At 57.7% G+C, this 57,671-nt stretch carries 41 protein-coding genes, 2 pseudogenes and 1 riboswitch; of the genes and pseudogenes, 26 read left to right on the top strand and 17 right to left on the bottom strand.

What is annotated here, in order from left to right:
- Positions 1–1,774 precede the first annotated feature (1,774 nt).
- Positions 1,775–2,605, bottom strand: a complete 831-nt coding sequence (locus tag GPL20_RS10115; RefSeq protein ID WP_157329430.1) for a nodulate formation efficiency C protein — start codon at positions 2,603–2,605, stop codon at positions 1,775–1,777.
- Between the two features lie 604 nt (positions 2,606–3,209).
- Positions 3,210–3,410: riboswitch (cobalamin riboswitch) on the top strand.
- 103 nt (positions 3,411–3,513) lie between these two features.
- Here GPL20_RS10115 and metE point away from each other — a divergent pair.
- Positions 3,514–5,859 carry a 5-methyltetrahydropteroyltriglutamate--homocysteine S-methyltransferase gene (gene metE / locus GPL20_RS10110; protein ID WP_157329429.1) on the top strand — a complete coding sequence of 782 codons (2,346 nt, stop codon included), beginning with the start codon at positions 3,514–3,516 and terminating at the stop codon, positions 5,857–5,859.
- A gap of 1,191 nt (positions 5,860–7,050) precedes the next feature.
- Here the strand turns inward: metE and GPL20_RS10105 are convergent.
- The 5 genes from GPL20_RS10105 to GPL20_RS10085 all read right to left on the bottom strand — a co-directional run bounded on the left by GPL20_RS10105 (position 7,051) and on the right by GPL20_RS10085 (position 10,247).
- Entirely contained in the window at positions 7,051–7,650 is a 600-nt protein-coding gene (locus tag GPL20_RS10105) for a hemerythrin domain-containing protein (protein ID WP_157329428.1), read from the bottom strand.
- Between the two features lie 923 nt (positions 7,651–8,573).
- Positions 8,574–9,179: a response regulator FixJ gene (fixJ, locus tag GPL20_RS10100; protein WP_100233452.1), complete on the bottom strand. Its 606-nt coding sequence runs from the start codon at positions 9,177–9,179 to the stop codon at positions 8,574–8,576.
- Positions 9,176–9,484, bottom strand: coding sequence for an ATP-binding protein (locus GPL20_RS10095; protein WP_245452354.1), 309 nt, complete (start codon positions 9,482–9,484; stop codon positions 9,176–9,178). Before GPL20_RS10095 ends, fixJ begins: the two co-directional genes overlap by 4 nt.
- 171 nt (positions 9,485–9,655) lie before the next feature.
- Positions 9,656–9,907: a hypothetical protein gene (locus GPL20_RS10090; protein ID WP_245452355.1), complete on the bottom strand. Its 252-nt coding sequence runs from the start codon at positions 9,905–9,907 to the stop codon at positions 9,656–9,658.
- A gap of 19 nt (positions 9,908–9,926) precedes the next feature.
- A complete protein-coding gene (locus GPL20_RS10085; protein ID WP_157329427.1) occupies positions 9,927–10,247 on the bottom strand; it encodes a hypothetical protein in 321 nt (106 codons plus the stop codon).
- A 1,336-nt stretch (positions 10,248–11,583) separates the two neighbouring features.
- Here GPL20_RS10085 and GPL20_RS10080 point away from each other — a divergent pair.
- The 4 genes from GPL20_RS10080 (at position 11,584) to GPL20_RS10065 (ending at position 15,777) form a co-directional block, all read left to right on the top strand.
- Positions 11,584–11,811, top strand: a complete 228-nt coding sequence (locus GPL20_RS10080; protein WP_100233537.1) for a hypothetical protein — start codon at positions 11,584–11,586, stop codon at positions 11,809–11,811.
- Between the two features lie 1,912 nt (positions 11,812–13,723).
- Positions 13,724–14,035, top strand: coding sequence for a hypothetical protein (locus tag GPL20_RS10075; protein ID WP_205751148.1), 312 nt, complete (start codon positions 13,724–13,726; stop codon positions 14,033–14,035).
- 715 nt (positions 14,036–14,750) lie between these two features.
- Positions 14,751–14,972, top strand: a complete 222-nt coding sequence (locus GPL20_RS10070) for a hypothetical protein (RefSeq protein WP_100233458.1) — start codon at positions 14,751–14,753, stop codon at positions 14,970–14,972.
- Between the two features lie 646 nt (positions 14,973–15,618).
- Positions 15,619–15,777, top strand: coding sequence for a hypothetical protein (locus tag GPL20_RS10065; protein ID WP_205751147.1), 159 nt, complete (start codon positions 15,619–15,621; stop codon positions 15,775–15,777).
- A gap of 64 nt (positions 15,778–15,841) precedes the next feature.
- Here GPL20_RS10065 and GPL20_RS10060 read toward each other — a convergent pair whose 3' ends face one another.
- Both GPL20_RS10060 and GPL20_RS10055 read right to left on the bottom strand, forming a co-directional pair.
- Positions 15,842–16,093 (bottom strand): hypothetical protein, encoded by a 252-nt coding sequence (locus tag GPL20_RS10060; protein WP_157329426.1) that lies wholly within the window; start codon positions 16,091–16,093, stop codon positions 15,842–15,844.
- Positions 16,080–16,247, bottom strand: a complete 168-nt coding sequence (locus GPL20_RS10055) for a hypothetical protein (protein WP_157329425.1) — start codon at positions 16,245–16,247, stop codon at positions 16,080–16,082. Before GPL20_RS10055 ends, GPL20_RS10060 begins: the two co-directional genes overlap by 14 nt.
- Positions 16,248–17,037: 790 nt before the next feature.
- Between GPL20_RS10055 and noeE the strand changes: the two genes are divergently transcribed.
- The 3 genes from noeE (at position 17,038) to cysN (ending at position 21,186) form a co-directional block, all read left to right on the top strand.
- Positions 17,038–18,138: a nodulation protein NoeE gene (gene noeE / locus GPL20_RS10050; protein WP_157329424.1), complete on the top strand. Its 1,101-nt coding sequence runs from the start codon at positions 17,038–17,040 to the stop codon at positions 18,136–18,138.
- Between the two features lie 271 nt (positions 18,139–18,409).
- A complete protein-coding gene (gene cysD / locus GPL20_RS10045; RefSeq protein WP_157329423.1) occupies positions 18,410–19,309 on the top strand; it encodes a sulfate adenylyltransferase subunit CysD in 900 nt (299 codons plus the stop codon).
- The gene (cysN, locus tag GPL20_RS10040) at positions 19,309–21,186 is read left to right on the top strand and encodes a sulfate adenylyltransferase subunit CysN (RefSeq protein ID WP_157329422.1); all 1,878 of its coding nucleotides are present in this window, start codon (positions 19,309–19,311) and stop codon (positions 21,184–21,186) included. The genes cysD and cysN overlap by 1 nt, the downstream gene beginning before the upstream one ends.
- A gap of 316 nt (positions 21,187–21,502) precedes the next feature.
- Here cysN and GPL20_RS10035 read toward each other — a convergent pair whose 3' ends face one another.
- Entirely contained in the window at positions 21,503–22,054 is a 552-nt protein-coding gene (locus tag GPL20_RS10035; protein ID WP_157329421.1) for a hypothetical protein, read from the bottom strand.
- Between the two features lie 918 nt (positions 22,055–22,972).
- Here GPL20_RS10035 and GPL20_RS40105 point away from each other — a divergent pair.
- The 6 genes from GPL20_RS40105 to GPL20_RS10005 all read left to right on the top strand — a co-directional run bounded on the left by GPL20_RS40105 (position 22,973) and on the right by GPL20_RS10005 (position 30,941).
- Positions 22,973–25,384: a 2-aminoethylphosphonate--pyruvate transaminase gene (locus GPL20_RS40105; protein ID WP_373568200.1), complete on the top strand. Its 2,412-nt coding sequence runs from the start codon at positions 22,973–22,975 to the stop codon at positions 25,382–25,384.
- A 31-nt stretch (positions 25,385–25,415) separates the two neighbouring features.
- A complete protein-coding gene (rtxC, locus tag GPL20_RS10025) occupies positions 25,416–26,474 on the top strand; it encodes a dhydrorhizobitoxine desaturase (protein ID WP_157329420.1) in 1,059 nt (352 codons plus the stop codon).
- Positions 26,475–26,503: 29 nt separating this feature from the next.
- The gene (locus tag GPL20_RS10020) at positions 26,504–27,289 is read left to right on the top strand and encodes a gamma-glutamyl-gamma-aminobutyrate hydrolase family protein (protein ID WP_254125186.1); all 786 of its coding nucleotides are present in this window, start codon (positions 26,504–26,506) and stop codon (positions 27,287–27,289) included.
- 129 nt (positions 27,290–27,418) lie between these two features.
- The gene (locus GPL20_RS10015; RefSeq protein WP_157329419.1) at positions 27,419–28,321 is read left to right on the top strand and encodes a DMT family transporter; all 903 of its coding nucleotides are present in this window, start codon (positions 27,419–27,421) and stop codon (positions 28,319–28,321) included.
- A complete protein-coding gene (locus tag GPL20_RS10010; RefSeq protein ID WP_157329418.1) occupies positions 28,318–29,604 on the top strand; it encodes an ATP-grasp domain-containing protein in 1,287 nt (428 codons plus the stop codon). Before GPL20_RS10015 ends, GPL20_RS10010 begins: the two co-directional genes overlap by 4 nt.
- A 95-nt stretch (positions 29,605–29,699) precedes the next feature.
- Positions 29,700–30,941 (top strand): glutamine synthetase, encoded by a 1,242-nt coding sequence (locus tag GPL20_RS10005; RefSeq protein ID WP_246250221.1) that lies wholly within the window; start codon positions 29,700–29,702, stop codon positions 30,939–30,941.
- A 758-nt stretch (positions 30,942–31,699) separates the two neighbouring features.
- Here the strand turns inward: GPL20_RS10005 and GPL20_RS10000 are convergent.
- A complete protein-coding gene (locus tag GPL20_RS10000) occupies positions 31,700–32,029 on the bottom strand; it encodes an IS1096 element passenger TnpR family protein (RefSeq protein WP_157329416.1) in 330 nt (109 codons plus the stop codon).
- 961 nt (positions 32,030–32,990) lie between these two features.
- On the opposite strand from GPL20_RS10000, the gene GPL20_RS09995 reads away from it, so the two are divergent.
- The gene (locus tag GPL20_RS09995) at positions 32,991–35,246 is read left to right on the top strand and encodes a hypothetical protein (protein ID WP_157329415.1); all 2,256 of its coding nucleotides are present in this window, start codon (positions 32,991–32,993) and stop codon (positions 35,244–35,246) included.
- A gap of 126 nt (positions 35,247–35,372) precedes the next feature.
- Here the strand turns inward: GPL20_RS09995 and GPL20_RS09990 are convergent.
- Positions 35,373–35,853 (bottom strand): annotated as a pseudogene (locus GPL20_RS09990) (IS5/IS1182 family transposase); the annotation flags it as partial.
- Between the two features lie 341 nt (positions 35,854–36,194).
- A pseudogene (locus tag GPL20_RS09985) lies at positions 36,195–37,100 on the bottom strand (IS110 family RNA-guided transposase); the annotation flags it as partial.
- A 2,213-nt stretch (positions 37,101–39,313) separates the two neighbouring features.
- Here GPL20_RS09985 and GPL20_RS09980 point away from each other — a divergent pair.
- Positions 39,314–39,838: a hypothetical protein gene (locus tag GPL20_RS09980; protein WP_254125188.1), complete on the top strand. Its 525-nt coding sequence runs from the start codon at positions 39,314–39,316 to the stop codon at positions 39,836–39,838.
- Between the two features lie 91 nt (positions 39,839–39,929).
- Here the strand turns inward: GPL20_RS09980 and GPL20_RS09975 are convergent, their stop codons facing one another.
- The 4 genes from GPL20_RS09975 to GPL20_RS09960 all read right to left on the bottom strand — a co-directional run bounded on the left by GPL20_RS09975 (position 39,930) and on the right by GPL20_RS09960 (position 43,161).
- A complete protein-coding gene (locus GPL20_RS09975; RefSeq protein WP_157329414.1) occupies positions 39,930–40,526 on the bottom strand; it encodes an anthranilate synthase component II in 597 nt (198 codons plus the stop codon).
- Positions 40,523–41,917: an aminodeoxychorismate synthase component I gene (gene pabB / locus GPL20_RS09970; protein ID WP_157329413.1), complete on the bottom strand. Its 1,395-nt coding sequence runs from the start codon at positions 41,915–41,917 to the stop codon at positions 40,523–40,525. Before pabB ends, GPL20_RS09975 begins: the two co-directional genes overlap by 4 nt.
- Before the next feature lie 154 nt (positions 41,918–42,071).
- Complete coding sequence (locus tag GPL20_RS09965) at positions 42,072–42,389, bottom strand: Dabb family protein (RefSeq protein WP_157329412.1); 318 nt, start codon at positions 42,387–42,389, stop codon at positions 42,072–42,074.
- Between the two features lie 136 nt (positions 42,390–42,525).
- Complete coding sequence (locus GPL20_RS09960; RefSeq protein WP_157329411.1) at positions 42,526–43,161, bottom strand: GntR family transcriptional regulator; 636 nt, start codon at positions 43,159–43,161, stop codon at positions 42,526–42,528.
- 114 nt (positions 43,162–43,275) lie between these two features.
- On the opposite strand from GPL20_RS09960, the gene bioB reads away from it, so the two are divergent.
- The 7 genes from bioB (at position 43,276) to panC (ending at position 50,811) form a co-directional block, all read left to right on the top strand.
- Positions 43,276–44,271: a biotin synthase BioB gene (gene bioB / locus GPL20_RS09955; protein ID WP_157329410.1), complete on the top strand. Its 996-nt coding sequence runs from the start codon at positions 43,276–43,278 to the stop codon at positions 44,269–44,271.
- A gap of 49 nt (positions 44,272–44,320) precedes the next feature.
- Entirely contained in the window at positions 44,321–44,674 is a 354-nt protein-coding gene (gene panD / locus GPL20_RS09950) for an aspartate 1-decarboxylase (RefSeq protein WP_157329409.1), read from the top strand.
- A gap of 77 nt (positions 44,675–44,751) precedes the next feature.
- Positions 44,752–45,903, top strand: coding sequence for an 8-amino-7-oxononanoate synthase (locus tag GPL20_RS09945; protein ID WP_157329408.1), 1,152 nt, complete (start codon positions 44,752–44,754; stop codon positions 45,901–45,903).
- A complete protein-coding gene (gene bioD / locus GPL20_RS09940; protein WP_157329407.1) occupies positions 45,903–46,538 on the top strand; it encodes a dethiobiotin synthase in 636 nt (211 codons plus the stop codon). Before GPL20_RS09945 ends, bioD begins: the two co-directional genes overlap by 1 nt.
- Positions 46,535–47,800: an adenosylmethionine--8-amino-7-oxononanoate transaminase gene (locus tag GPL20_RS09935; protein ID WP_157329406.1), complete on the top strand. Its 1,266-nt coding sequence runs from the start codon at positions 46,535–46,537 to the stop codon at positions 47,798–47,800. The genes bioD and GPL20_RS09935 overlap by 4 nt, the downstream gene beginning before the upstream one ends.
- A 1,277-nt stretch (positions 47,801–49,077) precedes the next feature.
- Positions 49,078–49,956 carry a 3-methyl-2-oxobutanoate hydroxymethyltransferase gene (gene panB / locus GPL20_RS09930; protein ID WP_157329405.1) on the top strand — a complete coding sequence of 293 codons (879 nt, stop codon included), beginning with the start codon at positions 49,078–49,080 and terminating at the stop codon, positions 49,954–49,956.
- A gap of 3 nt (positions 49,957–49,959) precedes the next feature.
- The gene (panC, locus tag GPL20_RS09925; protein ID WP_157329404.1) at positions 49,960–50,811 is read left to right on the top strand and encodes a pantoate--beta-alanine ligase; all 852 of its coding nucleotides are present in this window, start codon (positions 49,960–49,962) and stop codon (positions 50,809–50,811) included.
- A gap of 2,345 nt (positions 50,812–53,156) precedes the next feature.
- Here panC and GPL20_RS09905 read toward each other — a convergent pair.
- Entirely contained in the window at positions 53,157–53,360 is a 204-nt protein-coding gene (locus GPL20_RS09905; RefSeq protein WP_157329403.1) for a hypothetical protein, read from the bottom strand.
- Between the two features lie 394 nt (positions 53,361–53,754).
- Here GPL20_RS09905 and GPL20_RS09900 point away from each other — a divergent pair, with 394 nt between their 5' ends.
- The 3 genes from GPL20_RS09900 to GPL20_RS09890 all read left to right on the top strand — a co-directional run.
- Positions 53,755–53,964: a hypothetical protein gene (locus tag GPL20_RS09900; RefSeq protein ID WP_167532966.1), complete on the top strand. Its 210-nt coding sequence runs from the start codon at positions 53,755–53,757 to the stop codon at positions 53,962–53,964.
- 812 nt (positions 53,965–54,776) lie between these two features.
- The gene (locus tag GPL20_RS09895; RefSeq protein ID WP_100233488.1) at positions 54,777–55,163 is read left to right on the top strand and encodes an ectoine synthase; all 387 of its coding nucleotides are present in this window, start codon (positions 54,777–54,779) and stop codon (positions 55,161–55,163) included.
- A 763-nt stretch (positions 55,164–55,926) separates the two neighbouring features.
- Positions 55,927–57,671: AMP-binding protein (locus tag GPL20_RS09890; RefSeq protein WP_246250219.1), on the top strand; the 1,745-nt coding region annotated here is incomplete at its 3' end.

Below are 57,671 nucleotides of genomic sequence, written 5' to 3'. Positions count from 1 at the left end.
TTCGACTGCTTAAACACTACGTACGTTATTCGGCCGGCATCTTTGGACGTTTGCTCTAGGAAAGCGTGGCCGTCATTTCCAAGCTACGACCTGACGCTGCGTGAGGTTCAAGCGATTTCTTCCGGTGTGCGTGTCGCGGCATCCTTCGAGGCTCGCCGGTCTCTCTCTCTCTCTCTCTCTCTCTCTCTCTCTCTCTCTCTGAGCGCGCACTGCACCCTCTCGACCTGAGGAGGAGATCCCCATCGCTCAGCCGCGAACTCGGTATATGAGAGAAAACCGAACCTCGGAACGCTGTTTCTCACGCGCTTGAAGAACAAAGTCGCCTGTGAATCTTGACGGCCGAGTGGAAGTCAGGCGGGGAGGAGCAACTTGGCTAGCTGTGTGGCAGCCACCATCGGCAAGGCCTCGATGGTTTCAGCGACGGCGATGACATTTCGCCGTAAATTCTTGTCAGGAAAATATTGATCTCCGAAAAGAAATCTGGTCTCGCTTCCTCTTAGATCTGGACAAAGGCGCGACGGAGTTCAGCTCAACACCCGCTGCGTAAAATGAATCGGTATCGTTTTGCGCAAACCGCGCCAAACCCGGAGCCCTCTTTCGGAGAGTCAGCCGGGTGATCGTTGATGCCAATTGCATTGAGGCTTTTCGCATGTCTGCGCTGCACCATAATCGTTCGTGGTGCCATCGCCGCGTTCGTACAAGGACCGGATTGTCATGGCCCAGGCGGCGCGACTGGCGGCCGCTCTCTCGTAGTATGCTTCACTGCGATCACATGCGGAGAGTTATCTAGCAAGCCCGGCGTTAGGGCGTGCGTTTTGCGCCACGGAAATTTGGAGCGGCAACCTCCGCGGCTTCGTCGTATACGCACTGGGCGAGGGGTAAGCCGCCCCGTGTTCGGACGATCGCGAGTGCCATCCTGTGCGAAGCCTCAATCCACAACATGGTTGCCCCCCTTGCGGCACTCGGGCAGCTAGCTCTGGTGCGGTTTAGCCGACTCAAGCTACAAATCATTCTCAATGACCTCACTACAGAATGGGAATGAAATGGCTGCCCCCCGGGAATTGCCAGTCTCCTCTTACGCGCTTGAAGTAGATGGCCGACTCAGAGCCGAATTCGCAACCAGAGACGGCGCCAGGGCAGGCGGAGCAGAACTAAAGAAGCGTTTTCCCACGCTTCAAATCCGGATCTATGACGCGCAGACGAATGCGCGCGAGGAAATCTAGCACCGATCCAGTTCGGTCCTCGATACCTGGCGCACGGCGCCGGGTTCCTCGCCGGGGTCACTCGCCGGTGCTCAGGGGGCGTGCCGGGCCGCTAACGCTGCTCCATTACCGTCTTAACGCGCTTCGTAGCAGCACTCGATCTCGCGTGCCGCCTCGGCGTCGGCACGCTCACGCTCTTGCGGGCGCCAGTCAGTCGCGCGATGCGCGGCGCGCACGCCGGATCGGGCTTGGGCCCGAGGCATCTCCAGGCCCGGTTGAAGACTAGCATGGAGAGCTGGTTCCCTCGCGGATTGGTGTCCTCCCACTGCCTCGGGTGCCCCGGCGACCAAATCTCGCCAGCTGGCACGTGCCGCTTCACTCGACTACTCGCAGAAGGAGTCGGTGGTAATCTTGCTGTCCGATGTTTTCCTGACGGGCTGAAAGCTGCGGGAAAAATCTCGAGACTGTTGAAGACGCAAACACCGACATTTTAGAGCTGATATGTCTTGCAGTTGTTCAGAGGCGTTGGCGGTAAAAGGAGCTACGGCGCGATCTTGCTCGGCGCGACCATTTTACGGAGGGCTTTCGTCGCCTTGCTCTTCCCGATCCTTTGGTTCTATGCGAGCGAACCAGGAGCCAGGAGGAAAGGCCGCGATACGCTTGGCAAAGGAGGATTGCGGCTTCCAATCTTGCCCTTCGCTCTTCTCGAAAGTGATGACCCCGTTGTGTGTAAAAAAACGGGGTCCTACGATATCGCAGTTCACTAAAAGCAAAACGCGCCACAGATCACCCTTCTCGGTCGGTTTGTCATTCTGCTTCGGCAAGTAGTCCACTCCAACAGGTTCAACGATAGTGCAGCGGCCCTGCCGCAGAAGATCGCCGAGCCGGCCTTGCGTGGTCGTCACAAAGTTGAAATTGTTCGGATCATGCAGAAAGCGAAGATTTGCGTCCCTTTCGCCATCCTTGACTTCACTGGCGATCAACGAGAGCGCCAGGGCGCGCCAGCCCAATTCCATCGGCTTTGCATAGGTCGACGCAAGTTGAAACGTTCCGTCGTGCGCGATCTTCCAGGTGATAACATTCTGTTCGCCTGATGTATTATCCCGGTGCCTGGTCCACGAAACGAACACATGGTCATCTTGATCAAGTTCAGCGACGCCCCACATTCGAGGGACGAACTGTGCCACCTTCGAGACGTTGGAGACAATTTGTTCTATTGTCTCGCCGTCTTGCGCTCGCCACGTTGACTTGAATCTTTCGATAAGGGGGCTCTCGTTGGCGCGAACACTGTTGCTCGTCGGAGCCAGCCCCGCCAGGTAGATCAGGCATTGACCAAGACAAAACCATAACGCGCCTCTTCCAGAGATTTTTCTCATAACTGTCGGGCCTATCTGGTGTTTCATCCACACGTCATTCTAAAGCGGGCAACCTTCAACCAGTTATGCGCGAGCGCGAGAAGTTAGCGGCGACGCGACGGGGAGACCGATGGTGTCCCGTGCGAGCAGGCGCTCCCCTCTATGTCACGCGCCGCTAACTTCGCTCCGGCGACAGCCTCAATTTGCTGTGCTGGACATGCCCAGAAGGAGGGGACTGGACATGCCGAGGACTTGCATTCTTCGTGCCAGGCAATAGACGGCAATTCGCACCGCTCTTGTGTCCTCTTTGTCGACTTTCCGACTGGCCCACGTCTCGATGTTTCCGTTCAGCGCTATCCAGCGCGGCTTATGCATCCTCGTCACGCGACCGTTTAGTTCGGGATCGTTGCCATCGGAAGCCGGGACTCGCAACAGATGCGTTCGGCTCGAGGCAGCAGTCCCGACTGCGCAAGCCGCATTTGTCCCTGCTACCGATCTGCCATGCGGCCCGCTGCGATGGTCATTCCGATATGGCCGATTGAGAGCGCTTCTACATCATCTCAACGATAGAGATGCATGGTCATTCGCGTCGCAGATATCGCAGCCCAGCTTGAGACATAATCTGAGAGGTTGACGGAAGACTTCTCTTGCCGATAATCCAAGCCGTCGAGGTTCTCCGGTTTCCACTTGCCGGAGCTAAGAGGGAAGCCGGTGTCAATGCCGGCGCTGCCCCCGCAACTGTGAGCGGCAAGCCGCTGTCCAACGATGTCACTGAAGCCTGCGCGGCTTCGGGAAGGCCGGACAGAAGCGATGACCCGCGAGCCAGGAGACCTGCCCCGACAATATATTCGTCCACGGGCGGGGTGTCCCGGTGGTGCGCCAAGCAGCCGTCGCACCGCGCGACTTCCCCTGCCTGCGTCCGCCATGGCCTTTGCCCCCAACATGGGGTTAACGCTATGTCTCTTCTCTCCCTTCCGGTTGCTACGCTCGGAACGCCACGCATCGGTCCAAGGCGCGAGCTCAAGCTCGCTCTAGAAAGCTACTGGGCCGGAAAAAGCAGCGAACAGCAGTTGCTCGAGGACGCAGCTGGCTTGCGTGCCGCGAACTGGGCTCGACAGAAATCTATCGGCGTCACAGTCATTCCATCGAACGATTTCTCGCTGTATGATCAGGTGCTCGACACAAGTGTCATGGTTGGCGCCATCCCGGAGATCTACGCCTCGAAAGCCGAATCCGTTTCGCTCAAGACGTACTTCGCCATGGCCCGCGGATCACAATGCGACGATCGGGATGCGTATTGCGGTCACGGACCGCGCGGATTTGGCGCACCCGCGCAGGAGATGACCAAGTGGTTCGACACCAACTACCACTACATGGTCCCGGAGTTTCACAGGGGGCAGACGTTCAGGCTATGCTCTCGCAAGCCGATCGAGGAGTATGAGGAAGCCAAGGCCCTTGGCTTCCAAACCCGCCCTGTCCTGATCGGGCCGGTCACATTCCTAAAGCTCGGCAAGAGTCCCGATCCTGCGTTCCAGCCACTTTCACTACTGGATGAACTGTTACCGGCCTATATCGAGGTTCTGCAGGAATTGGCCAAACGTGGGGCAAATTGGGTTCAGTTCGACGAGCCCTGCCTGGTTCTTGATCTGGATGAAAGGGGGCGGCAATCTTTGCGACATGCCTATGATCGGCTCGCTAAGGAGGTGCCGGCCATCAAGATCTTAGTTGCCAGCTATTTCGGCGACCTCAGGGACAATCTGAACACCGCGTTGAGCCTGCCAGTTGCCGGACTACACCTCGACCTAGTTCGAGCGCCACAGTTGTTGGATCAGATCAGCGCTGGCGGCCGAAGTGATCTCGTCATGTCGCTCGGTGTCGTCGATGGCCGGAATGTATGGCGGTCGAATTTGTCGTCGCTGCGCCAGCGGCTCGAACCCGCGATTGCGAAGCTCGGCAAGGACCGTGTACAGATTGCCCCATCCTGCTCGCTACTTCATGTGCCGGTCGATGTTGAACTCGAAACCGGGCTCGCTTCCGACGTCAAGAGCTGGCTTGCTTTCGCGGTCCAGAAGATGCGGGAGCTTGCGATCCTGGCGCGGGCACTCGCAGGCGACCAGAATGTTGCGCCAGCTCTTGCCGAGTCGGAATGTGCCGCGACTGTTCGCCGGACTTCGCCGAAAATCCGTGATGCCAATGTCGCTGTCCGGATGAAAGCGATCGATCAGACCATGCGTCGGCGGGCGAGCCCATTTGCCCGTCGTGCCGAGATCCAAAGCAATCGTTTCGGACTACCGGCTTTTCCTACCACGACCATCGGATCGTTTCCGCAGACCACAGAGGTCCGGAATGCCCGTGCGGCGCATGCGCGAGGCGCGATAAGTGACGAGCAATACGACAGGTTCCTCAAGGAGGAGACTGCGCGCGCCGTACGTTGGCAGGAGGACATCGGTCTCGATGTCCTCGTGCACGGCGAGTTCGAGCGCAATGACATGGTGCAGTATTTCGGCGAGCACCTCGCCGGCTTCGCATTCACCAGGAACGGATGGGTGCAGTCGTACGGCTCGCGCTGCGTCAGGCCACCGATCCTGTTTGGCGATGTGGTGCGGCCGAAGCCTATCACCGTAGACTGGTGGCGCTACGCGCAATCACTAACAAGGAAGCCGATGAAGGCTATGTTGACCGGACCAGTGACGATCTTGAACTGGTCCTTCGTTCGCGATGATATTCCCAGAAGCGAGGTCTGCCGCCAGATTGCGCTCGCGATCCGAGACGAAGTCCGCGATCTCGAGAATGCTGGTGCGACAATGATCCAGATCGACGAAGCCGCACTGCGCGAAGGAATGCCGTTGCGTCGATCGGAGTGGACGGCCTATCTCGACTGGGCCGTGGATTGCTTCAGCATCTGCTCATCGGGGGTCGCCGATGAAACACAAATTCATACACATATGTGCTACTCGGAGTTCAACGACATCATCGGTGCGATCGCTGCAATGGACGCAGATGTCATCTCGATCGAGACGTCGCGCTCGAAAATGGAACTACTCGACGCGTTCAGGAACTACGAATTTCCAAATCAGATCGGGCCGGGCGTGTACGACATCCACTCCCCGCGCGTTCCCGAGGCGGACGAAATGAAGGAACTGATGGCGTTGGCTCAGACCCGGCTCCAGGATTCGCAGCTCTGGGTCAATCCGGACTGCGGCCTGAAGACGCGCAAATGGGAGGAAGTGCGGCCGGCGCTAGCGAACATGGTCGCTGCCGCCCGCCAACTGCGCGCTGCATTCGATCCGCGAGGCCGTTGATCCGGGCCTGGGTCGCTTCTCGACAAAGCGGATCCTCTTGCGGTCATTTGCGCTGTCGATGATCGATGGAGGCTTGGGAATACAAAAAAAGCCCGGCCCCGCTTAGCGGGCCGGGCGAAAGTCTAGGAGGAGCGACGCTGACGCATCGCGCGGACTTCCATCGGCAGAGAGAGGTCAACCGCCGGTTCGATCACGGCAAGGACATTCGCCGAAAATCTGAGCTCAGTTGAAGCACAAGCTCAGCGGAGCTCAATTATGCCGTGGTATGCGACCGTTAGCCTGAGGTTTATAAAGTTACACCAAGGTTTGTCGCTCAAGAGCACGTCGGCAACGATTACGACGGCGACGAGGGACGGTGATGCCGGGCGGTCACCGCAGCGACGAGCCGCAAACTCGGTGCGCTTTCCTGCTTGGAAACCTTATGCTCGATCAGCGCGACGATACGAAAAACCCGGCTCCAAGGATCTTGCAAGCTTAGACAATGCATGAGCGGTTGCTATTGATTTGAACCCTGCTTAAGGTAGTCCTTGGTCGACCAGTCCCACCCGATAGTCGGGTTTCGTCTTGGGCCTCTGTTTGAGAGTCTATGAGCGAACCGCGCGGAGGATGTCACGAGCTTGAAGATGGCACTGATGCCGACAGGGTGCCCCTCAGCCGTGAGCGTGGTCCTGCCCTCAGCACAGGCCAGTTGAATGATGGCGATCTCCGATCCGACACGACTCGGCGCAGAGTTAGACCTGACGTCGTCCAGCGCCTTGCCGTTCGTGCTAAACGTACCCGGGCGAGCAGTGCCTGGCAATTGGCGTGCTGTGGGTCGAACCGGCCGCGGTCGGATCATTCAGAGCGTGCCAGGCTGGCAAAGAGTGGGAGTGCTTCGCTCCACCCGCGCGGCGGAAATCGTCCGTCGTTGTGGGGCGGAGGACATGAGAGGCATCCGTTTCGCGCGATGTCACTGCGCAACTGCCAGACCTGCGACATCACATTGTGGAACGTGCCGGAACCAGGGCTCGGGAAGGCTCAGCCATGCCGTTGGCACCGGCAGCGATCATGTGCGCAGAAAGCCATTTTGGCGGTGCGGCAGCCTACGTGCCCGCGAACGCCCCCATTTTCATTTCGACAGGATGAGCATGAGGTCTAATTCCTGCTGTAAGACGGCGCCGATCAATACGGCCCCTACGTCTCGGCGCCGTGTCACGGGTTGCCGGCCTTGGCGGACGAAAACGCGACCGAGCTCCGTTCGGCCTCAGCTTCTTGCTCCAATTGCAGAATATGCGCTCTTAGCGCGTCGGAAGTGGCTGCCGCTGTCTCGCTGAACAGGGGATCTCCATCATCGGTGACGGCGGAAGCGATTTCTTTCCATTCCTGTGCCGAGAGAGCCTTCAGTGCGGCCGGAAAGAAATCTCGTTCTTCCCACATCATGTGGCGCCGCTCGCGTACTATAAAGTCGCGTATGATATCGCCGACGTCTTGCCGAAAGAGTTCACGATCCGCGAGGATGGCGTCAATAGCTCGCGCGAAGTGGTGCAAACGGTCGACCACTTCCTGGTGTTCAAGCGCGAGATCGCCGACGATTGCAGCTGCATCCGGATGCCGAGCCTTGAGCTTGGAAAAAATCAAGTCTTCCTGTGGATGATGGTACAGCTCGGGGTAAACCTCGAAATAGCTGATAATCGCGCGAATGACCTCATAATCGGGACGAACCCCTCTCTCAAAAATCTCCAATTCGCGTTGAAGAGCGGCCAGAAGCAGCTCAATGTTGCGATGCTCTCGAAGCAAAAGGTCGATGATCATTCCGGTGCTCCTGGAGGCACAATGTAGGCCGGAAGCGTTTCTGCCACTTACAAGATCGCCCAAGCCGAATTCGGTGTCCTTCGCTACGCCGCGATTTTCTGCGCTGTTCGACGCAAAAACGCAGCGCGCTTTGAATTTGAGCTGGCGTAGATCAACTTAGCCGAAGTGTTGAGGTTGCCCGCGCAAGACGCTGGTCGGATAACGGCTGGTATCGGTAAATTTGCGGGCTGGGCGTGCATGGCGGACCCTATTTTGCGGACATCGATGGGACGCACATTGGCTGCTCCTGACGAACTCGAATATTTGGATGTTTTCCCTAGGTAGAAGTCCTTAAGTATTTGCCCGTCAGTGCCATGAGCAGGGCGGTCTTGAATGGGGGCGGCGGGGTCCCTTTTGCTCAAACATGGCCAAACCGGATTAGAAAGCTGCATGCTGGCTTCCTCGGCCGCGTCCATGGAAGCAGTCGGAAGCGCACGGCCGCACCCGTGAAGAGCTCCAGCCAGCCGAAAACTTATCGTCCACCGCCACTTTCGGCTTGCCGCAGGAAGTCTTGTTCGGGCGCCTTGGCTCTGATCCCCGTCAGCATCGGTCGGCCGCGGAGGTGACCAGGCAGATAGTGACGGCATCCCGATCGATGTACGCTGACCGACGTGGTCGGCGCGCTCGATGATCATGCGATACGCTGTCGTAGCCCCCTTCTCCGGGGTGACAGACATGCTGTATATCGGAGCACAAATGTGGGCCGACGTAATTGACCTGCTTCATGTGCGGTCGTGTCAAGAAACCAGCAGCGTGTGCTGCATAGGTAGCCGTCATCGAAAACATGACCCGCTCGGTGCGGTGCGCCTGAAAACCGTCGGTTCGTGGTCTGGAGTGCGCAGCTTGAATGCATGAATAAGCCATTCGCGCCATTTGCGCTGGTGCTAGAGTCCCGCCGTAATGGCGATCCGCATCAACTCGGACATGCTGCGGACACTTGTCTTGGCCATGAGGTTTGCACGGTAAACCTCGACTGTCCTGGGACTGATGCCGAGATCATGGGCGATCACCTTGTTAATCTTGCCGGCTAATAGTCCCTGCAGGACGTCACGCTCGCGCGACGAGAGGCCCGCGAGGCGGGCTTCCGCCTGGAGTTTTGCTGCGTCATCGGCTGGTTTTGTTGGCCGCGCTTCCAAAGCACTATTGATCGCACGCAATAGCACCTCCTCCACGAACGGCTTCTCGAGGAAGTCGACCGCACCCGCTTTCATCGCTTCGACTGCGAGCGATACGTCGCTATGACCAGTTATCAAGACGACGGGGCAGTTGACGCGATTGGCCTTCACTTTACCGACTAGCTCGAGACCGCTCATACCCGGCATGCGGATGTCCGACACAATGCAATCAACTGGACCGCTCGCGACGTCATTAAGAAACGCGGTCGCCGTCTCATAGGTTGCTACGTAGAAACCGTTAACATCAAGAAGAAACGCGAGCGAGTCCCGCATTGCGGCGTCATCGTCGATCACAAGAATGCGCCGCCCAATCATGCTGTCCCTTCGCTAAGCTCCACAAACGGCGCGGTGAACTGAAGGATCGCGCTGCCACCCGGTTTTGCTTGCGCGACGATATGGCCGCCATGTGACTCGATGATCGTCCGGCAGATTGATAGCCCCACACCCATGCCATGCCTTTTGGTCGTGACAAAGGGCTGGAACAGTCGGTCGGCGATATCAGCGCTGATGCCGGGGTCCTTATGAGCAACTGTAAACCTGTCGACAGCAACTTCGCCGCGCGGGCAGGAAGCCATGGCCTCCATTGCATTGCGTATCAGGTCCAGCGCGACCTTCTGCATCTGGACATTGTCCACGACAGCACGAGAGGAAGCGCGGCGGCTGCCGCGGCAGTGCCATAGCCTTACCAGATGTGGTCCGACATGCTTCCTGGTAGACCCTCTCATTCGATCGACTCTACATTGTTTCCCACGAGGGCCACCGGAGCAGAACGCGCCTCAGCTCACACCAATCTATTGTGAAAGACGGCCGCCGCCATCTGGCCATATGCGCCAGTGCGTCGGCTGCACGGCTACGTGTTCTCCGGACTTGGCCTTGATCCAGCCGCCGAAGGCCCGGCGGCAAGGAAAGACCACCCGGTGAATGGCATTCCCCTCGATCACGGCAATCTCCAGATCCTGATCAAAGGGCGGCGCCGTTTCGACCCGCTCCCAGGTCAGGTCGCCAGTAGATCTTGGGCGGTGTTCATCGCTGTAGGCTGACAAATTCAGGCAACCTTCTGAACTACACAGGAGATGGCTTGGCCGCCGCGCGAGCAGGCTCAGCCCAATATTGCCCAGGCGGCGTGGTCCCCATTGCGCCAGCCGCGGCCGGGGTTTTATCGGCCGTGGCGCCGTTGAACCTATCATGCCGGGACATGATCGGCTCGCCACCCGAAATATTAGGATTGGCGCTGCGAAACAACTCCCGGGCCTCGGTCGAATCGATCTGGATCAGCTCAGGTTCTCGGCGCTTGGTATTAAACGCTGTTCTGCAGAAGTTGAACTGGACTGCCGCTGCCGCGATCTGGCCGGCGGCGGGACGAATGTCCCCGTGGTCTGTCATGTCGAACACCCTTCGTTGGTGTGAAATCTCTTTGTCCCACGGCGTCAACGTGGGGCATTGGGTTGTGATGACGTCAGCCGCGCCCTTGTGAGCGGGGCGGCATCCACGAGAACCCTAAGACGCCGGAACTCGCTTGACACCATTCGGATGAGCCTAGCTGCGCTCGGCGCCGATCTCAGCGCCGATCATCGCGCCCGTCCGCGGGTCGATGAAGTGGACGCCTTCGCACGCGGCGCAGGTTCTTGTGTGTAGGTCATCGGCACGCGGCTCGGGGACGTCCGGCAGTCCTTGAACTCGGTCGCCGGTATCTGGACATGAAAAGATGATGGGGCGCCAAGTCTTTCTTTCTGCCATGTGTGTGACCTTGGACGGGAAGCTCACTTCTATCAGTAGGCAGTCGCCGCAGTATTTGATACAGGTCAAAAAAGAGCTGATGCGCATCCAGAATGGCCGAGCTCGAGCGGCTGCTGCGAGCCCCACAGGCCCGCGTTGGCTGGCAACATGTCCCAAGTCGGGCGATCCGCGAGGGCCTCGCGTTGGTCCGCAACGCGCCAGCGTGTAGCGGGGTTGATTTGAGGCGTGCCGCTCGCGAATGGGCCACGACGGCATTTGTCCTCAATGTTTGCGATAGCCGGCAAGCGGATGGTCAATTGATCGCTCGCCTCGCAATGCCGGTGGCCTTGCCGGGCAGATCCCAGCCAAAGGCTTTGGCGCTGAAGTCTTGAGCCGTGGGCTCATCGAAACTTTGGCTGCGACAAGCGTGATCATCGGCTGTGCTGTCGCGGCCGCAGGGGCAGTTTGCCTCATCTTGGCCCACGATCACGTGCGCATAGGTCTCGCCATCGATTGCTTCGGCCGCCGGCGCGCCTCAGAAATGGCTCTGCTCAGTGATTGGCGCGACGACCTGGTGTTTGCGGCAATGCCTCGTGAGATCACCAAGTATCGCGTGTAAAGTTAGCGGCCTCTCAATATTGCCATCGGTTGAGTATGGATCGACAGAGATCAATAGCCGGCATCTCGGGCGTGACGGCGCATGCGTCGTCTCTTCAGACGTTCCTCGAGTCATCGGTCGTTCAATTTTGTCAGTCGAGGGCATGAGCAGACCAGAAGGTGTTATCCCTCGGCGCAAAACAGAGTGCGATCCGCCAAGCTGGAAAAGTAGAGGCCGCGTGGTCTGCGCGACAACAGGAGCGCTCGAGTCGCGCTGCCAAAGTTTCGACCTTATCTCGATGGAGGAGCGGACAACCGGTTGGGGATGCCGCTTGAGGCAGATCAAATACTCTTGTGGAGCGAATGGCAGAATGGTGGATAAGCAAACCCACAAGAAGAGGATGCCATGCCTTCATTTAATGTTCGGTTCATCAAGACCGTCTGTGACGATACCGGGCACGAACATCGTGCCTGTCAGGCGACGTTCAAGGTCGATGCCGCCTCGGTGTGCGCTGCTGCACAGCAGGCGGAGAGCGATTTCTGCAAGCAAAAGAGTGTCCGCGACTGGACCGTCTTCGCCGATGTGATAGAGCTCCGAACCCCGCCTGCATTGCCGCCGGCATGGGCTGGTTAGCTTGACTTTGGCGGAGGGAGTCTGCGAATTGGATTGTGGGTCAATCTGTAATCTAAGCGTGATCCCGGGCAGGGTCGCGTCGACCGTCGATTCAAGAACAACTGGTGATGCTGGCGTCAAATCGGCGAGCGCCCTATTGTCTCACGACACCTGGTGGACCTCGCTGGAGGGTTTTCCGCCTGCCGCCCAACTGGCTCTGCAGCGCTCCGTAAAGCGTCGTACCGGCAGGGCCAACCAAATCGAAGGATCCGCTCCCACAAATCGGTCTCGTTTGATTCGTGACAAGAACAAGTCTGCATCTGGCAGCCATGGCTGTCTCAAAGGGTATGCGTGGTTGGCCAATCTGCGGTTAAGGCATTTACTCAGCCGGTTGCGCGCGAGCCTGTCCCGGACATCCGAACCGGCCTTACTTGAGCCCGCAGCACATCGATGCGATCGCACGTGACCTTAATCTGTCCGCATCTGCCTTTCAAACCATGGCGCAAAGAGCGCGCTCTCCTGAACAGCTCAGGAAGCGCCTCGCGCTTGCCGGGTGTTCCGAGAACGCGCTTGCTGCCGCTATGGAGACGTATTGCGCGATCTGCAGCGGGTGAGCGGCCTATGTCAGACCAAAGTCCTCTGCGCCGCCAACCTCGAGAGGCACAACCATGCAAGTCCACTCAAAGACTGCCCGAATGAACAGACCCTGCGCGCTCGATCGTGAGATATCCTCCCGCTGCGCTTTCGTGATTGACTGCGCTCAACAGTTCCTCGCCGAAGAGCTTTGACTCCTGAGCATGCCCACATTCGAAGAAGGCCGACACAGGACAAGCCTCATTGCCGCCGCGAAATCCACGACAGCCCTTATGTCTGTACTCGCCGTTTGGCGGCGATGGGAATACGATCCGGCGTTTACCTTCTGCGGATTGCTCACTTTCGCCGCCAGCCTGCCAGTGTCGCCGTCATCCTCAATAGCCGCTATGAACGGGCGGTTAGTTGGGACGTGAACACGTTCGCGTCCGTCGGGACCATCGCGCCCGCGACGGTCCTCACGTACATTGTAACATCAGCATCCGAGTACGATTCGATCGCGCGGTGGTCAGGGATAAACTCAGAACAAAAGAGAATTGCCACGGCAGACAAATATTCAATCAAATTCGTCCGAGCGACAAAAGTCCGTCGCATCACAGATCAGGCCTCTGTCTAAAGGACAATTCAGTTCACCGGCTCGTTATCGATCCGACGGTCGCCTGCAAGGCTTTTTGCCTTGAACGACGCCCAGAGAAATGGAATCTGTTAGCGACAAGAAGGCGCGCGCGAAGGCTCCTGTATTCTCGGCAATGTGGAGCACGTGAAGAAGAAGCGAGATTGCGCCGTTCACTCTCAAGTGCGGGCGAAATCCGGAGACAACTCGCGTAGTCTTTAAGCGCAACTGTTGCTTCGATGTCACCAAATGTATGAACCGGAAATCTACGCTGGTGTCAACCGAGGGACGACATGTTCGATATTTATGTGAACGGAAGACGCGATCTTTTGGTCGTTCCGCAAGGGTTTGCGATCCCTGCGGGGTTGGCCGGCAGTTGGAAGCGAAAGAAGCGGGCGGTGCGTTCAGTGAGCGATGTTATTCGCCAAGATGTGCAACAGCGCGGTTACCACCGACGTAGTTTGATATCGAATCGGTCGAAGACGGCAGTCGAGACCTCGTCACACGCGTAGCCAACGCGGCTATCTCCGCTGACCCATTCTTCAAAACACTCTGGGCAGGATGTCGCCGATGCCGTCGAGAACCTTGCTTACCGCGTCGACGGCGGGCGGGTACTCTGCTTCATTAGGCTTATGGCGCAAGTTTTCTTTTGAAAAGCCGCGCATCGCGCTGCGGCTTCCCTCAGGATAAGTATTATGGAGCTTTTCCTCGACTCAATGGCGTGTGCGCGTGAGTTTTCAGCTGTCCATACTGAAGATACTTGCCGGCCAGCCGCACGGACGGGCGAGCATCCAAGTCGTTAAACAGCATTTGGCCATTTATTACAGCAGCGGCCCAGAGTGGCCGGCGCGTATGGAGCGCATCGCGAGCCGAGCGCCCCGACTCGATATTTTTGGCCAAAGGCTGATCGAGCGAGAGGCCGGGTGCTGGATTATCACCGACGAGGGAAGGAAGACTCTTGAAAGGCTCGAATTTGTAGATGTGGGTACTATGCAGGGTCAGGTTAAGCGGGAGATCGCTCAAGAGCGAGAAGATGAGTAGCCGCCCCTGGTGTCTTCGCAGCTACGAACGAGCGCGCGCAGAAAGCGCTCGCCGGCAAGCGCTAGAGCACGAAGGGCTATCGGCGTGACGGCTTGCCGCTCAATCCCTTGCTGATGGCCACGTACGCGGACTAGATTGCGCAAGTTCAGTTTGGATATAAATGCAGTGGCTATTCGTACTGTGAAGTGGTTCAACGCGACCAAGGGATGATATGGCTTCATCCAACCTAAGGAATGGTGGAGCTGATGTCTTCGTGCACTCCGACGCGTTGAGCCGAGCCCGAACCACCGACACGAAGCCCTGACCGATCTAGTATTCGCGCACGCCCGAAGGGAGCTCTGGCGTTTAGATAACGAGCGCGCTAATCGTCATAAGGTGACCAAGAGACCGCCCCGATGTCTCTCAGGGCCTCGATGTTTGATCACTCTAGGCTTAATACAAATCACGCCTACCCGAGATGCAGCTGTTCAGGTTCATCGCGATTGGCTTGCTCATTCCAGAACATGTTAGTCTACGTGCTTCGCTTCGAATAGAAAGGCGTCGATTGAGCATTCAATTGTAACGAATCCTCTCTACACAGAGGCTGTACGAAGTTTACAATTCCACAGCTGCACTAGGGTCCAGACGCCTTGTCTTCCGAAAGCATGACCGAGCTAATACCTGGCGCGAGTTCCGATGATGGCCCTTTTTTTACGGTCGTCGCTGCGAAAAAACTATGTTACAAGCGCTCTTCTCAGAAGGAGCATTCATCGTGAAAAAAGCAACAAAGAAACGCGTCAAGCGGCGCGAGTGGACGAAGGCTGATATCAAAGAGCTCAAAGTCCATTCGAAGGCTCGGACCCCGGTCATAAAAATAGCAAAAATGACCAGACGCAGCGCCGGCGCGCTGCGCCAGAAGGCCTTAAATCTCGGAATTGGACTCGGACATCAGCGGTAATTTTGAGCATCTGGCTAATGGCGCGGTAGGGCGGCTTGCGGGCCGCCCTCTTTGGTCATAGAAACTTTGTCGCAAAATAGCTTTGCCGATCCGCGCTGAGAGAGAGTTTCACGCACGTGCTGGATGGCCTTCAACGTCGCGGAACGGGCCCCAACGCATCCTCATCTTTGATCAAGTGTTTTTGGAAGGCGCTTTCGACGGCCGCTAGCGATGTATGATCGCGAGTGAAGAGATACTCTTAGCCCAAAAGATAAAACACCAAAGGCTCGGTCCCTGCACGCATGCGATGGGGCCAAAACGCCCAGTCCTAGGCGCGTTAGCTTCCGAGAAGCTAACCAGTCTTAAACGAACTCCCATAGGGCCGAATCTAGCATCCGTTCGGCCCGCAGCTTCTTCAGCTTCGGCGAGACAGTCTTGGCCGCGGTGGGCCGAACTCATCGGCTGACCGCTTTAGCCAAATTGACCTTTCCCCACGGGCTTAATCCAGTTTGAAGTTCGTTCTGGCCCACGACAAGGACCAGAGCATGAAGCGCAGGCGCTTTTCGGAAGAGATGGGGTATTCGGTCCCGATCGCCTGACCGATTTGCCGCGCGGCACGTTTTGGCTGACGATCATGGACCAACTCCATCCGGAAAGGAGAGAAGCCATGATCTACGTCGGCCTCGATGTTTCGCTGAATTCCGTTGCGGTATGTGCGGTGGACGAGACCGGAAAGCTTATCCGGGAGGGAACCACGTTGGCGGACGCGCCATCGATTGTGCAGTGTCCTGAACCCGTCATCACCTGCGCGCCGTCGGCGTTGTGAACGGACCACAACCACCTTCGACCGCGCTGCCTCAAGACATATTCGAAGAATGGGCGACTCATGGTTAGCGAGCTCCATTTCTGACAGTCGTGCGTTTGGTCTTCTGAATGCCAGAGCCGGCCCATTCCAGGCGATGTCTCACTGTAGCAGCCTTGGCAATGAACTCGCTTGATCGGTCAATGCCGCTTTCATCAAAAGTGAGCTCATCCTGCGCTGTCTGTCGTGGCGCCAAAGTCGCGAGATGGTTGCGCGTTTTGGCCGTCAGCGACATCTGCAGGATCAGGTCATCGTTTGCGGAGGACTTATGCCGCAGCACCGTTTTTCTCTAGCAACTTTGAGTGGGTCATCACGAAGGAAGAGTCGACGTGCATCAATCGTGACACCAGATTGGCCGGTACAACCCTTTTTTCTCTGCCCAAATAGGTCACCGCCATCAGGATCGCCCACCGTGGCCCAGTGATGGCCAGCACAATGGCTCTCCCACGTGATCGGCCGGACAATCTCGTTTCCGTCAGTATAGATGCGGCCAAGCGCGCTTGCTGGATCAGCCATCTTAAGCCAGGTTCCGTCCTTTACAACCGTCCTTAGCGCCGATTAACGGGCGGCAGTGCTGCAAGAGCAGGTAAATCAAACAGTTGGTATAGTTCGGACGGATGGGCTTGCGAGATCGTGTCCCTGGCGTGGTGCAGCTGACGGCAGGTCACCGCCCCGGAGCTATGGCTCAGTGTCTTGGACCAACGGCAGTATGCACGGCAAAGTTGCGTAGGATCGACACGGCTGACAAGATAGCTGCGCGTCGCCAAGTGAGATGTCCGCGATGTGAGCTGCTTCTTTGCCGCGCTCGCCGGTCTGCCGAATATTCAGCGAGGTGCATGTCGCATTTACGGCTTCAATGCCCCAGCAACGGGCAACTTATGACTACACGTAATAGCGTTCCTGTACCGCGGGCGGTCTTCGGCAAACGTACGTATAGTTCTTTCCAACCTTCCCATATCCGCAATCGATCTTCGTGTGATTGAGCTGCCGCTTGACGTCGTTTTAACTGTCGGGCAATCGAGGGGGCGATTGCAGTTATATTTCGGTGATCCCACCGATCGATCGAACTGAACGGATCTAACTCGTGAGTGCTAGACAAAATTCTTGTCTCGTTTTGATGCTTTGCACGGAAGCGGCTGCCCATGTGATCCCGCGGCTGGCTTTGTTTCGCTCAATCGAGCGAGCGCCGGCAGGCTTTGCTTTTCAGGCACGAGAGTCTGAACGATGAGCGGGCGTTTTGGCCGTTCGCCTGCGGTGTGCTTTCTTCTTGGTATTCCACGATCCGGGACGACACTCTTGGCGCATTTGCTCCAGCACCATCCAGACATTGTGGCTCCGCCTGAACCCTGGTTGATGCTGGCGCTTGAAGCATTTGGCAGGGTGGACCAGCGCCATCCGGCGGGCAGCTCACTGATCAAGGCCGCGACCTCGGAGTTCCTGGGGCGGATAGATCGCACGATCGCCAGCCGCGCTTATGCCGATGCAGCATATGATCAGTATCTGGCGGACGCGGGCAAGCGCATCATCATAGACAAGACACCACGGTACTGGACCGTGCTTGAGTTCCTTGAATCTGTCTATCCCGAAGCACCACACATCCTTCTGATGCGCAATCCCTATGCCATCGCCGCTTCACTGAAATCGACGTGGGGGATCCCACTGCGGACAGAAAACCAGCATTCTGTTAGCGTCTCCAGTCTCGCCGATCTCATGCTCCGTCTGCCCGACGTCATCATAACTTCACTCGCCGATTTGGTTCTGGGCCTTCCCAAGCTCGCCGCGCACCGCTCTCGCCCGCAGACACAGTTCGTGCAATACGAACTGCTCGTGGCGCACCCGGACGAGGAAATCCGGCGTCTGTTGAAGGGGCTCGGCTGTGACCCAGCGTCCGTCGCATCGGCTGGGATGAGACAAGCAGATTATCTTCGATCCAGCAGCTTTGGGGATCGAAAAATCTTGGAACGAAACGCCGTCGACGAAAGCTCTGTCAAATCATGGCAATCTCAATTGAGCGTCGAAGAGATGCAAACCGTGACTGATTTGGTCGGCGCTGAGCTTTTGCTAGAACTCGGATATGAGCAGGAACTGCTGCGGGCACAGAAAGCCGGAGTGCTGGATAGGGGAGCTGAGGTAACCGAACTCTATCGCCGGATATTCCGAACCTGGTGGGATGTGCGAAGTACCAAGGCCGGAGCATTATCCGGCCCCTCTCACGCTGGAGAGCCGGTCCACACTGCTTGGAACGTTTCGGAGAACCGCGACGCGGCTATCGAGATGTTGCGAGGCGAGGTCGCGCGGCTTGAACAGATCCTCAATAACGCCTAGGGCGATCTGAATGCTTGCGATCAAAACCCGCTGGTTGATTTAGCCAAGATCCTTGACCGGCAGGAGCTGATCTCCCGATCAGGTGTGAGGCCGGCGCCGGCCGCACCAGTGGAGGAATAGGATATGCTGCCGCGTCTGTAAGTCTGCTGCCCAATGGAGCTTGACCTCATGGACGAGCCTGCCGCTTGGCCGGCCGTTTCCGCCGCGGATATTCCACACTCTGGGCTGGAGCCACAGAACGGAAGAACAGCGATCCTGCATCGAGAGATATATGCTGCCGAAACATCTGCGCCGTCTCGAAGCTGAATCGATTGAAATCATGCGTGATGTGGTCGCCGAGTTTGAAAGGCCGGTCATGCTTTACTCGATCGGAAAAGACTCAAGCGTGATGCTGCACATTGCGATCAAGGCGTTCTATCCGGCAAAATTGCCTTTCCCCCTGCTTCACATTGACACGACCTGGAAGTTCCGTGAGATGATCAGCTTTCGAGACGCGACAGCCAAGCGGCTCGGCCTCGACTTGATTGTCCATATCAACAAGGAGGGCATCGCGCGCGGGATCAATCCGATCGATTCCGGCTCCGCGCTCCATACCCAGGTGATGAAGACAGACGCGCTGAAGCAGGCCCTCGACCTCCACGGATTTGATGCCGCCTTTGGCGGAGCCCGGCGCGATGAGGAAAGGAGTCGCGCAAAAGAACGGATACTCTCCTTCCGTTCGGCCGGACACGTATGGGACCCCCGTAACCAGCGGCCGGAGCTTTGGAGCCTGTTCAACACACGGATACGCCAGGGTGAAACCATGCGCGTGTTTGCGATGTCAAACTGGACCGAGCTCGATGTCTGGGAATACATCATGCTTGAGAAGATTCCGGTCGTTCCGCTCTACTTCGCAAAACGAAGACCCACATTGCGTCGAAATGGTGCGACGATCATGATCGACGACGAGCGATTGCCGCTTAACTGCGGCGAGACGCCGGAAATGCGGATGATCCGCTTTCGCACGCTTGGATGTTATCCTTTGAGCGGGGCTATTGAATCCGATGCGATGGCGATTGAAGACATCGTCGCAGAAATGCAGACTGCGACTGTGTCGGAGCGCCAGGGACGCCTAATTGATGTCGATGAAGCCGCTTCAATGGAGAAGAAGAAGAGGGAAGGCTACTTTTGATGTTTGTAAAGCCGGCAACGGAAGCGGTCCCGGCCAGGACAAAGGATCAGCTGCGATTCATCACGTGTGGCTCGGTGGACGACGGCAAATCGACGCTGATCGGCCGGTTACTGCACGACAGCAAGATGATCTACCACGATCAGCTCATGGTGCTGGAACGCGACAGCATCAAGCACGGTAGCGCCGGAAATGACATCGATTTCGCGTTGCTCGTGGACGGGCTCGAGGCCGAACGGGAGCAGGGCATCACGATCGACGTCGCCTACCGCTTCTTCACGACGCCGCGACGCTCCTTCATGGTGGCCGACACTCCCGGCCACGAGCAGTATACTCGCAATATGGCTACCGGCGCCTCGCATGCCCAGCTCGCCATCATCCTGATCGATGCCCGCAAAGGCGTGATGGTTCAGACCCGCCGCCACTCCTTTATCTGCTCGCTGCTCGGTATTCGTCATGTCGTCCTGGCAGTGAACAAGATCGATCTTGTCGCATACAACAAAGAGTGCTTCGATCGGATCACCCGTGACTATCTGGCCTTTGCCGTCGGTCTCGGCTTCACCTCGATCGTTCCGATCCCGATCTCGGCTCGCTACGGCGACAACGTTGTGGATCGCTCGGCTCATGCCAACTGGTACGAGGGTCCCTGCCTGCTCGAGCATTTGGAGACCATTGACATCCCGTCCGGCACCGCAGGCCAAGCTTTCCGCTTTCCGGTCCAATGGGTGAACCGCCCAAATCCGGATTTTCGGGGCTATGCCGGGACGGTGGCTTCCGGGAGGATCTCGGCAGGAGACGAGATCGTTGTCGCCGCGTCGGGACGGACCACGCGCATCAAGCGGATCGTGACCCACGATGGCGACCTTGTCGGCGCCGAAGCCGGCTATGCGGTTACCATTACACTGGAAGATGAAATCGATATCGGCCGTGGCGACATTCTGTCGCGGCCGGACGACCGACCGAAGGTCGCCGACCAGTTCGCCGCTTATGTGATCTGGATGGACGAGGAGCCGCTCGCTCCCGGACGCAATTACGTCCTGCGGATTGGATCGCAGACGATTATCGGCAGCATTACCGTAATTAGACATCGGATCGACGTCAACACTTGTGAGCATCTGGCCGCTGGGATGCTTTCCCTCAACGAGATCGCCTTCTGCGATGTTGCGACCGCAATGCCCGCAGTATTCGATCCTTACGACCTCAATCGAAAGACCGGATCATTTATCTTCATCGATCGTTACACGAATCGTACGGTCGGGGCCGGCATGATCGCCTTTCCGCTACGGCGGGACAACAATATTGTTAGGCAAGCGCTATCCGTGGACAGGAGGGAGCGCGCAGCGCTCAAGAATCAGAAGCCTTGCGTCATCTGGTTCACTGGCCTGTCTGGCGCGGGAAAGACGACGATTGCCAACCTGGTTGATCAAAAGCTGTGTGGCATGTCGCGGCATACTATGCTGCTGGATGGCGACACCCTCCGGCACGGATTAAACGCGGACCTCGGCTTCTCGGAGACGGACCGCGTGGAGAACATTCGGCGCGTCGGTGAAGTTGCCAAGTTGATGGCGGACAGCGGCTTGATCGTGATCTGCTCCTTCATCTCGCCCTCTAGGGCCGAACGGGACAGGGTGCGCGGCCTGGTTGGCAAGGAAGAGTTCATAGAAGTCTTTGTCGATACGCCGATCGAGGAATGCGTTCGGCGAGACCCAAAAGGCCTGTATTCAAAAGTGAAATCCGGCCAGATCAAGAACTTCACCGGGATCGATTCGTGCTACGAAGCACCAACAACACCGGAGATTCATCTGAGGACCATGGAGCAGACCCTAGAGCATTCAGCGGAAGCGGTCGTGGATGTCTTGATGGCGCGCATCAATTCTTGATGGTTAGATGTCCCTCTGCATCGCACCATCGAATATCCTGCTGGCCCGACCAAAGGCGATTCGGCTCGGGCGGCCCTGCGATCGGACTTTTCGCTCTAAAGGAACAAAATTGTCGCACCCAGTCCTCGAGTGCCCGCTTCCGGTTACGTGCTCGAAGTGATGGTCAATTCGAGACCGAGTACGCGAGCAGAGATTGAGCATGGGCGGAAGCGGAGGAGATCAAGAAGCGCCTTCCATGCTCCAGATGAGAATCTACGACGATAACAAAGGCCGGAGAGGAAGTCCGACTCGTGCGGCCAGCGACGCCGAGCTCCCGTTAAGCCAAGCCAGGCAGCGTCTCGGCCGGCTTCGATCTTTCGCGCAGCAGTATGAGGGTGGGGCCTCGGTTTTCCGAGCCTGGCCGCATCCAGCGAGCGGGCGCTTGCTTCAGTATATTGACCACCGAACTTAGCAGTCGACCCCGACTCCCTCCTGTCGCGACCCTGACAGCTTTCGGGAAGCTTATTCCTTTTGGCGCGGCGCTCGTCGACTGATGCGGCCCGCGTGCGCGCCGCGCCTTCGCATCGCAAGACAAAGCAGCCGCAATCTTTAGCCATACTGCCATGAAGCAGGCGATGGGCGCGGCCGAAAAGGCAAGGGAGTTCATCCATGGCAAGCGATAAGAACGATATTTGATGATCCGCTCTGGTCCACCGTCAACCTGTTCGACCGCGCGGTAGACCGCGTCTAACGCGAGCCGAAAGATGTCGAACTGATCGTTGCTAAACGGCCAGCGATCCAAGGCTCCCCAATTGTCTTCAAGCCGGACTCGACCACAGCCAGCGAAGGCCGCTCCATTGAAGCGCAACGACGTGATACCAGCAATCATGTGCGACGAGCGCGTACACTTTCCAGGCACCAGCATCCAGGAGGATCTCGCCTGCACGGCGGAGAAGCTCAATACCTCCATCTGGGGTATGGCGAGGATCGTACGTGAACGGAAGATTGGGTCATCACTTACCTGCAGGTATCGCGCTTGCAGGCGGAATGCCGAGGGTCCTGATGTCGAACTCTCACTCTAGCTCGCTGTGAATCTCCGCACTCTGCTGCCTACGTCGGCTTGTCGCCGCCAGATGGGAGTACGTCAGGAAAAATTTACGCGAGAAAATCCCGCGAGAGGGTTGAAACGTCCCTAACGTCAAGTTGTACGATCTCGAAATGGACAACGACGGTCATCGGCGTCACAAACCCTCCAACGAGCGACGGAGTGCGAATGCACCAAGTCTTGAGCCCATGCATCAGACTCCCGCTGCGAACGACGATCATCAAGTGTGCCATGCCTTGATCTGCATTCGGGCGCGATGATCCGACTGCATCGTTCCCCACCGTCAAGTTTGCCTGAATGGCGCAGGTTCACACGCGTAAGTCGGTCGGCAACCCTGCCGCTTCGTGATGGCAGGATAAGAGCGCGCGTGGGCGCCACTTGCGTTCGAGCGCGCGCTCGCAAAGCCAATTTCTGGGAGGTGTGAATGGTATCGGTGAGGAGCTTTGCGAAAGATCGCTGTGCATCTGCGATGAGATATGGAGGCTTGCCATCCGGCAGGCTTTTCGGACGCCGACCCGAAACGCGGCCGCGATCTATGGCGTTTGACCGAAGAAGTCGACGCTCGCCACAGGGCCTCCCTGGGTGGGGTGGGCATACTCCAGATCTATTGACGACTACAATCTGAGGAGGAATGGTTTGACAAGACAGCGCTCTTTGCTGACGCCTGGTCCATTGTCGTTATCGCTGGCAGTCAGGAGCCAGATGCAGCTTGATCTCGCATCCCGCGATTGCGAGTTCAAGGAAGTGACCGCCTGCATGAGGCGGCTGATGCTCAGCTTGCTGGGAAATGCTGAAGACTATTCGGTCGTGCCTATTCAGGGAGGTGGCTCCTTTGCAATGGAAGCTGCTCTCTCTTCATTTGTGTCCCGAGCCGACAGGCCGCTCGTCTGCATAAACGGCATCTATGGCGAGCGCATTTTCCGAATGTTGCAGCTGTGGGACGTCGAAGCACTGAAGCTTGTCAAGCGAGCGACCAATCCTTTGGATCCTCAAGAAATTGGCGAACATCTGAGCCGAAATCCTGGCGTTACGCACCTGTGTTTCGTGCATTGTGAGACGACAACCGGAATCGTCAATCCGCTGGACGCGATCGTGGAGGAGGCGAGGCGACGTGGCGTAAAGACCATCATCGATGGGATGAGTTCTTTCGGCGCCCTTAATATTGATCTGAGCCAGCGTGGACCTGACGTCCTGGTCACCTCGGGCAACAAGTGCATAGAGGGGCCGCCGGGAGTAGCGTTTGTCATCGCGTCTCGCGAGCTGCTGGAGAATGCGGTTCAAGAACCGAGGTCGTTTGTGCTCGACGTGAGAGATCAATGGCTCTCGCTCGAGCGCACGGGTGAGTGGCGATCGACCCCTCCCACACACATCGTTCAGGCAACGACAAAGGCCCTGGAGATTCTACACGAGGAGGGCATTGATGCCAGGCGCTGCAGGTATGAGAAGGTCAGGGACGATCTCGTCAAAGAACTCGAAGGTGTGGTGTCTCCGCTGCTGCCCACGGAGTTGCAGTCGCCGGTTTGCGTCGCGTTCAGTGCGCCATCCGGAATCGTGGACCAAGCAGGATTCGATGGGCTGTATCGCCACTTGGCGGCCCACAACCTTTACGTCTACTCGAAGCTGCATCTTGCGACGCGGAGCTTCCGCGTCGGTTGTATTGGGGAAATTCAATCCAGCTGGATCGAGCAGTTAGGCTGCGCTTTTCGTACATATTTCCGGTCCGGTCAGGCTCGGTCAGCGGCGCCGATGTCGGCCCAAGAGTCATGCGGGGCTCGCGTAACGATGCCGGCGCGAGCGGCTGGGGACTGGCAGCTGCCGTTTTCGGCCGAGACTGCTGTTCTGCATGCGGGCTATCGCCGTGACGTAACAACGAAAGCTGTCGCAGTGCCGATTTACCAGAATACAGCTTATGAACTCGATGGCGATCTAAACCACATTGCCGACGTCTACAACGTCAAGGCCGATGGGTTCACGTACACTAGGATCATCAATCCAACGACGCGCGCGCTGGAAAGGCGCTACGCCGCCGTCGATATGGGAAGGGACGCGCTCGCCGTTGCGTCAGGTCAAGCAGCGACGTTCCTTGCTATCGTCAACCTGTCAAGTGGCGAAGTGGGGGACAATGTCGTCGCTTCTCCGTATCTATATGGCAATACCTGGAACCTGCTCCACAACACCTTGAAGCGTCTTGGGATCAGCGTGAGGACGGCCGATCCTCGAAGGCCAGAGACGTTTGAACGTGCCATTGATGATCGCACGATATGCCTGTTCGGAGAGGTGATTTCGAATCCTTGTCTGATTCCGCTCCCCGTCAAACAGCTGGCCGAGATCGGCCGAAAGTACGGCGTGCCTTTGGTCGTGGACAATACGACGACGCCACTGGTATGCCGGCCGTCAGATCTCGGCGCTGCTATTACGACGTACTCCGCAACGAAATATATATGCGGCCATGGCACGACGCTCGGTGGACTGATCGTTGACAACGGCGAGTTTAGCTACCGGGGAGCCTCTCGCTTTCCCTTGTTTAACCGTCCCGACGATGCGCATGGCGGAATTGTTTGGCATAACGCGGTGCGCGATGTCGACGATCTAGGAAAGAGCGAGTTTCTTCTCAAGGCTCGCATGACCTGGTTGCGCGATACCGGCGCGGCCATCGCTCCGTTTGCGAGCTTTCAACTGATCCAAGGGCTTGAAACGCTGCCACTTCGCATGAAGCAGCACTGCGCGAATGCCAGGATCGTGGCCGACGTTCTCAAGGAGCATCCAAAAGTACGCCGTGTGTTCTACCCGGGGCTCTTTGAAGGCGCCGATCGGGAAATCGTCGACCAGACACTCAGTGCTGCATACGGCCACGGGGCGATGGTCATGTTCGAAGTAGAGGACGAACAAGCCGGGCGAAAGTTCATCCAGAACGTCGACTTGATGTATCACGTTTCGAATGTAGGCGATGCCCGCACGCTCGTGACCCATCCCGTCTCGACGACCCACACCACCGTCCCGCGGGAAAAGCGCGAGGCCGCCGGCATATTTGGCGGCTCGATCCGACTGTGCGTCGGCATCGAAGATGTGAACGACATCCTGCGCGATCTGGATAAGGCGCTTTCCGCAATCTGACAACCTGCAAGGCAATCAGGAGGAGGTTCTCATGAATCAGGCAGATGCTTGGAAATTGAGGTCATCACGCTATGAGGCCGTACAATTCAGCCGGGAAATCAATAGGCAGCTCTCCGAGCTGAGGCCCGACAACATAACGGGAGCGGCTTATATTGCCAAAGATTACGCTGTCATCACAGCGTGCACGCTCGCCACTGTGTCGGTCTCATGGTGGCTCTACCCGCTGGCGGTCCTTCTGATTGGTGCCTATCAGCGCGGCTTGACAACCATCGCTCATGATGCGGCCCACCGTACGCTCGCGAAGAACACGACCTGGAACTACGTCCTGGGCATTCTGTTCGCTTCCTATCCCTTGTTCCAGCGCCATTGGGCCTACCGGATCTCGCACGTCTATTTGCATCATCCCTACCTCGGAGACCCGGACAAGGATCCCGACCTGAAGTTCTTCCTGGCCAGCGGCGTTTACGACGTGCAGCCTCCGGACCGGTACGCTTTCAACATGATCTGGAAGCCGATCTTCGGCGGCGCGACAGTAGCGTATCTGAGGTATCTTTGGACCAATCGATTTTCGATCACAGATGCCGAGGATCAGAGCCGCTCAAGCATACTTATCGACAAGTATGGCTTCTATCTCTTCTGGATAAGCATCCTGGCCGGGTCATATGCTGTTGGGCTGCTCCATATCGTCGTCCTGTTTTGGATCGTGCCCTATCTCACCACGTTTCAGGTCCTTGGCTGGTTTATCGAGCTAGCCGAGCACTCACCTATGTGCGAAACCGAGACGCAGAACGTCTATCTCACCAGGAATCGGAAAGGAAATTTCCTCGAGCGGTCCATCCTCGGGCAGAATCTGGATGAGTACCACCTTGAGCATCACCTTTCGCCGGGTATCCCGTTTTGGCTGTTACGCAAAGCTCAGAAAATCCGAATGCAGGATCCCAACTATGCGAAGGTTGCCGCGACCTGGGGCGGACTCTTTGTCAAGGGGCCTCAAGGCCAACCTAGCGTCATAGGTCAGTTAAAGGAGCGGAATCGACGCTTGTATGAGCAGTCTGTTGCCGAGATCCGCTCGCGAGGGCAGGTCGCGTGACGTTGCTACGGCCAGAGAGCACCCGAGCCGTGGTCGGCGTCACTTCGAACCGTGTTCTGGTCGATGGTGTGCATCGCGACCGGTTGCGGCGCAAGTACTTGCAGGCACTTCATCGTCATGCGGGAGTGGCTTGCGTCATATTGCCGACGGTCGACGCCGAAGATGCTAGGGAGGAGGTCGCCCCGGCGATCATGCGCCGGCTCGACGGCCTGGTGTTGACAGGTGATGAATCGAACATCGACCCCGCCGTCCTGAGAGCGCCTGCGTCCCTGACGGAGGCTGATCGGCAGGACGTTGAGGTCGGGATCCTTGACCGTCCGCGGGACAGGCTCTCTGCCGTAACTATAGAGAGCGCCATCGCGCTCGGAATGCCTATTCTGGGCATCTGCCGTGGGCTTCAGGAACTCAACGTCTATTTCGGCGGCACGCTCCGCTCATCGCTTGCGGAGTGGAGGCCGGAAAGTGGCGCGATGCATGCCGAGAAGCCAGATCGTCCAAGAGACCGTCAGTACGACGCCGCGCACAGCGTCAGGATATGTTCCGATGGCGCGCTCTTTCCAATCGCGCGGACGATCGAAGCGCAAGTCAACTCGCTGCACAATCAAGGAATCGAGGCGCTGGCGCCGGCGCTGAGGCGGGAGGCGTGGGCGCCTGACGGTTTGGTCGAGGCGGCTTCGGTCATTGGCGCCCCGACGCTGCAAATCGGTGTGCAATGGCACCCTGAATGGCACGTCTCAACCGATCTCCTCAGCAAGCAACTGTTCAAGGCATTTGGAGAGGCGTGTGTTGGATACTACCGAACTAAGAAGAACTAGAGGCTGATTGTGACATTTCGAACCAAACGTGGTCCGTGTACGTCGAAAGGACACTTCCTCGGAGCCGACGCACGCGTCCGGCCCTGCGAGGGACGTGCGCCGCCTCGTGGGCAAAGGAAGACTGGACGATTGGCGAATCGCTTCGCTCTGGGAGTTTTCTTTGTGGCACTTTATGTCGTGGTGAGCGCGGCAGGCGAGGTCTATGCGGCGTCGTATTTTCAGCAAGCGGATGTGTTCGTCGCGCTCCTGCTGTCCTTCGCTGTGGTTTGTTTGATGTTCAATCTCCTGGCTCGCCACGAGGGAGCCGGGGCAACGGTGGCGAAATGGTCGCTCCTGGTCTTCGTCGCGCTCAATGTCGTGACAGCAATCAGCTGGATCGGCTTATTTATCGGACTGAAATACGCAGAACCCGCGATCGTCGTCGCCTTCATGGTGGCGCTGGGGCCCACCGCAACAGTGTGGTTAAACGCACTGATCAGGCGCCAGGGTGCCCCTCCAGCATCCGATATTGTCGTGAGCGTTACGATCGCAACGATCGGAACTTACATGATTTGGATCTCGGCCAGCGGCAACGCGGGCGTGGAGTGGGGGGCTCGATCGTCCTTTGGCATCGTCTTGGCAATCGTGGCCGGCCTATCGCTGGCCCTTACAAATATACTTGTCAAACTGCTCTTCGACCGTGGGTTTTCTGGCCGACAAGTCCTGGCGCATCGCTTTTATGGAACGATTCTCTTGCTGCTGGGACTGGTCGATCATTCATCTATGTTGCCTGAGATCTCGCAGCATTGGTTTGCGATCGCAGCAATTGGGCTGTCGACGATCCTTATTCCTTTGCTCTTGATCCAGCAGGGCATTCGGCACGTTGAGCCCTTCACCGTCAACATGGTCCTGTCCACCGCCCCTATCATCACCTTCCTGTTCCAGTACTTCGATTCTCGCATCGTGCCTTCGTCACATACGTTCATTGGAAATGTTCTCATTACGGCTGTTGCTGTCGGCAACATCTACTTGCAGTATCGGAGGTCCGCATGAAAGAACGGAACTGTGTAATCGTAGACGCATACTCTACCGGCCGATACCTACCGGAAGAGTTCAAGCGCTATGGAATTGGAACGGTGCATGTGATGTCGGCTGCACAGATTCCGCCCATATTCCAATCGCATTTCAATGCGGATCTGTATGATGAAGTCATTCGCCCCAGCGAGGGCATGGGGTATGACGACATCGTTGAATACCAGCTTCAGGCTCTCCATGGCCGGGAATTGGAGTTCGTTATCGCGGGCTGCGAGACCGGAGTTGAACTCGCTGATTCTCTGTCGGAGCGGCTTGGCTTACCATCAAATGGGACCGCGCTATCCGCTGCTCGGCGTGACAAAGCGCGATTGTCTTGCGCGCTGACCTTTGCCGGCGTGCGAGCGATCAGACAAGTCGTGTCCGACAGTCCTGTAGAGATCGCGAGCTGGAAGCGTGAAGCGAAGTACGATCAAATCGTGATCAAGCCTCTGAACAGTACGGGTACCGAAGATGTATTCTTTTGCTCGACAGAGGCTGATATTCAGCGGGCGCTAAGCGTAATTGTCGGGAAGACGAACCGCGTCGGAGCGTTGAATCGTTTTGCCCTTGGGCAAGAAAAAATAAACGGCCAGCAATACACGGTAAATGCCGTCTCGATCGACGGGGAAGCCTTCGTTACGGAGGCCTGGACCTATGACACGGTTCCTATTGAGAGGGCATCATCGGTCTGCTCGCTTGAGAGATTGTTGGACGGCAGCGAACCAATCGTTCAGGAACTGTCCGACTACTTGGTGCGTGCATTGCAGGCACTACAGATCGTCGACGGACCGGCTCATGCTGAGATCATCGTCGATGATCGGGGACCGGTTCTGGTGGACTTCGGAGCGAGGCTTCAAGGGACCATGTCGGCAAAAGCACGAACGATGGCGTTGGGGCACAACCATATGACCCTGACGGCCTGGCGTTACGCAGATCCCAAGGGCTTTGGTGAACATATGAGGCTGCGCGGGCCCTACAAGCGGCAGGCTCACGCACTTTGCGTCTCGCTCATCTCAGATATGGGCGGTGTCGTTGCCGGTTACCCGGGACTCGAAGAAGTCCGCAAGCTCCCGAGCTTCGCGGATGCCATTGCATTCGTTCCGATTGGTCAAGAGCTAGTTCCCACGATCGACTTGGCGTCCACACCAGGCATCGTTTATCTCGTGAATAGCGACTTGACTCAGCTTGAGAATGACTATCGCAAGTTGCGAGCAATGCGGATGGACCAGGTGTTCGATTTAGTGATGCAGGACCGCGACTAATGCCAACTGATCCCAGGTTGACCGGAGCGAATTCAGCCCACGCGGCGATGGTCGGCGTAAGCGACTTCGATGGCGTTCTGCGAGGAAAACACGTCTTGGGTGAAGATCTCTCGGATGGAGATAAAGTTATCAAGTTCTCTGAAGCGGTGCTGGCGTGGGATTGCACGGACCGAGTCATTCCAGCCAGTTTCACGCAAAAGCCGCTATCAGCTTTCGGAGATGCTGACCTGCGTATTCTGTCAGGCACCGGCCGTTCGGTGTCTCATCTCGGCGATCAATATCTCTACCTCGCGGAATTCACGGGCGCACATGAGAACATCTGCCCGCGCGGTGTTCTGCGTAAGGTTCTGCGAAGGGCTGCTGAACACGGATACGACTGCACTGCCGGGTTCGAGTTTGAATTCATGCTGTTTAAGGAGAACGCAGACACGATTGAAGAAAAGCCGTTCGGCGAATGGGCTCCTTTAACTCGCGGCCCGTTCGGCTACTCAATTGCGCGCTCTGTCGCGCAACATGAGCTGTTCGACGAGATCTTAGCGCTTTGTGACAAGGCTAGAATACCTCTCAGCGGACTGCACTTTGAAACGGGACCGGGCGTGGTCGAAGCGTCACTTCGTCATTGTGACGCGCTTGAAGCTGCCGATCGAGCAACCATATTCAAGTCGATGATAAAGGCCTGGGCGCAAACGCGAGGCATGATGGCTACATTTATGGCCAAGGTTTCCGAGGAATGGCCCGGCCAGTCCGGGCATATTCACATTTCGATGTCCTCGGATAGCCAGAATGCGTTTTACGACAATGATGCGTTCGGCAACGTCTCGAAGCTTATGAGGCAATTCATCGCCGGACAACTAGAATATATGAATGAGTTCTGTGTGCTCGCTGCGCCGAACTTCAACAGCTACAAGAGATTGGTACCTGGCTGCTGGGCACCAATCTGTCCAACCTGGGGAGTTGACAACCGCTCCTGCGCGGTTCGCGCCATTCCGGGAGAGCCATCTGCCCATCGCCTGGAGTATAGGCTGCCTGGCGCAGACCTGAACCCATATCTCGCGCTCGCATGTGCGATTGGTTCGGGAATATTGGGTGTCGAGACAGGCCCGGCACTACCGGCTTCGATCGTCGGTGATGCAAGCGCGGAGACGTGTCGGCCGTCCGCGAGACTGCCTCAAAGCCTATCAGAGGCAACTTCTCGGTTTTCAGAGTCTGCAGCGGCAAGTGATGTCTTCGGAGAAAGGTTTGTTGACGCGTTTTCTTGCTCGCGCCGTTGGGAGTGGGAAGCCGTTCAACATCGGGTTACCGACTTTGAACGTCGGAGATACTTCGAGATTATTTAGCTTGAGCTCTTCGACAGTTCCGAACTTCATTCCTCTGGCCGGTGTCGGTCGCATTATTGCGGCTGCCTGTTCCGCTGATGCTGGACTTCATACAGAGCAAATGTGCGTTACTCGTTAAGTGAGGACCTCGGGAACGCCGAGGAGGTCTGCTATTAGTCTGTGGCAGCAATCGCGATTGCTACGTTGGGATGCTAGATTATATCTAACGTCCGGTCCTTTTCGTGAGCTTTACATCGGCAAGCAGATGGTGGAGCTCAAGCATGCGCCCGGTTGGCACCCTCTCCCTCGCAAGCCGTCCAGCGTGCGCGCGCTTGCCTGGGTTGGTCCCAAAGCGGCAAGACAAGCGCTGCGGTCCGTCAGCCGGAAACTCACTCCGGCTGAAGTGAGCGAGCTGAAGTCCTTCGCGCCTCTTCATTGCCAACTTGGCATGCCAGACCGGTAAGCGAACTGTAAGCGTAGCTCTGCGGCCCTTTTGATGATTGATGCTTGACATCTATTTGAGCCGCGTGCCGCCACGCCGCGGCTTCCAAATCTTGGACAATGCGCTGACGGCGGCCTCGAGCATCTTCGGGCCGTCGACGTTGAGATCGAACTGTGCGGGCCCCAAAGGCGCATATTTTCATGTTCCAGATGAGTAGGGTCGCCGCTGGCATCGAGGTATTCCGCTTAGCCGGGCGCACCGCCGACGTCCTCGAGCAGGAGGGAAGTCCCTCTATCGTCGTGGTGTCGAACCGTTTTTCGAGTTTGATCACTTGGTCTCAGCTGTCACCGAAGTCATAGAGATAATGGATCGTCGTCGCGCCGGTCTCCTGAACGATTTTTGAAGAGCCGAGTCTTGCGATGCATCGATGGGCTGATTGCCAAAATGTCCTTCGGGACCAGATACCACGACGTCCTTCGCCGGCTAGGAACTCGAAGAGATGGCTGTTCGTCCAGCCAAACGCCGCCTGAAGCGTCAGATGCAGCCGATCAAGGCGCAGCGTGAGCGGCACGACCAGGCATCGCGTCACCTCCGGTTTCACATCCTTGAGGTCACCTTGATCCGGACCGCGGTCGTGTTCAGGCTCATGCCGCCAGCCTCGGATCATGTGCATGCATCGTGTAGATCGACGGCCGAGCTGTCCAAGGCAGCCAGGAGATGCAGTCCATTGATTGGAAACCACCTTGATAGCGCTTTCGATACGTCAGGCGATGAGTTCAGCATTGAAGATTGAGCGGTTGGCGCCAGTTTCTTTGGAGTAGCGCTTTCGCAGCGTTGATTGCCTCAAAGCAGTTTGGAAAGGCCGGCGGGGACCTGACAACGCTTTTGTCGATGTTTCTGCTGATACCATTCGGCGGTATCCTTCTCGTCTTCGGATATGCACTGGGATACATGCAGCTCGAAATTATCTGCATATCGCGATATCGGTGGGAGCAATTGTGGTGGTGGAACCGATTCTCACGCTTCTGCTGTTTCGAGACGGGCCGACGGTAGGTTCGCCGATATCGAATTGGCGGTCGGCGTGCTTGGCACGCTCACTGCGCTGTTATTCTAAGTGCGCTTAACTGGGCAACATCCTCAGCGAGGTCCTATTCTGAAAAGGACTTGCGCAACGTAGGTTCTGCTCATCGAACGCGAGAAGAAGAGGTAGTCTTGACGGAACGTTCCACATCGAGCCAGATCTACGCATTGTTGATCCGAAACCCTTTGGTCGAACAATAGCATCTCCTCCCGGTAGGTAAGAGCTTTGCTGTTGCCGAAAGTCTGAAAATCGACCCTGCGGTTCGCCATGCTCGACGGCTTTCGGTATTTGGGAATGACTTTGGCAGGGCTATTTCTGGCAGCGCACATTTCCATACTGGTCACGGTGAGGCAACGGAATGCGGACAGGCGCTAAAATCGACGATCCCGCACCATCCCATATTGCTGCCTCAGCACCACAACAGCTTCCATGAAATTGGAACTCGGACAGCGGGTTGTGCATCCGGAGAGCATCCTTCGTCAGCCAACCGTCAGCCAGGCGGCCTATCCAGGGACGCTGCGCATTGTTGACCGTAGGAGGATAGAACATGACGGGCATTGGCCGACCTGGCGAACCGCACGTTGGGGCTGCAGGAGCCGACAGCACGTCGGGATCGAGCAGTGCGCATTCGGAACCAAATTCTGTCCCTGCGGAAGGCCACCGAGTTTTCAACTCCGTCTTGGAGCGAATGTGCTTAGCGCCTGAAGATAGAATGGCGACGCTCGCGAGCGTGCCCTCAGGTTCGGGTGTGGCTGTCCCCATTTCCTCAAGCGGTGAGGGGATCAATGCAGCGAAACAAAAGATGGACGGCCTACTTGAGGAACTTGATGCTTGCCACAGTGCTGCCATGGGCGCTCAGAGCTCGTCTGAGGCGCAAGAGCTGATCGATCAGGTTGTCAAAGCAGGCGCAGCAGTTCTGGACTACTACGCGAGCCTGTCTCCAGATGTGGCGCGCAGCATTCTGTCCGAAAATCAGGCTCGCCGAATTCGTGACCGGACTCTGGGTGCCGGGAACGAATGCAACGCGCTGGCCGAACCGACTATCTACGCCTTGGAGAAGAGTAGGGAGCATGCGGGAAAGATACTCGAGCGGATGCGCCAATCCAATGCTCCGCCCGACCAGCTGATCCGAGCGGCTTCCACTGTGGCGAAACACTATTTGGCCTGCACGGAGTGGTGGGAAAAGAAGGCATTGCGCTCTGAACGGATGCAGTCCGTCTGCGCAGCCACTGCCAGCTTGCCAAGTGCAACGGCCGAAATGCGACAGACCGAACAGGCGACACTACGGCTGCATACCGGCTGGGCACTGAATACGAGGTGCGTGCATCTGCAATCGCAAGTCCTTCTCGCGCGGGTCATGATTGAGTCGCATGCGAGCAGGCTCGACCCGGCTGTCAGGCAAATCCTCTTGGGTGAGAACGGTCGGGCACGTCTACTCGGAACCTTCATGGGCGATGTTGTTCCGGCATTCCTCTCAACGGGCGACGCTGTTCTGCACAGCAAAGGACAAGCCCTCGACGCAGAGCACTGCGCCGTTCTGGAAGGGGTCATGGAGCGGCTATCGGAATTTGCGTCGGCGTTGCCCAACATGGTTGCCGAGCTAAGGCATAAGGGAGCAAGTCCCGAGCTTCCGTTGGATCTGTTGGATCAGATCGTGGAAGGCGCGTGGGTCACTGCCCATGAGGTCATGCGCCTCCTAGCAGTGCAGCCGAAGACACTAGCCATCATTGCCGCGCCAACGGAGGCTGCCCTTGCGTTGCCGGCCGACGCTGCCGGCAAGGACCCGGCGGCCGAAGGCAGTCCAACGCGCAGGAAAGGGAAGGGCAAGCGGAGGCAGGCCGGAGGCGCGGGGAGTTCGGCAGCCGGGCAGCCCGAGCCGCAGCTCGCTAGGCCCGAAGCCGACACGGCTCGAACCACCAAGGTTATTGTGCTCTCGGATCTGGGCACGAAGAAACTCGCGAGCGCGGAAGAGGCGCATACGAGGATGTCATCGTCGGCGAGGGAACACTTGGCAATATGGCAGGCTCCGCCATCGAAGGAGACACTGACGCGCCTGCTCGCGCGATTGGACGAACTCTTGCAATTCGATCTGCGCAGCGAGCAAAGAGCCATTTCGCAAGCGCGCCACATGAAGCCCGAAGATGCCGACCACGTCGTGGATATCGTGGTTGAGCGGCTGCAGAGCCAATCTGCGGAGATTGAGGCCTGTGTAGCCGCGCTGGACGAACCTCGCCGACGCGGCCTACTCACGCCTATGCAACTGCCCGAAGTGCACGACAAAATAGTCCGCCTCAAGGCGATGTTATCGGAGGTTCAGGGGCAGGCACATGCTTGGAAGGCGCGAAAGGCTTCGATCGAGATCGATTGCATGAAGACTTATGCGTTTCCCTCGCAGAAGTACCTCGAACGGTTGCAGGCGGCCGAGGAGTTGGCTCCCTTGGAGTCACCGCGCGCGTTGAAGGGCGAGCCAGGAACGCTGTTCGAGATCAAGCTGCAGCCTACGCCACTGCGCAATGGTACGGTGAATCCGATGTGGGTGCACATCCATACGAAGCGGCCGGTCTATGCGTGGCAGTTAACGACATTGGATGACGCCGAATTCGCCGCTTGCCACGTGAAATCCAACGAACAGCGCGGCTACAACCGCCTCTGGCAGAACGCTCGAGCTGCAACGGGTCACGAAAACGTCGTGATCCATCGCGGCAAGCTCACGCCTGCGTTCTGCAAGTCCCTGTTAGGTTCCGCTTTTAGCGGCTACCCAGGGCATCCGTTTGCCGGAGCGGAGCGCGGGGCGCGCAGGTGACTCGATACGAGACTAGTTAAACGACACGATAGAGTGCCGCTTGTGGTACGGCATCGGTCTTCTTCGCATCCGGATCCAGTGGCCGAATGAACCGCACCTTGGGCTCCACAGGCTCCAACTCCTGAGTTAAGAAGCCGGATTGAGCTGTGTTGGAGTGGCAAGCGTTCGCTATTAGCAACTCCAGGAAGAGGCCCAAGAGTTCTTGAGCCAGGCGAGGTGCGTCGGAAGTTGTGGCCGACGGCTGAGAGGACGACATTGGCGGCGTCGCCGGCGCGGCCTTTGAGGTAGCCGAAGTCGCCTTCGGCCTTCATGTGCCCGATGATGGGCTCGATGGCAGAGCGACGGCGCAGCTCGCGCTGGATGACACCGAAGACGGCGCGCTTCTGGCCGGAGATGAAGACGCGACGGGGATTTTGGGCATCGTGGCCGGGGCACCCCTTGTCGACATAGGCCCGCTCGATCGGACAGCCGGTGAGCGTCTCGGTGCGCTCGATGACTCCCGCAGGGGGGCCCCATCATACGGATTGTCGGGCATTGCGCTCGCGTGCAGCACGAACATGCCGCCCGGAGCGCGGCGATTGTTGGTGACGACGGAGGCCTTCATGCCGATCTATGGACCACGCCCGCGTTGCAAGAGGAATCGACAAAGGGATGTAGCGGTCTGCGCCAATCTATCCGGCTTCACTTTGGGGCTGTGGCCCCGAGCCATCATGGATATCCGCCCACTTCTGTCCTCAATAACTCGCCGGCCTCAAGAAGGGCCATGGAGTCGAACCAGGCTTCAGAAGTGTCGGTGGAACCGTTTCTCCATTCGTCCTTTCCGTCTCGCAAACCTCGGCGGGTCATTGTGCCTTCCGATCGGACCTTGGATCTTCCTTTCCGGCCCTGTTTCTCATGCGCTGCGGCCCAAGAGGCTGGCGTCGTAGTCACGGCCTTTGTGAGCATGCTCTAGGCCATGCGCGCGAGTTTTGCGGCCAGGGCAACAACCAAGACATTAGAGTGGAGCCGCTTGGACGCTGCCTCCAACCAGGCTCCGAAGCCATGCCGCGGCCAACTCCGACGCGGCAGAAGTACGGCTCTAGCACCTTGAATGAACAGCGTCCGCAGGTACCGATTACCGCGCCTCGATATGCGCCCGAGGATGGTTCGATCACCGGTCGAGATTTGCTTCGGTACCAGACCAAGCCATGCGGCGAAGTCCCGGCCCTTATGGAAGGCATCACCGGTTCCGATGGCGGCGACCATCGCGCTTGAGATGATCGGCCCGACGCCGGGCGCACTCATTAAGCGGCGACAGTGTGGATCTCGATCAGCGAGTTCGTCGATTACTTTCGTCATTGACGCGACCCGTCGGTCGAGATAGCGCCAGTCCTCGGCCAAGTCTTGAATGAGCTAGATCACTCGAGGTGATAAGTTATCCTTTGGCGCTGAGAGAATCTGAGGAAGTGCCAATCGGAGCGCTGCCGCTCCTTGCCGGACCGGCAGCCCTCGCTCAAGCAAAAAGCCTCGGATTTGATTGATGACCGCGGTTCTTTGCGTCACCAATCGACTGCGAACTCTGTGCAGCGCCTGCAAGTCAAGTTGCTCGGCCGATTTCAACGGGATAAAGCGCATGGTCGGGCGCTGAACGGCCTCGGCAATGGCTTCGGCATCACGGAAGTCATTCTTGTGGCCTTTGAGATATGGCTTCACATACTGTGCCGGCAAGAGCCGTGCTTGATGGCCTATCTTCTCCAGTTTGCGCCCCAGGTGGTGTGCTCCTGCACAAGCCTCCATTCCGATCAGGCAGGCGGGAACATTCGTCAGCGACTGTTCAAGCTGATTTCTCGATTGCTTCTTGCGTACCACAAGCGAATCGCAAGGTTTGGCGGTCTTGAGCTCCAAATCCTTGCAATCTCAAACGCCCACTCGGCCGAAAAACAGACTCCCGCTCAATCACTTAAACCCTTGTTCACGAACGACTAGGAGCAACGAACAGCACCATTTCCATTCGCACTAATGACTTCTTCAAGAGGGAGGGCAAAGTTGAGTATGCTCAGAGGACGGGCCGAAGAGGTCCGTGATGCGCGACGCTGTAGCCGAGCCGCGGAGCCACGCAGGACGCGAGGCGCAGCATCAATGGGGGCAGCTCGACCAGACGATGGCTTAGTCGCCGGCCAAGACGAGGATGGCGTAGATCGGTGCTGACTAGTACGCGGTTCGCGCGCCGCTCTGAATGCCGCCAGAGAAGAGGTCCAAATCACCTTGGGTCCATTAATTTCATGAGAGAGTGAGAAATGCGACGCTCGCGGCGATGCGACAAGGATTGCCCTCAAGCCGCACGACCTCATCGCGCAGAACCGTCCTCGGGATATCGTGCGGAATGGGAGTGTACAAAGCATCTAACACTGATCTTGTTAAATCATGATTGTCGAGAATTAGTGGGAGGTGTATTGCGGCCGACCTAAGTCTTGCAGTTCGTCTAGGAATTGCCGAGTGCATCCTCCGGAATAGCCTTAAGCCGTGCTACTCTCTTACCAGCTCGCGATCCAGGTCCGCTTTGATGGCTACGGCATAATAGTTGCCGAACTCTACGGCGTGGGGCATATTATACTTCGCGTACCCAGCCGATCAAAAGAAAAGACCCTGCCGATGTCGGGCGCTCGATGTCGATGTCGAGGAAATGCCAGCGGTAGGTGTCCTTTCGTCCGAAGTTGAATTTATAGTCGTCCGCCCAGTTTGAGATGGCGGCGAAGTGTGCCGATCGGCTCCGTGAGCTTGGGCCTGCGCTGCCGGACTTAAGTGCCGCTACGCCAGTTCCGCAATGACAGAATGACGTGGCGGTCCCCGCCCTAGGGCGGAAGATGTGCTGCCTACAGCAGCGGTGCAGATCGCAAGTATGGGTCTGAGTGGTTGCCCAATGAAGTGCGTCAAGTCGTTTGCGGACAGAGGCACGTGCCTGGGTTACGGCACGTCGACCAGGGGCATGGATGCCGTCGGGCGTGGCACGAAGCCATTTTGGCGCCGGTCACGTGCCGCCAACATGATCGTAAAAGCCGCGAGGAGGATTAGGAGAACGCGCATGCAACAAGGATTACTCGAAACGATATATCGCAAATATGAAACGGCTCACATCCTGTGCCTTGGAGGAGGGGCGGCTCTTACGGGGCATCTCACGGCCTATTGGCCAGCAAACACCTCACAAATTTTGATACTCGTTCGTTCTCGCCGGCAGCCGCCGAACAGCGGGACGATCGCGCTTAAAAAAGGCATTTTCTCTTGCAGACTGCAGGAATAGTGCAGCGAATTTGAGTAGTAATCTGGTGATTGGCTATTCACCACGAAGGCAGCCGCCCGCTCGTGCTGCTTCCGGGCGCCATGAGGGACGGTTCATGCGCAATCATGACATGGTGTCCGGCAGCCTGTTGGCCCTGACCGCCGCTGGCCTTGCGCTGCTTTGCTCTAGTCTGCTCGCATTTGCGTTCATTTAGATCCCGTGGTCGACCTTTGGCGCGCTAGGATCTCTACAAGACCTCACGCAAATACGTACGCAGCCGGACAGGGACGTTGGTATGGTTTTCCACAAACGGAGGCCCGGCGGTTGCAGATGATCTGCTCAGGCATCCGTAGGGATCCCCATCCTCGAACCGCTTCGTTTTCGCATAGTGCCGGTGTTTCTGAACGGCCGACCTGATCTCCTGGCTGGGCTTCGTGCAGTTGCCCACTAACAACGCAAGTCCCCCTCCATCGAACGATATAGTTAGTCTTACGGTTGGGCTCGCATCACGCGCTTCTTGCATGGGTTGCGCAGCATTTTTGCGCCAAAGTCAACGTGCCCAGCCTTTCGGTGAGGCGGCCCTCTCTAGAGCAAGCAGGCATGAATGTGCTTCACGGGTAATGCCCTCTACCGGCCCCTATTATTTACCTGCGTTGCTCGTAAAAACCCTGACGCGATCAAGACCCGGCTTTGGGGACAACATTGCTGAAAATGATGCAGCGGGGATTGCGGCTCGCGGCAGCTCTTGACCATCTTCTGCTATCGCGGCAACGAAAACAACCAAAGCAGATCGAGATGATGAGAGCGGGGTGTGGCTGTGACGGATCAATCCCAAGCATCTGAGTTGCCGCCGGTCCCGTCGAAAGGCTTTCGGTGGATCTTTGCTCTTCTAGCCGTATTGCTCGTTCTTTGCGCCGGAGGAGTCTATTTTTGGGCGAATATCGAAACGTTTGCCGAGGCGCCGTCGGCGCATGAAGTCGTGCCTCCGACGCTTGGCTTGTCACCTGAAGATAGGGACGTCCTTTTAGGGATCCAATCGGGGCAGCAGAAGACAGCCGATGAAATTGCCGAGCTCAATCGCAACGTCGGTGCGCAGCAAGCCGAGGTAAAGCGGATCTCGGATCAGATCGCAGCCCTGACCCAAAGAATCGAGCAGCTGCAGAATCCGGCGCTTGTTGCTTCTCCTGCTCCTGCTCCTGCTCCTGCTGCTTCTTCGCCATCGGTGCGCACCACATCCAAGCCGGCCAAGAGAGGCGTCCGGCCCTTGAAACCGCAAGGTCCGATTTCTGTCGGAGGCGCGCCGCTAACTGCGGAGCCGAGCACGGAACAGCGCTGATTGCCACAAAATGCCTGCGCCATATGCCGCTGCGCCTTCCAACCAAGTCGGAAACCAACGGTCCACCATCTTGATGGGCAAGCCGAGCCTCTCATTGCTCCGCGTGGCTTTGGAAATGCTCTGTCAGTCGCAAGAAGTTCATAAGCAGGACGCGCCCCTGTGAGGTAAGGATCGACTCCGGATGGAACTGGACCCCATACGTGGGATAATAGCCGTGAGTGAGGGCCATGATCTCGCCTTCCTCCGAACGCGCTGTCACTATGAGGTTCTGCGCACATGACTGATCAAGCTCGACGATGAGAGAATGGTAGCGTCCGACGTCAAGCGGGGTTGGCAGTCCCTTGAATAACCCTCGGCCGTCATGCGCAACGGATGAGCGCCGTCCGTGCATGGGCCGTTGCGCGCGCGCCACCCGTCCTCCGAAAACGCTCCCAATACACTGATGTCCAAGGCAGATGCCGAGAATTGGTACGCGTCCTGAAAGTTCGCGGACCACTGCTGTCGATATTCCTGCCTCAGTTGGGGTGCAGGGGCCGGGCGATATCACCACCGCGCGCGGTTTGAGACCAACGAGCTCGCTGATGCTGATAGCGTCGTTTCGGATCACTTCCGTTGCTTCACCGAGCTTGTGGAAATAGCGGGCAATGTTGAAAACGAAGGAATCGTAATTATCGATGATGATAATCAAAAAGCACCAGCTGGTTCACAACCAAATGCATCAAAGATTCGCTCTGCCTTGGCGAGCGTTTCCTCGTATTCGGCCTCGGGCTCCGACAGGGCCGTTATACCACCGCCCGCATGAAACAAAGCCAGGTCGCCATCGATCGTGACAGTGCGGATCGCAATACTCGTGTCCATGTGCCCGTTGAAGCCGATGAAGCCGATCGCCCCGCAATAGACCTCTCGCGCTATGCGCTCGATTTCTGTAATAATTTCCATCGAACGCAGCTTTGGCGCTCCCGTAATGGAGCCACCGGGAAAGCAAGCACGGAGCAGGCTAACGGCGTCTTCGTCTCCGGCAAGTGTCCCCGTAACGATCGACACGAGATGGTGCACCGAGGCATAGGACTCGAGATTGCACAGGGCCGGAACCTCGACCGAATGGGCAGTGCAAACGCGTGACAGATCGTTACGCAAAAGGTCGACAATCATCGTGTTCTCGGCATGATCCTTCTCGGAAGCGAGGAGAACAGCCGCACGGCGGTAGTCTTCCTTGGAATCAGGCGAACGCGCGATCGTGCCCTTGATCGGTCGTGTCTCGACTTGTCGCCCCTCAAGCTTCACGAATCGTTCCGGCGAGCTTGATGCGATGGTCAGCTTTCCCCATCGCAGCAGGGCCGCAAAAGGCGCCGGATTCAATGATCGTAGCTGGCAATAGAAGGCGAGCGGATCAAACGAGGTCGACAGGCGGGCACTGAAACGCTGCGCAATATTCGTCTGGAACACGTCACCCGCCAGGATTAAGTCGATCACGCGTTGTACCGCCGCAATGTAGCCCTCGCGGCTGAAGTTCGAGCGCCATGCGCCCGCTTTGCTGGGACAATCCTTCTGTGGCGCCTTTGGACCGGCAAGCAATGTTGCAAACTCGTCGGCTCGACGACGCGCTCGTTCGCTCCGTCGCACGCGATCCTGCTCCGGCCAGCCGGTCGAGACGATCCAGCATTTGTTATCCCGGCGGTCGAAGCTGATGACCACGTCGTAGAAATGCAGGGTGGACTGGGGCAAACCCAAACCGGCATTTGCGGGCGCAGACAATCGCTCCAATGTTCTGTTCATGTCGTAGGCAAAGTAGCCTGCCGCTCCTCCCTGGAACGGTGGGAGATCGGGACAGTCCTCTTGCGGGTACTTCGCGAGTAGCATGCGAAGGACCTTCCATGGATCGGCCTCGAGAGTCAGTCCGTTCCAACTGGCTTGGCCGTTCGCGACCTTGTAGGTGCCGAACGGGTCGCACGTTAGATATGAGTAACGCCCAAGCAGCTCGTGCCTTGCTGCGCTATCGAGAAACGTGAGATGCGATTGATGCCCAAGATGTCGCATCGCTGTGACAGGTTCGAGCCACTGCAACTCGCGAACGTACATCGGGTTATCGGTCACCGGCGGCTGACGTCGTAAGAGTGCTGTATCATCAGTTGCCCCACCCGATGAGAATGACGCTTGTCTGCGATGGCCCGAAACTTGAGGTCCATTGCCAAGTTAACCCGGCGCTGGACTTTTTGCTCCGGCATCACCTGGATCATCCTGCCGTGGAGGCGAAAGGGGTATCTATTGATACATTGTAGTCGGCCGCGAACCGCAGCTCGCGGAGAGGTCGGACCCGTTTAATCGATTCCTGGTAGCGATCGTGCGCTTTGTACGCTGCGAGCTCCGCCTCGCTGTCGAACTCACCATAGACCACGATGTCGATATCGTTGCCGAGTTGATCGGTCTTGCGGTTGCGGGCAACCTCAAGCCGGCGCGCATGTGGTATCGTGGTGAGAAGCGAAAGACCTTCGATGATCTGATCGATATGCGCCTCGTCCTTGGCGCTGAAGAAGACGATGTGACGAATCATGGCCGTCCGTGGAGATGTCGCTAGCGGGGTGGCATAACTATCTGGGAATAGAGTGCGTTGCAATGAGGCTCGTCGCTTGCCGCATGATCGTCGCTTGCGATCGTCGGCGATCCGCAATGAAGCTTGCCAGATCTGCTTAGGACGCCGGAAGGGTAAGGCGCTCAATGGTTTGGATGTGCCGCGTAAGCAGGTTACAGGCTTGATCGATGTTGCGCGTTCGCAAGGCTTGCAGAATCAGGCGGTGATCTTGATTGGAGCGCGGTCGCCAGCCCACCGTCCGCGCCATCGCGAACACCAATCGAGAATTGGCAAGCTGCAGTCCATCGAGGCTCGCGAGCAGACGCGGCATTCCACACGGCGCGACCAAGGCTTGGTGAAAGGCGCGGTTGGCCGTCTCAAACTCCTCGATCGTCTTTGCATTGTCTCCTTCGATCAAGGCGAGCTCGATCCGAGCCAAATGAGCTGTCGTGAGCCTTGGCGCCGAATGCCGCAATGCCACCACTTCGAGCGCGGCGCGCATTTCGGCGATCTCCTTCACTGAACGGGTATCGAGCGGGGCAACCCGAACACCGCGACGCGGCACAGCGACAACAAGATGTTGTGCCTGCAACTGCCGAAAGGCCTCGCGCACGGGGACGTGGCTGGAGTTGAATTCTCGTGCAACGTGATCCTGACGGAGTGGCGCGTCTGGCTCTAAGGCGCCGCTGATAATGCGCTCAGCGATTGAGTCCGCGATGCGCGCCACCGTCGTAACGTTGTCAGCAGTGATCATAGATTATCTACCGCAATAACCGGTGCATTTGCGAGGCAGCTCGATTAGCATCTCTTCGAGAGCAATGACTATAGATAATTCACGCGATTATCTACAATTGGACGGGGTTGGGTTATGGATGCTGCGGCGCAAGTCCAGCGGAAGGAAGCAAGCAACAGGGCGCAGGTTCGTAACAATTGGAACGTCGAAGAGGCTAAGGCGCTCTACGACCTTCCTTTTGCCGACCTGATGCTTCAGGCGCAGCGCGCTCATCGCAAGAACTTCGATCCAAACCACGTCGAAACCGCGAGCCTGCTCAGCATCAAGACCGGCGGCTGTCCGGAAGACTGCGGCTATTGCTCGCAAAGCGCGTATTACGAGACCGGGCTGAAAGCCACCCGTCTGATGCGTTGCCCAGATGTGATTGCGATTGCGCAGCGCGCGAAGGATGCCGGCGCCACGCGCTTCTGCATGGCCGCGGCCTGGCGCACGCCAAAAGATCGCGATCTTGATTCCGTCTGCGACATGGTCAACGCGGTCAAAGGACTCGGCATGGAAACGTGCGTCACGCTGGGCATGCTGACGCCGAAGCAGGCCGCGCGCCTCGCCGAGGCCGGCCTTGACTTCTACAATCACAACGTCGACACATCGCCCGAGTTTTACAGCAAGATCATCACCACCCGCAGCCTGCAGGACCGCATCGATACGCTGGCGCATGTGCGCGATGCCGGCATTAAGATCTGCTGCGGCGGGATTATCGGGATGGGCGAGCGCGTCGAGGACCGCCTAGGTATGCTCGTGCTGCTCGCCAACCTTCCCAGCCATCCCGAAAGTGTGCCGATCAACCTGTGGAACAAGATCGAGGGCGTGCCGGTGGAAGACACCGCGGAGCCTCCCGATCCGATCGCCCTGGTCCGGCTGCTGGCGACCGCGCGGATCATGATGCCGAGGAGTGTGGTTCGCTTGTCCGCCGGGCGGCAATACATAACCGATGAATTGCAGGCGCTTTGCTTCTTGGCCGGCGCAAATTCAATATTCATCGGCGATGTGCTCTTGACCACCAAAAACCCGAAAGTTGATCGCGATGCGCATCTGCTGGCCCGGCTCGGCATCACGTCCGGGCTCGCCTGACGAAAGCAGTGCCCGCAAAATGTTGCCCTACATCCAGCCTAGGTGAGAAATGCAGATAACTTTGATGAAGGGAAAAATCCATCGCGCCTCAGTGACCGAAGCTGACCTGCACTATGAAGGCTCGATCTCGATAGATCGTGCGCTCCTGGAGGCAGCGGGAATGGTGATCAACGAGCGCGTCGAAATCTACAATGTCGAAACAGGAGCGCGCTTTGCCACCTACGTGATCGAGGCGCCGCCGAGGTCTGGCACGATAAGCCTGAACGGTGCGGCCGCACGGCTGGCGATGCCCGGAGACAAGATCATCATCGTTGCATATGCCTCATGCGACGAGGCCGAAGCAAAGATCTTCAAGCCACGCATTGTGCGTGTGGACGGAGACAATCGCATCCTGGCAAGTTGAACCTAACGGGCCATCTTTCCTTCTTAAACGGCCAACGCATTTTCTGCGTAGTTTGATGCGATCGGTGAGAGTGGTGAATGCGGTCAATCCAAACAGCTAGACTTAGTCCCTACGTCGCAGCGTTGAATGGCTTGAACGAAGATAAACGGCTGCGCTGCCTCAAGCCGCGCGTGGGGATCGATTTCGCATCCAACGACTATCTCGCACTCGGGAGCGACCCGCGCATCAAAAAGGCGGTGATCGCCGCGCTCGAGGCGGGCACTCCGGTTGGAGCCGGCGGGTCGCGGCTGCTGCGCGGCAATTGCGAGGAGCATGAACGGCTCGAAACGGAAGCGGGTCAGTTCTTTGGCGCGGAGGCCGCCCTTTTCTTTGGAGGCGGCTATATCGCAAATTTTGCCCTCCTGACAACGCTGCCGCAGCGCGGCGATCTGCTAGTTCTCGATTCGCTCGTGCACGCTAGTATTCACGAGGGGGCGCGGGCCGGCCGCGCAGAGTGTCGAATTCACGCGCACAATGATCCCCAGTCGGTCGAAGACGCAATTCGCGACTGGCGAACCAAAGGTGGGGCGGGCCGCGTCTGGATTGTGGCGGAAAGTCTCTACAGTATGGATGGCGACTTCGCTCCACTCGAAGAGCTGGTGGCAATCGCCGATCGCCAAGACGCCTTTCTGATCGTGGATGAGGCTCATGCCACAGGCGCTTACGGGCATCAGGGACGAGGGCTCACGGCCCCTTATGACAGGCGTGAAAATCTGATTGTCGTTCATACCTGCGGCAAAGCGCTCGGTGCGGCGGGTGCACTTGTTACGGCCTCCGGCATCTTGCGCGATTTCATGGTCAACCGCTGCCGTCCGTTTATTTTTGCCACCGCTCCATCACCATTGATGGCGGTTGCCGTTCGAGAGGCACTCCTCGTCCTGCAGAAAGAGCCGGAGCGGCAGCGACGGCTGGCCAAACTCGTCGCGTTTGCGCATCGGCAGATCACCTCGCTCGGTTTGCGCACACCATCGACCTCTCAGATCGTGCCGTACATCGTAGGTGACAATGCTCATGCAATGCGACTTGCCTCTGCTCTGCAGGCGCGCGGCTTCGATATCCGCGGAATTCGGCCGCCAACCGTCCCTGCAGGCACTGCCCGCTTGCGAATTTCGTTGACGCTCAATGTCGGGGAAGCGGACGTGCGCGCAATGCTCGATGCGCTGGTTGAGGTGACGAGGGGCTCAATTTGATGAATAAGCGGATCGTCGTGACTGGTACGGACACCGGGGTCGGCAAAACGGTATTTTCCGCAGGGCTCGCCGGCCTTCTCGGCGCGAATTACTGGAAGCCGGTCCAGGCTGGACTCGAACAAGAGACCGACTCCGAGTGCGTCCGTCGCCTCGGCGGCCTCTCGTCCGATCGCATTGTCCCCGAGCTCTATCGACTTCGGACGCCTGCGTCGCCCCATTACTCTGCGGAGATCGACGGCATTCGCGTAGATACAGAGACGCTTCGACTGCCGGACAGCGGCGAACGGCAACTCGTAATCGAGGGCGCCGGCGGACTCATGGTGCCGCTGACAGCGCGCACTCTTTACATCGACATTTTCGAGCGCTGGCAGCTTCCCGTCGTGCTTTGCGCAAGGACGGGACTGGGCACAATCAATCACTCCCTGCTCTCCATAGAGGCACTGCGGAAGCGTCAGATTCGAATCCTTGGAATTGCGTTCATTGGCGAAAGAAACGCCGAAACTGAAAGCGCGATTTGCGAGATGGGGAGAGTGCGTTGGTTGGGGCGGCTCCCGTGGCTTTTTCCCCTCACGGACGAAAGGCTGCAGGCCGCTTTTAAAGACTCCTTTGTTAGCAGTGATTTCCTGAACCTATGAAGATAGCCAAGAGGTCGCCGATCTGGCACCCGTTCACGCAACATGCTCTACAGCGGGACATGACGAAGGTGCTGCGGGGGGAGGGGGCTTATCTCTACACCGAAGATGGCCGACGCCTTATCGATGCAATCTCTTCCTGGTGGGTCGTGACCCACGGCCATTGCCATCCATGCATCGTTAACGCGATTCGGGAACAGGCAGGCAAGCTCGATCAGGTCATCTTCGCCGGATACACTCACGATCCGGCTGAGCAAGTTGCGACGGAACTATTGAAGGTCACCTCCTCGGCGCTGGAGCATGTGTTCTTCTCCGATAGCGGGTCGACCAGCGTCGAAGTCGCGCTGAAAATGGCGCTCGGCTACTGGCACAACACCGGAAGACAGCGAACCCAAATTGTGGTGATGCAGCACTCGTACCATGGCGACACGATCGGGGCGATGTCGGTAGGTAGCCGTGGCGTCTTCAATGCGGCCTACGGGGCGCTGATGTTCGAGGTGACCTCGATTCCGTTCCCGGCAAGAGATCGTGAGCAAATAACGCTCGATGCGCTTGAAAACGCGTGCCGAAGCGAGCATCCCGCAGCCTTTATCGTGGAGCCCCTGATATTGGGCGCCGGTGGAATGCTGATGTATTCTCCCTCGGTGCTAAGAGAGATGAAGCGGATCTGCGAAGCCTTCGACGTCCTGTTCATTGCGGACGAGGTCATGACCGGGTGGGGCCGGACGGGTACCTTGTTTGCGTGTGAGCAGGCCGGTGTCACGCCCGATATTGCCTGCTATTCGAAAGGCCTCACGGCTGGGGCGCTGCCGCTCGCCGTCACACTCTGTCGTGCCGATATTTTTGATGCGCATTATTCTGAAGATCGCACGCGTACGTTTTTTCATTCGAGCTCATATACAGCCAATCCAGTGGCTTGTGCCGCCGCCAAGGCAAATCTGGAGCTGTGGCAGGACGAGGAATATCGCCGGCGGCTGGCATCCTTAGCCAGCATGCAAGAACAGGCACTCGCGCCATTCCGCACCGATTCACGGTTCGCAAACGTCCGACGTACAGGAACAGTCACAGCGCTTGAACTCAGCACGAGCGATGCTGGCTATCTGGCGGACATCGGGCTGAAGCTTTTGGCTTTCTTCCAAGCGCGGAATCTGCTGTTACGCCCACTCGGTAACACGATCTATGTGATGCCGCCTTACTGCGTTACGGCCGGCGACCTTGATGAGATCTATGCTGCAATACGTGACGCTGCTGACTTGCTGATGTGAGCTGCATCGGCGTGTTTTAATCGTCTGCAGTGAGAGGATCATGCAAGACAAAATGTCCGTATTGCTGCCGCCTGATAGTGCAACGAGAATGCAGCACACTCTGCTCGCAGGCTGATCGTGCTTTAAGCACTTGCTTTAAGCGCTCCCGATCCGGCTGCCGCAGCAATCCTGCGGGCTAGCCAAGAAAAGCGCAGCATTTGACCGAAATGTCGAGCGAATTGCGTTAATCACGATTAGATAAATCCATTATTTTGAGCAAATTCTCAGCGAGGCTTTCTGCGGAAAGTAATGCTTCGCGAGGCAGTCGCACATCAGTCACTTGATGGCTGCAAGCACCAGGAAGACAGGCCGCCGGAAGACCGCACCGTTGGTGCGGACGTGGTGCCGTGGTCAGAGGGCAGCAGGGCTTCCAGATTAAATGTCTGACAGGAGGCGAGAATGCACATTGGCTTCCGTAATTCCCTCGACCATTCAGCCACATGCTGTGCGGTATGCGGCGGAAAGTTTGGGCTGATCCGCCATTACTGCTGGCGGACCGCCCTTTGCTCCAAGAAATGCGTCAACCGCTTCAAGGCTCGGCGGGAGGCCGATCAGAAATGGCTTCGATGGCGGAGAGCGGCTTAGGAATGGACTGAGTTGTGATGGTACGGCCCTGGTTGAGAATTCGAGTGAGCCCTCTAAAGCGCGTGGAAATCAAGTGACAGAAACATCGGCAAAAATAATCGACCTCAGGGCCTACAGGGCCGGCAGGCTGGCTCGGTCTGAGCGCCTTCGCGACGACGTCTACTCGACCGCGGCTCTCGCTGCGCTCACAGCCGCCTGTCACCTTTGGACGTTCCTGGCCTGCCATCCGTTCGCTTTGCTCGGCGCGCCAGCGCCGAAGCAGGAGCCTCACGAGTACCCCTAGGGGCAGGCACGGAGGTGTGCCCTAAAGACGGAGTCCCCACTGCGCGCATCTCCAGCTCGGTCCGGTCGAGCCGTCACCGTTTGAAGAGACTGCAATCAGCCCAGAAACGCGTGCAGATGGTGGCTCATCACGAGCGCCGCTCCTCGATCGAGGCTTCGGCCGGCATAGTCGCTGAAACCGTAGGGGAAGACGAGCCATGGGGTGGTGAAATCGCGATGAGAAGGATTTTGGCTCATGGTCGCGCGACCATTGGACTGTTTTTGCGATGTTCTCCAGTTCTAGAGAACTGGGATCTCCATCCTCATTGCCATTGACAGGTTTCTCCCGCGTTCTCTAGGAAGCGCCGACGGTGTGTGGGAGCGGGTCCAATATGAGCCACAATTCAGAGCAGCCTCTAGAGCGTGTCACGATTCCGGCATTGCAGCAGTGGAAAGATAAAGGCCGGCGTGTCGTGATGACCACCGCCTACGATGCGGTTGCGGCGCGCATCGCGGATCCCATTGTCGACATCATCCTGGTCGGCGATAGCGTTGGAAACGTCTGCCTGGGATTCGACAACACGCTGCCCGTCAGCGTGGCCATGATGAATCATCACCTGGAGGCCGTTGCGCGCACGAGGCCTCATGCCCTGCTTGTGGCCGACATGCCCTTTCTGAGCTTTCATGTCGGTTCTGAAGATACGATTCGCAATGCCGGAGGTTTCCTGCAGCGTGGCGCCGATGCTGTGAAACTCGAGGGGGGCGCCAAACGCATCGAGATGGTACGCGCCTTGGTCGATTGCGAAATTCCTGTGATGGGACATCTCGGTCTGACCCCGCAAAGCGTCAACGTCATGGGTGGATTCAAGGTGCAGGGACGGACAACGGACACCGCCTTGCGGCTGCTCGATGACGCGCACCGTCTGCAGGAAGCCGGCTGCTTCGCGCTGGTCCTGGAGGGCATTCCTGCCGAGCTCGCGGCGCGAGCGACCGAATTTCTCACGATACCTACCATCGGGATCGGAGCAGGACCCGATTGCTCGGGCCAAGTGCTCGTGTTTCATGATGTCTTGGGGCTGACCGAAGGCCATCGCCCCAAATTCGTTCGTACCTATGCAAATGGATTCCAGCTGTTCCAGGAGGCGCTGTCGCGCTGGGCTGCCGATATCCGCAAAGGTGCATTCCCAGGCTCAGAGGAGTGCTATCGGCTTCCTGATCAGCTTCGGCATGCCGTCGCCAACTGGGCGCCCTCCAATTCAACCACAAGGTAAGATATGCAAGTAATCACGAAGGTCTCTGAGCTGCGTCGCGCCCTTGCAGACGTTCGCAATGCCGATAAGCGCATCGGATTCGTTCCGACGATGGGGTACCTGCACGACGGCCACCTGGCCCTGATCTCGGCTAGCCGGGGACACTGTGACGTGACTGTCGTCAGCATCTTCGTCAACCCTACTCAGTTCGGCCCAAATGAGGATCTCAGCAAGTACCCTCGCGACTTCGCGCGCGATGAAGCGTTGTGCCGCAGTGCCGGGGTCTCCATCATCTTCGCACCAAGTGCAGAGGAGATCTATCCGGCTCAATTTGAGAGCTTTGTCGAGCCGGGCGAACTCGCAAAACCGCTCTGCGGAGCCTTCAGGCCTGGGCATTTTCGTGGTGTAGCGACTGTCGTCTGCAAGCTATTCAATATGGTGCAGCCGGACGTCGCGTACTTTGGACAGAAGGATTTTCAGCAATGCGCTGTGATACGCCGCATGACGGTTGATCTGAATCTTCCGATCGAGATTGTCACTGTGCCAACCGTGCGGGAGCCAGATGGGCTGGCAATGAGCAGTCGCAACCGTTATCTCAGCCCGGAAGAACGTGGTCGGACCCTTGCGATCAGCCGTGGCTTGTTCGCCGCAGCGCAAGAGTTTGCCTCAGGGGAGCGCGACGCGGCAACGCTGATTGCGCTTGCGAGAAAGCATTTGGGAAGGGTCGATCGACTGCAGTACCTTGAGCTTGTCGACACTGGAACCCTAAGGGTTACCGAGAGCTCTCTGCGCTCTCCGGCGGTGCTCTGTGTCGCAGCGTACATCGGCTCGACTCGGTTGATCGACAATGTAGTCCTGTCCTGGTCGCCATCGTAGCCAGATACGCAAGTGATTGCGCTCAGAAGCAGTCGAACCGGATAGGTTGGCCCTGAATCCTCGCCATCCCGGAAGAACTCTCGAAGGCGATCCGGAACTGCCCTTTGCGTGCTGAACAACCGCCTCATGCTCGAGCTCATGATGCCCGGTTGGAGATTGGCTCTGGCGCTGACGGGGTGGAGCGAGGCGGGGCCGCTCCCACCCTGCCGAGAGCAGCCAAGCGCGGGTTCGCTTTCCGTATTATGACTTCGGCGGCTCGCTCAGACCCTCCGGGACATTCCGGCCGCTTTGCGCACTCTGTACGACGTGGCGCAAAACAATTTCAGAAAGACGTACAACCAGCTGTTTGAGGTGTGCAATCTCCTGCCTGCAGCGCTCCAGCTCGTGCTGTTCGTCTGTCATCACAGATGTTGTGCGACGATGGCTGCTGCCGAGATGATTCATATAGCCTGCCTTTCCGATTCGACAAACACAGCAGATAATCTGAACAGCCCCGTCGCTTCTCTTCCCTGAACGAGGCGCCTCGGCGTCAGATCGGAGCGTTTCACATGCAGCCCGCGGTGAGCTGGATGCTAGCTCACACCCTGGAAAGGGGTTGCGCCCAGCTCGCAGATGCGACAGCGCTTTCGGCGACGCCATCTCGCTCGTCGCTCATGCTCAGTTGCAGTAATGGCCCCAACAATGTGGCCGCGGAATATGCCGCCCTCGCGCTGCATGTGATTGCTCTGGGCGGAGACTGAAACAAAAATGGCAATATCGATTAATGCAACGAGCGGCGCTCTCGCGCTCAAATCCTGCATTACGGCAGCGCTCCCGATGAATTTTCACGCGACGTTCGCGTGTCCGTGCTGGGGTCCTTCAGCTACACCAGGCTTCTGTGTCAAAAACGCAAGTCGCTATCGAGATCATCCACCTGCAAGCGGGCATTGCCGGAGCTTCGCTCAAAGTCGTGTGCTGCCAATACGTGCGATTTAGATCAATAACCACGCGCCCATGACCATGAAATTACTTCACGATTGCGCAGACGACCTCGTTAACCTGCATAAAGCCGAAGTTCCTCGAGAGAGGCCAGGGCAGCGAGCCAAGGGGCACTGAGCGCGTGCGCCGGTGGCCCGATTCCGTCGCCAGGCGTGGGGCGGGCGCTGGTTCTTGAGGCAAAGATATGCTTCATCGCAAGAATTGATCGCGATGTCCCACTATAGTGCAGGATGGCGAAGCGCTCGGGTTTTTGCGCCTATAGGTGCCGTGTTGTGAAACGACATCTGAGTAGGGCAGTGGCGAGCTATCTCTACCAACTCCATCTGGGCAGGTATGCCGAAGGCATTGGTTGAACGCAGCAGGCGCGATGAACGGCAAATTATCTAGCGGCAATTGAACCTCATAAGCCTGAGCAACGAACTAGCACCGTCCGAGCATTGGCCTGCCGCATCCGCCCAGTCAGTCCGGCGCGCAAGTACGAGCACGCCGTACATAATCGCAGAGCATGATCGCAGGGACGTCACATTCGCCTCTGAGCTTCAGCAAACTTGTCTGTTAAGCCGAGGCGTCCGACGAGAAAACAAAAGCAGGCCGATCAAGCGAGCTGCCGCAATGGATCAGCGATCGCAGAGATGCTGGACATTGCGCCGCGCTGCAAATCGGCTGACCGGCAGTCGCGGAGGCATACGATCTGATGTACTTGGGTTGCAGTCGAGCAAATGCCCATTATCTTTCTCGATGGTATGAGGGAGATCTCCCGATGCTGGACGGTGCCACGACCGGGCTTCTGCGGACGATCCTGGATGAAGTCTGCGAGAGCGTCCCACCGTATGATGCCGGCGTCCGCGCCTACGTCGCCACCACAATCCTGGACGCCGCCATCAGAGGTGAGACGCGCCCCCGATCTGCTTAAACAGCTCGGTCAGGAAGCTCTTTCAAGAGCACCAACGATGTGGCGATAGATCTAGGGCATGGCTTGTCATTGAGGTGAAGTTCCAAGTCACAGTGCTGAAGATCCTGTCCTGCTATCCATGTTCGCGCGCGCCGTCGCGTCGCCTACGGCATAGCGATCCGGCCAGTTCGCAGAGGTGTATCGTGGTCGCAAATCGATGGCGGACTAACGTCACCGAAGACGCGGCGTTATCAGATGTGAATCGGTTGGCGCGTTGCTCGCTGCCAGGCCGATCGTTGAAACGAAAAGAGTAGCTCGCACAACGGGCAGCGCATCCAAGCCTTGGCGCACTACCCTTGCGCGCCACGATGCCGGTGAGGCATCGCGCTAATTACCTTCGTCCGGAAGCGAGGGCGAACTCAGTGTTCGGCGCCGGAGCGCAGTCAACTCACGCGAGCCGGTGCGCCGTTGCTGCTTACTGCCGTGGGAGCGCCGCAAGCGCCCTTTCGATCACTGTGATGTCTTGAGTGACCTGAGCGATCGCTGGCTTCGGATCAACTCCAGTAACGCAGTTCAACTGCTGCAGTAGCTCCCGCCGATGCACCAGAAGGTTCTCCAGCGCGCTGCGGTTGTTTAGTTTCACATAGCCGTCGACAATCAATCCAATCGAAAGAGACATCGAAACTCTCAAACAAAGCTGTTCTCAACTAAGATGCGTATAGCACATCGACAAACGATGTTCAGCTCGTCGGGAGAGAATACTGGCGGGCGAGCTTGTCAGCGACAGGCGTCCGGCGCCGCGGGCGTGACCGACTATTCCTTGCGACCTTACAAGCGTCCAGCTCTGTTTGAGGACTAACCGTGCAGAAAGACGGCGTATGGCGAGCCAAAAACGCTGCAGATCGTCGCCATGGAAAGGCTAGGCTAGGCGAACTAATGATATCACGAACTGCCATGGTCCTTATCCGCCTGCCGAACGGCTTCCGAGGTGCGATGACAGGCGGCGCGTTGATTGACGACATGCTCGCCTGAATATCTCTTCGTAAGATTGCGACGACTCAGGAGCGTCCAGGATGCTCGATGAATATTTGGCCCGCATTCGTGCTCACCGCAACAACATCCACCGCTATCGTCGCCTGCTGAAGTCGAACCTGTCGGACGTCGAACGTCAGTTCATCGAAGAACGCCTCACCGAAGAGCGGACCGCGCTGGAGTCTCTTTCGGACGAGACCTTCCCGCTCGCGTTTAGCCTTCGGAAGGCGGCGGACATGCCGGCGAGCTAGGCGCGGAGCCGCGAACGACACGCGCATTTGGGACTACGCGATTTCTCGCTGGCCGGCATCATCATGAGCTCGCGACCTAACAAATAATCGATGATATTCGCCCGCTGTTGGCCTAGTCCCGACGACCTGATCTGCTGACCTCCACGTGAGTTCATTCGGCTCGCGTATCAGGTGCTCAATCTATATCGGCACTAGCCCATAGCGGATTAAAGAGCCGCACTGTTCGATCGGTCCTCGCTCGCGGACCTGTTTGTATTCGGCCATATCCTCGGCAGTTTGTTAGATTGGCTACACTCCCAGCCAAATCGTTCTCAGTCGCTAGCCAGCTGAGACAGCCACAACTTCATCTTTTCATCGGTCTGCGACCACGGCATGAAAGTTGCTCTACTAGCTGAGACGCTGCGGAACCATATTCGCGGCCAGAGGCACAGCAAGGAAGGAAACGACTTGCCAAATCTGCGACTGGAGAAAGTTTATGTCGCCGGCAATATCTCCAGCAGCATTCTGGGGAATATAAAGGTGAGCGCCGGCGCCACGCGAAAGGTGGAACATCAAGTTGGTGCGCGCCGAGGCTCGCCTGCGAAATACCGTCGCGCCGATATTTTCACTAGTCGCCATCGGGCAAATGGAAGGCCTTTTGCGTGTAGCCGATCCCATAGGCCTACTGCACAGGCTCTCGGCGACCGACGGTTGGTTGTTTCGACGGAGATCGCAGTTCGGCCCAGCGACAGGGAAGTCGCTTTTCCCTGGCAGAACAACGGTCTCCAGCTTTTGGATCAATCACGTCAACCTGCACCGGGCAATCCAACACTATGATTGTGCGTAGCCTGTACGACGTCGAAGCAACCGATCACTTCGTCGATTGGGGCAATGGTACTAGCCACCGCCTTCTGACGGATAAGGACGGCATGGGTTTTAGTATCTGCCACACCGTGGTGCGCGCTAACACCGTTTCTCTTCTGCAATACCGGAATCATCTCGAGGCCTGCTACTGCATCGGCGGAGAGGGCGAGGTCGAGGACATGGACGGGAATGTCTTTCCCATTCGCAAGGGTGACATGTATGTGCTTGACAAGCATGACAAGCATTTCCTGCGCGGGGGACGAAACAACGACATGATCCTCGTTAGCATCTTCAACCCGCCCCTCACCGGAACCGAGCGCCACAAGCTCGACGACCCGGCAGGCTCCACATATTGAGGGATGCGAAGAAACGCCAATCCAACATGACTGCCGCTAATTGCGAGAAACATTTACTCGAGCGATCCAGCACTGCCTCGTATCGCACGCGCGGACCTTAGAAAAAGTGTTTGTCCCGGTTGTACTAAAGGCGCACGCGATGCGCTTCGGCTGAGTTGACAAATCACTTTGGTATTCCGGGTCCCTTTTTCCTTGTCGGGAAGACCGGGCGGGCGAAGGCTTGTGCCGATTGATAGCGCGCTCAGCTGTACGATGTCTGGCGACGCTGTTGGATAGCTGACATAGCACCGCTGTGGCTATCGCATTGATTGCACCCGATTTCACCTTTGGCACGATACATGCGTAATCCTCTAAAGAGTGCCATAGAGGAGAAGTCGGTCGATGCGAACGCTTACCAGAACTCTGACGCGGTCGAGTGGCAGCTCCGATACCGCCCGCATCATTTTTGGTGATGCGGAAGGTTGGCAGGAAAATTGAGTGATCTGCTTCGGCGGGTCTCGCCACATCAATGCAGACCAGCCTAAGCCCCAAAACAGATTCGAACGTGTGAGCGATTTGCGTGAATCAAGGAAGTCGCCTTCCGAACTTGAGCGATGAACAGGTGCACAGCATATCTGCCGCACATGAACTCCTGGCGCGAGGGGAGGAGTTTTGGCGACGGCGGCTCGAACAGTTTAGAAGATTGCATCCTCCTTTCGTGTCATCGTCCGTGGCTGCGGCGCCTTCTCGATGGCAGTCGAGTTCGTGGTGTAGCCCAAGCGCTTTGGCTAAACTTTCCCCACAGGATCGGTCGGAATATCTGGTAACGGCTTGGCTGATCTATCTCGCTCGGATGACGGGGGAAACCGAATTTCAACTGGGATGGAAGCCTGCATGGGATGGATTGCAAACTGGCTGTAAACTCGTCGAGGCGTTAATCGCCTCCGTCGTGCCGATGGATGTTTGCATTGAGCTTGCTCTCGATTTTGAAGAAGTGCGCAAAACCGTAGCGGCCGAAGTCGCGCAGCTGAGGACGCACGCTAGCTATACTCGGGATCTTATCGCGCGCTGCCCGACATTGCGAAGTGTAGAGGCGCTCCGGGCACGCCAGCCTTGGCCGATCGGCATTGCAATCACGAAAGAGAGCTGTTCCGCCGCCGACGATCTGTCGACGAGCCACAAGGCTGGCCAAGCCTTATGCGGCGATTTGCTGACTTTTGAGGTTCGCGCTCTGGATGGGAGCTTCCGCTGGCATTTTGATGCCGCTCGATTAGCGCCCAAGCAGATCGACCGCATGACGCAGCATTTGCAAGCTTTGTTACGCGGCGTGATGGACGATGCGGGGCAGCCTGTCGGCCGAATCGGCATTCTGCCGACTGACGAGCGCGCGTATCTACTGGAGGAGTTGAATCGGACGGCGGCGCCTTGTTCGTATGAGCGATGTATCCATGAGCTGTTCGAGGCGCAGGTGCAAAAGGCGCCGGAAGCAGTGGCGGTGGTCCATGAGAAGGAGAGACTGAGCTATGGCGAACTCAATGCGCGGGCCAACGGGCTGGCGCATCATCTGATCGAGCTTGGGGTCGAGCCGGACCAGCCGGTGGCGATCTGCCTGGAACGCAGCCTAGCGATGGTGGTTGGTGTCTTGGCGATCATGAAGGCTGGCGGCGCCTATCTGCCGCTAGATCCGGCTTATCCGTCAGCGCGGCTGCGGCAGATCGTCGACGACGCAAAACCGAAACTGCTGCTTTGTGATGTCGCCGGTCGAACCGCATTGGGCGCCGAGGCCGTGGCCGATGTGACGGTGGTCGATCTGGAGACGGCGATCCCGCCTTGGGCCGACCGGCCGGCTTCGAACCCGGACCCGGGCACGCTTGGCCTCACCTCGCGCCATCTTGCCTATGTCATCTATACCTCCGGCTCAACCGGAATCCCCAAGGGCGTTGAAATGTCCCATGGCGCGCTTATGAATTCGCTTGCGGGGATTAGCACGTTAAAACTGCGCACACTTCAATTCGCGACCCTGAACTTCGATGTGTCCTGCCAGGAATTGTTCATTTGTTGGAAGGACGGCGGAGCGCTTGTGCTCCTGCGGGAAGAGACCCGGAGGCGATTCTCCGACCTATTGGAATTTGTAGAGCGGGAGGCGATCGAGCGGCTTTTCCTCCCGTTCGTGGCATTGAATCATTTTGCGGAAGTCTGGAGCACCCAGCGCGTGCAACTGCCCTCTTTAAAAGAGCTTTATACAGCCGGCGAGCGATTGCAGGCCACTCCACTGCTTAGGGAGTTCTTCGAAGCACACCCGAACGCGAGATTGATCAATCAATATGGCTCCACGGAAATCAGCGTCATTTCTGAGCACCACCTTGCAGCTGATCCGTCATGTTGGCCCCAGATGCCTCACGTCGGGCGTCCAATCGCCAACACGCGGGTGTACTTGCTTGATGGCCATGGCGCGCCCGTGCCGTTCGGCGCGGTGGGCGAGCTTTACATTGGCGGGGCGGGGGTGGCACGGGGCTACCTGAACCGCCC

This window comes from Bradyrhizobium cajani, assembly GCF_009759665.1.
Lineage (GTDB): Bacteria > Pseudomonadota > Alphaproteobacteria > Rhizobiales > Xanthobacteraceae > Bradyrhizobium > Bradyrhizobium cajani.
The sequence above is the reverse complement of the archived record's forward strand: the minus strand, read 5'-3'. Positions and strand labels throughout refer to the sequence as shown.

Excerpts from the sequence above, each read along its gene's own strand:
- GPL20_RS10115 (WP_157329430.1), bottom strand. The coding sequence starts at position 2,605 with ATGAAACACCAGATAGGCCCGACAGTTATGAGAAAAATCTCTGGAAGA.
- metE (WP_157329429.1), top strand. The coding sequence starts at position 3,514 with ATGTCTCTTCTCTCCCTTCCGGTTGCTACGCTCGGAACGCCACGCATC.
- GPL20_RS10105 (WP_157329428.1), bottom strand. The coding sequence starts at position 7,650 with ATGATCATCGACCTTTTGCTTCGAGAGCATCGCAACATTGAGCTGCTT.
- fixJ (WP_100233452.1), bottom strand. The coding sequence starts at position 9,179 with ATGATTGGGCGGCGCATTCTTGTGATCGACGATGACGCCGCAATGCGG.
- GPL20_RS10095 (WP_245452354.1), bottom strand. The coding sequence starts at position 9,484 with ATGCAGAAGGTCGCGCTGGACCTGATACGCAATGCAATGGAGGCCATG.
- GPL20_RS10085 (WP_157329427.1), bottom strand. The coding sequence starts at position 10,247 with ATGACAGACCACGGGGACATTCGTCCCGCCGCCGGCCAGATCGCGGCA.
- GPL20_RS10080 (WP_100233537.1), top strand. The coding sequence starts at position 11,584 with ATGCCTTCATTTAATGTTCGGTTCATCAAGACCGTCTGTGACGATACC.
- GPL20_RS10070 (WP_100233458.1), top strand. The coding sequence starts at position 14,751 with ATGTTACAAGCGCTCTTCTCAGAAGGAGCATTCATCGTGAAAAAAGCA.
- GPL20_RS10065 (WP_205751147.1), top strand. The coding sequence starts at position 15,619 with ATGATCTACGTCGGCCTCGATGTTTCGCTGAATTCCGTTGCGGTATGT.
- noeE (WP_157329424.1), top strand. The coding sequence starts at position 17,038 with ATGAGCGGGCGTTTTGGCCGTTCGCCTGCGGTGTGCTTTCTTCTTGGT.
- cysD (WP_157329423.1), top strand. The coding sequence starts at position 18,410 with ATGCTGCCGAAACATCTGCGCCGTCTCGAAGCTGAATCGATTGAAATC.
- cysN (WP_157329422.1), top strand. The coding sequence starts at position 19,309 with ATGTTTGTAAAGCCGGCAACGGAAGCGGTCCCGGCCAGGACAAAGGAT.
- GPL20_RS10035 (WP_157329421.1), bottom strand. The coding sequence starts at position 22,054 with ATGATTGCTGGTATCACGTCGTTGCGCTTCAATGGAGCGGCCTTCGCT.
- GPL20_RS40105 (WP_373568200.1), top strand. The coding sequence starts at position 22,973 with ATGCAGCTTGATCTCGCATCCCGCGATTGCGAGTTCAAGGAAGTGACC.
- rtxC (WP_157329420.1), top strand. The coding sequence starts at position 25,416 with ATGAATCAGGCAGATGCTTGGAAATTGAGGTCATCACGCTATGAGGCC.
- GPL20_RS10010 (WP_157329418.1), top strand. The coding sequence starts at position 28,318 with ATGAAAGAACGGAACTGTGTAATCGTAGACGCATACTCTACCGGCCGA.
- GPL20_RS10000 (WP_157329416.1), bottom strand. The coding sequence starts at position 32,029 with ATGATCCGAGGCTGGCGGCATGAGCCTGAACACGACCGCGGTCCGGAT.
- GPL20_RS09995 (WP_157329415.1), top strand. The coding sequence starts at position 32,991 with ATGACGGGCATTGGCCGACCTGGCGAACCGCACGTTGGGGCTGCAGGA.
- pabB (WP_157329413.1), bottom strand. The coding sequence starts at position 41,917 with ATGTACGTTCGCGAGTTGCAGTGGCTCGAACCTGTCACAGCGATGCGA.
- GPL20_RS09965 (WP_157329412.1), bottom strand. The coding sequence starts at position 42,389 with ATGATTCGTCACATCGTCTTCTTCAGCGCCAAGGACGAGGCGCATATC.
- GPL20_RS09960 (WP_157329411.1), bottom strand. The coding sequence starts at position 43,161 with ATGATCACTGCTGACAACGTTACGACGGTGGCGCGCATCGCGGACTCA.
- bioB (WP_157329410.1), top strand. The coding sequence starts at position 43,276 with ATGGATGCTGCGGCGCAAGTCCAGCGGAAGGAAGCAAGCAACAGGGCG.
- panD (WP_157329409.1), top strand. The coding sequence starts at position 44,321 with ATGCAGATAACTTTGATGAAGGGAAAAATCCATCGCGCCTCAGTGACC.
- GPL20_RS09945 (WP_157329408.1), top strand. The coding sequence starts at position 44,752 with ATGCGGTCAATCCAAACAGCTAGACTTAGTCCCTACGTCGCAGCGTTG.
- bioD (WP_157329407.1), top strand. The coding sequence starts at position 45,903 with ATGAATAAGCGGATCGTCGTGACTGGTACGGACACCGGGGTCGGCAAA.
- GPL20_RS09935 (WP_157329406.1), top strand. The coding sequence starts at position 46,535 with ATGAAGATAGCCAAGAGGTCGCCGATCTGGCACCCGTTCACGCAACAT.
- panB (WP_157329405.1), top strand. The coding sequence starts at position 49,078 with ATGAGCCACAATTCAGAGCAGCCTCTAGAGCGTGTCACGATTCCGGCA.
- panC (WP_157329404.1), top strand. The coding sequence starts at position 49,960 with ATGCAAGTAATCACGAAGGTCTCTGAGCTGCGTCGCGCCCTTGCAGAC.
- GPL20_RS09905 (WP_157329403.1), bottom strand. The coding sequence starts at position 53,360 with ATGTCTCTTTCGATTGGATTGATTGTCGACGGCTATGTGAAACTAAAC.
- GPL20_RS09900 (WP_167532966.1), top strand. The coding sequence starts at position 53,755 with ATGCTCGATGAATATTTGGCCCGCATTCGTGCTCACCGCAACAACATC.
- GPL20_RS09895 (WP_100233488.1), top strand. The coding sequence starts at position 54,777 with ATGATTGTGCGTAGCCTGTACGACGTCGAAGCAACCGATCACTTCGTC.